This is a genomic window from Phaeodactylibacter sp. (genome assembly GCF_022763345.1).
Lineage (GTDB): Bacteria > Bacteroidota > Bacteroidia > Chitinophagales > Saprospiraceae > Phaeodactylibacter.
This window is the reverse complement of the sequence record NZ_JALEGS010000100.1, coordinates 1-57,671: the sequence shown is the minus strand read 5'-3', so window position 1 is coordinate 57,671 and position 57,671 is coordinate 1. Positions and strand designations below refer to the sequence as shown.

General features: G+C 53.3%; 29 protein-coding genes. 17 read left to right on the top strand and 12 right to left on the bottom strand.

The window, feature by feature from the left end:
- The first annotated feature begins 663 nt into the window (after window positions 1–663).
- From MRY86_RS24700 to clpB, 4 genes are all read left to right on the top strand, one after another.
- Entirely contained in the window at window positions 664–4,608 is a 3,945-nt protein-coding gene (locus MRY86_RS24700; RefSeq protein WP_293566029.1) for an HYR domain-containing protein, read from the top strand.
- Window positions 4,609–5,196: 588 nt separating this feature from the next.
- Window positions 5,197–7,869: an HYR domain-containing protein gene (locus MRY86_RS24695; RefSeq protein ID WP_293566031.1), complete on the top strand. Its 2,673-nt coding sequence runs from the start codon at window positions 5,197–5,199 to the stop codon at window positions 7,867–7,869.
- Between the two features lie 116 nt (window positions 7,870–7,985).
- Window positions 7,986–9,356: a hypothetical protein gene (locus MRY86_RS24690; protein ID WP_293566033.1), complete on the top strand. Its 1,371-nt coding sequence runs from the start codon at window positions 7,986–7,988 to the stop codon at window positions 9,354–9,356.
- Window positions 9,357–9,440: 84 nt separating this feature from the next.
- Window positions 9,441–12,044, top strand: coding sequence for an ATP-dependent chaperone ClpB (gene clpB, locus MRY86_RS24685; protein ID WP_293566035.1), 2,604 nt, complete (start codon window positions 9,441–9,443; stop codon window positions 12,042–12,044).
- A gap of 9 nt (window positions 12,045–12,053) precedes the next feature.
- Here clpB and MRY86_RS24680 read toward each other — a convergent pair whose 3' ends face one another.
- The 4 genes from MRY86_RS24680 to MRY86_RS24665 form a co-directional block, all read right to left on the bottom strand.
- Window positions 12,054–12,698, bottom strand: a complete 645-nt coding sequence (locus MRY86_RS24680; RefSeq protein ID WP_293566037.1) for a phosphoribosylanthranilate isomerase — start codon at window positions 12,696–12,698, stop codon at window positions 12,054–12,056.
- 61 nt (window positions 12,699–12,759) lie between these two features.
- A complete protein-coding gene (locus tag MRY86_RS24675; protein ID WP_293566039.1) occupies window positions 12,760–14,964 on the bottom strand; it encodes an amino acid permease in 2,205 nt (734 codons plus the stop codon).
- Between the two features lie 58 nt (window positions 14,965–15,022).
- Window positions 15,023–15,739, bottom strand: coding sequence for a hypothetical protein (locus MRY86_RS24670; RefSeq protein WP_293566041.1), 717 nt, complete (start codon window positions 15,737–15,739; stop codon window positions 15,023–15,025).
- 204 nt (window positions 15,740–15,943) lie between these two features.
- The gene (locus MRY86_RS24665; RefSeq protein WP_293566043.1) at window positions 15,944–17,521 is read right to left on the bottom strand and encodes a M28 family peptidase; all 1,578 of its coding nucleotides are present in this window, start codon (window positions 17,519–17,521) and stop codon (window positions 15,944–15,946) included.
- Between the two features lie 134 nt (window positions 17,522–17,655).
- Here MRY86_RS24665 and MRY86_RS24660 point away from each other — a divergent pair, with 134 nt between their 5' ends.
- From MRY86_RS24660 to MRY86_RS24620, 9 genes are all read left to right on the top strand, one after another.
- On the top strand, window positions 17,656–18,234 hold the full coding sequence (locus tag MRY86_RS24660; RefSeq protein WP_293566045.1) for a GNAT family protein: 579 nt from the start codon (window positions 17,656–17,658) through the stop codon (window positions 18,232–18,234).
- A 43-nt stretch (window positions 18,235–18,277) separates the two neighbouring features.
- The gene (locus MRY86_RS24655) at window positions 18,278–21,607 is read left to right on the top strand and encodes a hypothetical protein (protein WP_293566047.1); all 3,330 of its coding nucleotides are present in this window, start codon (window positions 18,278–18,280) and stop codon (window positions 21,605–21,607) included.
- A gap of 260 nt (window positions 21,608–21,867) precedes the next feature.
- Window positions 21,868–23,982, top strand: coding sequence for a proprotein convertase P-domain-containing protein (locus MRY86_RS24650; RefSeq protein ID WP_293566049.1), 2,115 nt, complete (start codon window positions 21,868–21,870; stop codon window positions 23,980–23,982).
- Window positions 23,983–24,195: 213 nt separating this feature from the next.
- Window positions 24,196–27,306 carry a basic secretory protein-like protein gene (locus tag MRY86_RS24645; RefSeq protein WP_293571997.1) on the top strand — a complete coding sequence of 1,037 codons (3,111 nt, stop codon included), beginning with the start codon at window positions 24,196–24,198 and terminating at the stop codon, window positions 27,304–27,306.
- A 725-nt stretch (window positions 27,307–28,031) separates the two neighbouring features.
- Window positions 28,032–28,835 (top strand): AraC family transcriptional regulator, encoded by an 804-nt coding sequence (locus MRY86_RS24640; RefSeq protein WP_293569744.1) that lies wholly within the window; start codon window positions 28,032–28,034, stop codon window positions 28,833–28,835.
- 372 nt (window positions 28,836–29,207) lie between these two features.
- A complete protein-coding gene (locus tag MRY86_RS24635) occupies window positions 29,208–40,325 on the top strand; it encodes an HYR domain-containing protein (RefSeq protein WP_293569746.1) in 11,118 nt (3,705 codons plus the stop codon).
- Between the two features lie 690 nt (window positions 40,326–41,015).
- The gene (locus tag MRY86_RS24630; RefSeq protein ID WP_293569748.1) at window positions 41,016–42,281 is read left to right on the top strand and encodes a carboxypeptidase regulatory-like domain-containing protein; all 1,266 of its coding nucleotides are present in this window, start codon (window positions 41,016–41,018) and stop codon (window positions 42,279–42,281) included.
- 43 nt (window positions 42,282–42,324) lie between these two features.
- Window positions 42,325–43,596, top strand: coding sequence for a hypothetical protein (locus MRY86_RS24625; RefSeq protein WP_293569751.1), 1,272 nt, complete (start codon window positions 42,325–42,327; stop codon window positions 43,594–43,596).
- A gap of 27 nt (window positions 43,597–43,623) precedes the next feature.
- The gene (locus MRY86_RS24620; RefSeq protein ID WP_293569753.1) at window positions 43,624–44,913 is read left to right on the top strand and encodes a hypothetical protein; all 1,290 of its coding nucleotides are present in this window, start codon (window positions 43,624–43,626) and stop codon (window positions 44,911–44,913) included.
- Between the two features lie 129 nt (window positions 44,914–45,042).
- On the opposite strand, the gene MRY86_RS24615 is transcribed toward MRY86_RS24620, so the two are convergent.
- From MRY86_RS24615 to MRY86_RS24595, 5 genes are all read right to left on the bottom strand, one after another.
- The gene (locus MRY86_RS24615; RefSeq protein WP_293571996.1) at window positions 45,043–45,666 is read right to left on the bottom strand and encodes a hemolysin III family protein; all 624 of its coding nucleotides are present in this window, start codon (window positions 45,664–45,666) and stop codon (window positions 45,043–45,045) included.
- Window positions 45,667–45,835: 169 nt separating this feature from the next.
- On the bottom strand, window positions 45,836–46,828 hold the full coding sequence (locus MRY86_RS24610; protein ID WP_293570024.1) for a hypothetical protein: 993 nt from the start codon (window positions 46,826–46,828) through the stop codon (window positions 45,836–45,838).
- Window positions 46,829–46,891: 63 nt separating this feature from the next.
- Window positions 46,892–47,989, bottom strand: coding sequence for an SO2930 family diheme c-type cytochrome (locus MRY86_RS24605; protein WP_293570026.1), 1,098 nt, complete (start codon window positions 47,987–47,989; stop codon window positions 46,892–46,894).
- A gap of 9 nt (window positions 47,990–47,998) precedes the next feature.
- Complete coding sequence (locus MRY86_RS24600) at window positions 47,999–49,198, bottom strand: parallel beta-helix domain-containing protein (RefSeq protein ID WP_293570028.1); 1,200 nt, start codon at window positions 49,196–49,198, stop codon at window positions 47,999–48,001.
- A gap of 27 nt (window positions 49,199–49,225) precedes the next feature.
- Window positions 49,226–49,918, bottom strand: a complete 693-nt coding sequence (locus MRY86_RS24595) for a DUF4412 domain-containing protein (RefSeq protein ID WP_293570030.1) — start codon at window positions 49,916–49,918, stop codon at window positions 49,226–49,228.
- Window positions 49,919–50,009: 91 nt separating this feature from the next.
- Between MRY86_RS24595 and MRY86_RS24590 the strand changes: the two genes are divergently transcribed.
- The 3 genes from MRY86_RS24590 to MRY86_RS24580 all read left to right on the top strand — a co-directional run bounded on the left by MRY86_RS24590 (window position 50,010) and on the right by MRY86_RS24580 (window position 51,680).
- The gene (locus tag MRY86_RS24590) at window positions 50,010–50,411 is read left to right on the top strand and encodes a hypothetical protein (RefSeq protein ID WP_293570032.1); all 402 of its coding nucleotides are present in this window, start codon (window positions 50,010–50,012) and stop codon (window positions 50,409–50,411) included.
- A gap of 33 nt (window positions 50,412–50,444) precedes the next feature.
- Complete coding sequence (locus MRY86_RS24585; protein ID WP_293570034.1) at window positions 50,445–50,903, top strand: hypothetical protein; 459 nt, start codon at window positions 50,445–50,447, stop codon at window positions 50,901–50,903.
- A 132-nt stretch (window positions 50,904–51,035) separates the two neighbouring features.
- Complete coding sequence (locus MRY86_RS24580) at window positions 51,036–51,680, top strand: hypothetical protein (protein ID WP_293570036.1); 645 nt, start codon at window positions 51,036–51,038, stop codon at window positions 51,678–51,680.
- A gap of 97 nt (window positions 51,681–51,777) precedes the next feature.
- Here MRY86_RS24580 and MRY86_RS24575 read toward each other — a convergent pair whose 3' ends face one another.
- Complete coding sequence (locus MRY86_RS24575) at window positions 51,778–52,794, bottom strand: tetratricopeptide repeat protein (RefSeq protein ID WP_293570038.1); 1,017 nt, start codon at window positions 52,792–52,794, stop codon at window positions 51,778–51,780.
- Window positions 52,795–53,604: 810 nt separating this feature from the next.
- Window positions 53,605–55,059: an aldehyde dehydrogenase gene (locus MRY86_RS24570; protein WP_293570040.1), complete on the bottom strand. Its 1,455-nt coding sequence runs from the start codon at window positions 55,057–55,059 to the stop codon at window positions 53,605–53,607.
- 281 nt (window positions 55,060–55,340) lie between these two features.
- Here MRY86_RS24570 and MRY86_RS24565 point away from each other — a divergent pair, with 281 nt between their 5' ends.
- A complete protein-coding gene (locus MRY86_RS24565) occupies window positions 55,341–57,251 on the top strand; it encodes a YgiQ family radical SAM protein (protein ID WP_293570042.1) in 1,911 nt (636 codons plus the stop codon).
- Between the two features lie 239 nt (window positions 57,252–57,490).
- Here the strand turns inward: MRY86_RS24565 and MRY86_RS24560 are convergent.
- Window positions 57,491–57,671: hypothetical protein (locus MRY86_RS24560; protein WP_293570043.1), on the bottom strand; the 181-nt coding region annotated here is incomplete at its 5' end.

The following is a 57,671-nucleotide window of genomic DNA, read 5'->3' as shown; positions in this document are numbered from 1 at the left end:
GGCTGTAGTGGCTTTTGCCCGAAAAGGGTTTAGAGCAAGCACCAGTTGAACTGTTTTGAGAAGTATTTTGGTGTGAGCATCCATCCTGTGGGGAAACGGATATAGTCTGGGCTTGAATACGGCCGGACCCGTATGCGGTTTTCCAAGTTGGTAAGACAACCGGAGAAGTATACAAAACGATCTATCAATACGGTTATTGGTGATGCCGGCTCTGCATGGGGCCGGCCACTTTTACCACAAATCAGCATAATATGGCACATTGAAAAGAAGACAAGACGGGCTTTGGAGAGGTGTAACTTCAGTTGGGCAGGCTTCTCTGTAAAAGGGTGAAGAAGGAATGGCGCATGTAGCGTAGCTTCTGCACGTAACCTCTAGCAGGGCTAGGTTACCTCTGAATTCCACTTCTGGAAAGCATGGCAGGGCAAAAGCGTTTGGGCTTACTGTATCCATTCGTAACCGGCCTCATCCTCTATAAGCTGAGGGCTTCGTTGGCTAGGCTATCGTGCCAGCCGGGCCCTCCAAAATCAAGCCGTCTTCTTTCGTGCCCGGCATGAGCCGGAGATCCATAATAGACAGTCAGCGGCATAAGCTGCCATAAAGCAGCCTGGGAGCGCTATGCCCAATAACAAGGTATTTCAGAATCACTCATAAACTACATCAAAAATGAAACACTTATTAAAAAGCAACAAACATTCGGGTTGGACGCGCGCTACATTCGCCCGAATACTGCAAACCATCAGTATTTTCGTCTTTACCTTATTTGCAGGTCCGGCTTTGTACGCTCAGTGCGACCTGGCCTGCAACGGAGGTAATCCCAACTTCCCTCTAAATATCCCGGTTAATGGCGACTGTAATGTCGAGCTGATCCCTGAGGATGTGCTCGAAGTTCCGATCATTTGCCCCGGAGGTAAAATCCTCACCGTCCGGGATACGATGAACAGCATTATCGTGTCCGATACCAACCTGGTCCTCTTTGACCCGGCTCCCTACGAAGGGCAGGTACTTTCAGTGACAGTAACGGATGTCACGACTGGGATTTTCTGCAACAGCTTCATCCGGGCAGTGGATATCAGCCCTCCGGTAATCAGCTGTGTAAACGATACCATTAGTTGTATTGCGGATACTTCGGCAGTGGTCCTCGGTGCACCTGCCGTGAGCGATAACTGCTCAGACGATATTTCCCTGTCCTACTTCGACAACTTTACCAACTTTACCTGTGCCAACGACAATAAAGCGATACTGGAACGGGTCTGGAGCGCTGCCGACGAACAAGGCAACACTTCCTCCTGCTCCCAGTTCATTCTGCTGGAACGGCCAGACCTTAACACGGATATTGAATTTCCGCTGGATACTCTGCTCAGTTGCGAGGTGGGGGACCCAACCCTGAATATGACCGGTCAACCGGAACTATTTGGGATCATTATTGAGAATACCAATGAATGTGATCTCAATGTGACCTTCAATGACGATACGCTCAACCTTTGCGGGAATATCGAATACCAGATACAACGTACCTGGACAGTGACTGAGTCCTGCTCAGGCACTATGGCCACCGATCTGCAGCTGATTACAGTGGTGGATACCGTGGCGCCGGACATTACCTGTCCCGGGCCTATAACCGTATCTACCAATACAGGCGCTTGCTGGGCGACGGTTACCCTCCCGCCCCCTACGGTAGTGGATAACTGTGACCCCAATGCCACCTTCTTTGTCAGCACTTCTTTCGGAGCAGTAGGCGTGGGGCCGCATAATTTTGTACCGGTAGGTACCCACACGATTCAGTACTCCTCTATTGATTTTTGTGGCAACTCCCAGAGTTGTACCACTACCCTAAATGTGGTAGACCAGGAGCCGCCCACAGCGGTATGTGAAGAAACCACCGTTGTCAGCGTGTCCAATAACGGACAGGGGACGGTATTTGCCGCTACCTTCAACGATGGCAGTAATGATAACTGTGCGCAGCAGCTTTTCTTCAAAGCCCGGCGTATGACGACCGGAAGCTGTAACGGGCTCAATGGCGATGATTCGAACATTCCAGGCTATCAGGAATGGTTTGATGATAATGTCAGCTTCTGTTGTGAGGAGATTGACTCCACAGATATCAGAGTCATTATGCGGGTTTACGAAATTGACCCGGGTATTGGCCCTGTTGAGCCCACCCGGGAGCTTCCCGGCGGTGACCTCTTTGGCCATTTCACAGAGTGCATGGTCAATGTGGAAGTGCAGGATAAGATTGCCCCGGTGGTCGTCTGCCCGCAAAATCAGACGATAAACTGTACTGATGACTACAGCGACCTGAGTATCTTCGGGAATGCCACGGTCATGGACAATTGTTCTGCCGAAACGGCCCTGGAAGAAACGGTTGATGTAGATGGTTGTGGAGAAGGGACAATCACTCGGACTTTCTCAGCAGTGGACCCCTCCGGCAACATCGGAGGCTGTATTCAGACCATACAAGTGGTGAATCAAAATCCACTCAGTCTGGGCCTTATCGATTTCCCGGATGATTACACCATCACCATTTGCGGAGCGCCTACGGATCCGGATGACCTGCCGCCCGGTTTTGATGAGCCCGTCGTTATGGACCCCGGATGCTCAATGATTGGGATCAACCATACCGATGAGTTCTACGATGTATCTTTTCCAGCCTGCTACAAAATCCTTAGGGAGTGGGTAGTACTGGATTGGTGTCAGTACGATCCGGAAAACCCATCAGCTGGCGGGCGCTTCTCTGACGTACAAGTCATCAAAGTGGAAGACCCCAATCCTCCGGTTATGGTTTGCCCGGATGATGTGACCGTCGCGATGGGCTCCATGTGCGGGCAGGGTCCGGTGGTGCTGCCAGATGTGACCGCAGATGACTGCAGTACCAATATTCTCATTACCAATGACTCCCCTTACGCCGATGTGGGTGGCGCCAACGGCAGCGGCATTTACCCGGAGGGCACTACTGTTGTGAATTTCTACGCCAACGACCGTTGTGGCAATGTATCGACCTGCTCCGTGGAAGTAACGGTGGAGGATCAGACCGCCCCACAGCCCGTCTGTATCGTTGGCCTGTCTATCAATCTGTCCATGATGAATGGAGAGCCGATGGCTATGATCAATGCCGAGGCTTTTGACGGCAGTACCGTAGATAACTGTACTCCTGCCAGTGAAATTGACCTTACCATCCGCCGTGCAGGGACCGGGCAGCCTACCACACCACAGCTGACTTTCACCTGTGAAGATGTGGGTAATCAAATGATTGAATTCTGGGCAGAGGATGCTTCCGGCAACAGCGCGCATTGCCTAACCGTCATTGCCGTACAGGACAACAACGGTGTATGCCCACAGGCCGCCGGCGGTATGATTGCAGGGGAAGTCACTACGGAATCCGGTCAGTACGTAGAGGGCGTCATGGTCGAAGTCATGAGCAATGACCCCATGATGGCCTACACCACCAACGACGGTTTCTTCGAGCTGCTGGGCGTGCCCTTTGGCGGTAGCTACACGGTCCGCCCCGAGCGGAATGCTGACCCTCTTAATGGCGTTTCTACTCTGGACCTGATGTTTATCAGTCGTCATATCCTCGGAGTGCAGCCTTTGAATACACCTTACAAAATGATCGCCGCGGATGTCAACCGTTCCGGTTCCATTTCCACGCTGGATATCATCGCCCTGCGCAAAATGATCCTGGGGCTGGAAAGCGAATTGCCCAACGGCAATACCTCCTGGAGGTTTGTGGATGCCAACCACATCTTCCTGAACCCGAACAACCCCTTCGCCACACCGATTCCTGAAGTAGTTAACATCAATGGTTTTGACCAAGACCATATGGATGCCAACTTCGTAGCCATTAAGGTAGGCGATGTAGACCTTTCGGCTGCAACCAATGACCTTAGCGGGATTGAAGAACGGGACCCTGAAGGCAGCATGATGATCCATGTGCCGGACGTGAGTGTCAACGAAGGGCAGGAATTTACCATCCCATTCACCACTACGGGGCTGCATGCCGTGCTGGGCTATCAGTTTACCCTGCGGTTTAATACCGAGGCTCTGGAGTATATGGAGCTTGTTGCCGGCCCCGTTCCGGGCATGTCGGGGTCCAATTTCAATCTACAGAAAACAAATGACGGCTGGATCACCACAAGCTGGAACCAAACCAGTACCCTGCCGGGAGAAGGGCAGTCCGAACTCTTCGCGATTACCTTCCGCGCCCGGCAGCCCATTGAGTCGCTGGAGGAACTGGTCAGCTTCACGAGCGTGCCGACTTCAAAGGAGGCTTACGATATGGAAGGCAATATCATGGAGGTGGGGCTCAACTTTGGTGAAGCCATTTCCTCCTCAGGCAGTGTCCGCGTGGAAGGCTATGAATTGTACCAAAACCGCCCTAACCCCTTCAGCACCAAAACGGTGATTGGCTTCAGGTTGCCGATTGCTGGTGAAGCAAAAGTGACGGTGTACGACATGGCCGGCAAGGTACTCTTCCATCAGGAAGGCTATTACGATGCCGGGGCTCACGAGCTCATCATCAGAGGTAGTGAACTAGGGGCCTCAGGCTTACTGTACTACCAGTTGCAAACGGCAGACTATGCCGCTACCAAGAAAATGATCCTGATGAATTAAACTCCGGTAAAACGCCCTTTGTGCAACCGTTGTACGGGAGGCTTCCCAACTGCTCAGTACACAAAAACGGATGCACAAACGGGCGTTTAAGCCGAATACGTTTGACACACATCCCCAAAATGTTCCCAATTCGCCCCCGTTTTCCCAGCGGGGGCAATTTTTTTTGCAAGGCTTAGCATTAATTCATATATTGTGATCGAAAATTCATCCCCCCGTATTTTCTGTTTATTTCGGAGAAACGATGAATGCAGTTCCCCCCGCAGTATTCAATTTCTCCACGAGCTTTGAGAGGCTAGGTTACAGCTTAACCAAGCCAAAAACAAGGAAGATGGCAGTTCGCTGCCGTCTTCCTCTTTTCTACTCAATCATACCCTGAGAAAATCGCCTCAAACTTGCACAAACGCTGTTTTCCAGCGTCTACAGAGGTCGTCTACCCGGGCTTTAATGCCCTCTCCTTACGATTCAATTTAACTTAGAACCGCCCCGCGGTTGCTGACAATACGTAGGTTTCCTCCCCCCCACCACCATGCTGCTATTGGATGGCTGCCTGGGACTGCTTGATTTACCTGTACACAATCATAAACCCATATGAAACTTAAAAACCGAACCCTGTTTTTTTTGTGCGCACTTCTTTTCTGGGGGCACTCCACTTTTGCACTACCTGATACCAATTTATCCGATGACCCGATTGCGCCGAGTGCAGTTTGCGACGATCAGGTCAATGTCTCCCTGACGGGTAATGGAGAAGCCATTGTGTTTGCCGGCACTTTTGACGAAGGCAGCAACGATAACGTTTGCTTTGCCGGTGTGAAGGTCAGGCGTATGGGGCAGAGTTATGCAGCTTTCGGCCCCTTCGTTACTTTTGATTGTGCCGATATCGGTCAAACCGTCATGGTGGAATTGCTGGCCATCGACTGCGCTGGCAATACCAACAGCTGTTGGTCCGCTGTAACCGTTGAAGACAAACTGTCCCCAAGCCTGCATTGCCCGCCTACACAATCTGTAGCCTGCCATCAGTCGGCGGATTGGGATTACGTCGGGACGCCTAATGCCTATGACAATTGCGGTGTTGCCAACCTGGTGTTCAATGACCAGGAAAGCACGAATTCCTGTGGTTCCGGTCAGATCGTCCGTACCTGGACGGCTACAGACAACTACGGCAATACCAGCACTTGTACACAGACGATTCACCTCTACGATAATACCCCCATTGAGGTCCACTTCCCACCGGATTACGTCACCTATGATTGTACCACTGTAGACGACCTGGCACCTGAAAACCTTCCCGCGCCTTTTGACCGTCCGGAAGTTCTGTACGAAGATTGCGAGCTGATCGCCACCAATTATGAGGACTGGGTCTTTACCGCCGCTTCCGAATCCTGTGTCAAAATCCTCCGCGAATGGCGGGTAATCGATTGGTGTACCTACGAATACGGCGGCAGCATCGGGATTTGGAGTGAAACGCAAATCCTGAAAATCCAGGATACGATTCCACCGGTTTTCACTTGCCCGGACGATCTGCTTGTGCCAACTTCCTTTACCAGCTGCACAGCCAGCTTTACATTACCCCAGCCAACAGATATTCAGGATTGCCTGCCCGGCGTGGAGGTGAGTGCATTTGGTGACCTTGGCAGTGGCTTCCAGTATTCCGGCGTGCCAGTTGGCACTTATGAAATGAAGTACGTACTGAAGGACGGTTGCAACAACACCAGCAGTTGCGAAATCACTGTTACCGTAGAGGACGGCACCGCGCCCACTCCGGTCTGCCTCGAAGGGGTGTCCATAGCCCTGATGCAGGGCGGGATGAATGACCTTTCTGCATCCGCCATTGAAATAGGTAGCAGCTATGACAATTGCACCGATTATGAAAACCTTGAACTGCGCCTGGGCTTCGAGCCGGGCCCGGGGCAAACCACACCACCGGCAACCGATGCCCTTACCTTTACCTGCGACAACCTCGGCATGAATGTGATTGCGCTTTGGGTGGGCGACAAAGCGGGGAACTGGGGCTATTGCCTGACGAGCGCCGTGGTACAGGACAACGCTGGCGTTTGCGATCCCGATACTACCTCTGCTAATCCAATGGCCGCAATCGCCGGACATGTTTACGATTTCCAGGGCGACAAAATCCCGGATACCGAAGTGCGGCTGAATGACCTGGATATGGCAATGACGGATACCCTGGGCGATTACCTGTTTGGCGAAATGCCCATGGGCGGCAGTTATGAAATTACGGCTCAAAAATCGGATGACCCAAGAGCGGGCATCACTACCGGCGATTTGTTGACCCTGGCCCGTCACCTGATGGGCGTAGATACCATTACCAGCCCTTACCAACTGGCTGCCGCAGATGTGGACCAGTCCGGAACCCTGGATTCCGACGATATTATGATGCTCCACTTCATCCTTTTGGGTGTTCAGCCCGATCTGGCTGAAGGCTTGGGGTGGCGGTTCATCCCGGAGTCCTTTGTTTTCCCCAATGATACTTTGGTAACGGTGGGCTATCCCGAAGCCATCCTAATCGATACCCTTGGGGCAGACTTTATGAATGGCCATTTCGTCGGCATCAAGCTGGGGGATGTGAATGGCAGCGCGATGGAGGATACGTCCTCCACTTTCCAATCCCTGGAGAACCGGAGCCTTAAAGTTGCTGATGTCGACATTCCAGATGTGGCGCTTCAGCCGGGTCAGACATATCAACTGCCAGTTTCCATCGGTACGCATCTGACCGGAGGGCTGTTGCAGCTTTCACATCCGGATTTGGAAGTGATTGGGGTGGAAGCGGCTTCCGTTGAGGCCGTATTCCGCCACGCTGCTCCCGATGGTTCCACCACACTGAGCTGGTTGGGAGATGCCGGGCAAGGACAGCCGGTCTTTACCCTGATCGTCAGGGCAAAGCAAACGGTCCGGGTAAGCCAGGCTTTATCGTTGTCTGCCCAAAGCCGCGCCATGAAAAATGCGGAAGACTACAGGCTTGCCTTGGGTTTTGGAGCACCCGTTTTCGACACACAGGTTAAGGTGCAGCCTAACCCCTTCCGGGAAACATTATTACTGCAGTATGCACTGCCCGCTCCAGAAGAGGTCAAACTTCAAATCTGGAATACCAAAGGTCAAGTCGTACTGACACAATCCCGGCCGGGCTTTAAAGGCGTCAACCAATGGAACTTGCCCGCTCATCAACTACAGACTCCAGGCACCTACTTTTATCGGTTGTCTTCAGAAAGCCTGCAGCATCAAGGGCGTTTGGTCCGAATGCCATAGCAAGAATTCGTTTTATTGTTTAAGTGTAATACAGAGGGCTGGACCGCGTGGTTTTGCCCTCTTTTTCGTACCTGATCCCACGCTATTGAGCTGCCAAAAAAATGTATATTTGGAGGATGACTACGGAAGCACAACTCTTGGAATGGAAACGAACCTGGCGCCACTTGCTGAGTGAAAGCCTGGGTAGAGCGTTTGACTCAATCGAAGAGCGGTTGCCAGCGGGTAGCACAAAGGCAGACGAGTTGCTTTTGCTGAAAGCTCAGCTCAATGAAGCCAACCGGGCCAAAGTCATGGGCGTAAAATCCAATGAAGACCTTCAGCTGGATTACAACCGCATCCGTTTGCACCTGCTGGAATGGATTGACGGGTTGGAAATTGCAGATTTTAATGCTGCTGCATCCGGGCTAAAGCCTAAAGGAAGAGGCGTGCTGCTGCACAAAATTCCCCGGCAAATGGAAGTGGGCAGGGAGGAAGTCTGCGTCATTCGCCTGGCCTACGACCGCGCCGTCATCGCGGATAATCTGGAGCTGACAGAAGCCGTAGAGGTTAAAGAAGTAACCGTTTCAGAAGTTATGGAAGCGGAGTTGATCGATGCCAACAGCCAACCGGCATTCCATATCCGCACCTATCACGATGAGCGGCAGTTTCTGGAGGTGGGAGCCTATACAGAGTGGAAGTTTTATGTGGAGCCCATACGGGAAGGGACCTTTCGGCTGCTACTTAAACTGACCGTCATCGAAGAAGTAATGGGCGCCCGCGAACGCCGCAATATTACTTGGGAAGAACGGGTGCAGATCGTAACAGAATCTGAAGCAACAGAGCCCGCTACATTTCGTGCCGCAGGAGTCGCCTTATCTGCGCCCGGTATACATCCGCCCAGCCCCACAATGACAGGCGGCGGTGCATTTCCCGGAGCACCCGCTGCACCCCGGAGTACCGACCCGCTCTCTCCGGCTGCAAAGGAGGAGCAGGTAACCCGGCCTTCAAGAACCATCAATCCCAAACGGAGTACAGTGCAACAACAGCAGCAGCCACAACCAGCCGCTCCAAAGGCTACAAGTCGAAACCTGGCCCGCCGGCTCTCCATCGCGGCAAGTGTCGTGCTGATAGTTGGCTTCGGCGGCCTGTATTTGCTCTCCAACGGCGAAAAAAGCGCTACAGAAGAACAGTATCCGGCGGATGAAGTACCGGGCAAAGTGGTGGAACCCACTGTGCCACCCGTTTCTTTACCAGTGGGTGTGAGATGGTCTGCTGGCCTGAGCAGCCGGAAGCTCCTCCGGTCTAATGCACTGCCTGAAAGGCCTGCCGCACCTGTGGTATTTGAAGTCTGCGTTGCCGCCTCCGGTGAAGTAGTGAAAGTAATGCCGGTTCAGCAGGGCGCTTTTGACCAAAAATGGGTAGCACAAGTGGTCCGCAGCTTGAAGTCCTGGGCTTTTGAGCCCTCGGGCGGAGAGACCTGTGGCACCCTCACTTATCTGCCTGAATAATCCGAATTCTTTGGAAACTGGTCGATCAAAATTGCCCATCTTTGAATTTCTGTATTTTTTACCCTCAAAATCAAAAAGGCTTAAATGACCTACGATAATTTCACGACCAAATCCCAGGAAGCCATTCAGAAAGCCCAGCAAATCGCCGGGAGTTTAGACCAGCAACAGGTCGGCACCGCCCACCTCGTCCGGGGTATTCTGGAAATAGAAGAAGACGTGGCCACTTTCCTTTTCAGCAAATGCGGTGTGAGTATGACCGCCCTGCGCAAGGGGGTGGAAAAAGCCATTGTGGCCACCCCGAAGGTGAAAGGCACCGAAAAGCAATTCCTGACTAAGCCTGCAAATAAAGCCCTTAGCCGGGCAAAAAAACTCTTGCCTGACTTTGGTGACGAGTATATTTCTATTGAGCTCATGCTGATGGGTATTGCCCTTGGGGACGATGAAACGGGCAAATTACTACAGGCCGAGGGCGCTACGGAGGAAGCCTTTAGCGCCGCCATCGAAGAGCTGCGCAAGGGGCGTAAAGTCACTGACCAAAGCGCAGAAAGCGGCTACAATTCTCTAAAGAAATTCGCCATCAACCTCAACGAGCGGGCAGAATCCGGCAAGCTTGACCCCATCATCGGCCGCGATGAGGAAATCCGCCGCGTGCTCCATATCCTGAGCCGCCGTAAGAAAAACAACCCTATCCTGATCGGCGAAGCGGGCGTAGGGAAAACCGCCATCGTGGAAGGCATTGCCTGGCGGATCGTACAAGGCGATGTGCCCGAAAACCTTCGCGAGAAGAAAATCCTCACCCTCGATATCGCTGCCCTGATTGCCGGTGCGAAATACAAGGGGGAATTCGAAGAACGCCTGAAAGCCGTGATCAAGGAAGTCGCGGACTCCAATGGCGAAGTCATCCTGTTTGTAGATGAAATCCATACCCTTATCGGAGCAGGCGGGGGCAATGGCGCTATGGATGCAGCCAACATACTGAAGCCGGCCCTGGCGCGGGGCGAGCTGCGCACCATCGGAGCAACTACTTTGGACGAATACCAAAAGTACTTTGAGAAAGACAAAGCCCTGGTGCGCCGCTTTCAAACTGTCTTGATCGAAGAGCCCAGTGTGGAGGATACCATCTCCATCCTTCGCGGGCTACAGGAAAGGTATGAGGTCTATCACAAAATCGAGATACTGGACAGTGCGCTCATCGCTGCTGCGGAGTTGTCCCACCGGTACATCGCCGACCGCCACCTACCGGACAAGGCTATTGATCTGATTGACGAGGCAGCTGCTAAACTAAGGCTCGAGCTGGACTCCGTACCGGAAGAAATAGACGAGTGGGACCGCCGGGTACGTCAGCTGGAAATTGAGCGGGAAGCCCTAAAGCGGGAAGGCAACGACCGTAAGGTGGAAGCCATCAATGAGCAGATTGCCAACGCCCGGGAAAAGCGGGACGGCATCCGCGCCACCTGGAAGAACGAAAAGGAAATCGTGGACACCATTCAGGGCATCAAAAAGCGCCTGGAGGAACTGGAAACTGAGGCCGCCAAAGCCGAACGCAACAGTGATTTCGAGCTGGTGGCCAAAATCCGCTATGGCCAGATGCAGGAACAGGAAGCCATGCTCAAAGCGGCCGAGGAAAAACTGGGCGAGCTTTCTGAAGAAAAGCGCTTCACCAACGACGAAGTTTCCGGCGATGATATTGCCGAGATCGTTTCCCGCTGGACGGGCATTCCGGTGACCAAAATGCTGCAAAGTGAAAAGGACAAGCTCCTGCGCCTGGAGGACGAGTTGCACAAGCGCCTGATCGGTCAGGATGAAGCCGTACGCGCCGTGGCCGATGCCGTGCGCCGCAGCCGGGCAGGGTTGCAGGACGTGGACCGTCCCATTGGCTCCTTTATCTTCCTCGGGCCTACCGGCGTGGGCAAAACTGAACTGGCCAAAGCCCTTGCGGAAGTCCTTTTTAATGACGAAAAAGCCATTACCCGCATCGATATGAGCGAGTATCAGGAGCGGCATGCGGTTTCCCGCCTCGTGGGTGCGCCTCCGGGCTACGTGGGCTACGATGAAGGCGGGCAACTGACTGAAGCGGTGCGCCGCCGACCCTATTCCATCGTCCTGCTGGATGAGATCGAGAAAGCACACCCGGATACCTTTAATGTCCTCCTGCAAGTGCTGGATGATGGCCGCCTGACCGACAATAAGGGGCGGGTAGCCAATTTCCGGAATACCCTCATCATTATGACCTCCAATATGGGGGCGGAGGTTATCCTTGAAAATTTTGAGGATCTGATCGAATTGCCGGAAGACAAACAGCCGGAAGTGCTGGATGCTACCAAAGATGAGGTCTTCGACTTGCTGGAAGAAGAGCTGCGCCCGGAATTTCTGAACCGCATTGATGAGCGCATCATGTTCCTGCCGTTAACCCGGGAGGAAATCAAGCAGATTCTCCACTTGCTACTACGAAAGGTGAAAAAAATGCTTGGCGACCAGGGTATGTCCATCGAACTGACACCGGCTGCCGAAGACCTGCTGGCTGAAATGGGCTACGACCCGCAGTTTGGTGCCCGGCCCATGAAGCGGGTCCTTCAAAAAGAGGTGGTCAATGAGCTGTCCAAGCATGTACTGGCGGGCACTTTTGTTGCGGGTGACACCATCGTGGTAGCTGAAAAGGATGACGAACTGACGTTCGAAAAGAAATAGGTACGTCTGTCAGGCAACTGCACGGAAAAAAGCCGCCAACTTCGCCTCGTCAAGCTGGCCATCGGTGCGGACTCCGGTGCACAGGTCAATGCCAAATGGCTGTACGGCCTCAATGGCCTGCCGGACGTTTTGAGCATTCAGGCCGCCGGCGAGAAAAACCGGAGCCCGGGCTTGTTCCACAATCCGGCGGCTAAGTGACCAGTCGTGCGTACGCCCGGTGCCACCAAGTTCCTTGATTTTGAGGTTGGGATTGCCGCTGTCGAGCAGCAGTGCATCCACCGATTCCGATAACCGGACGGCTTCCTCGACAGAGCGCTCATCAAGAACGTGAATAACCTGAACGAGCTTGACAGCCGGCAGTGCCGCCCGGATATCCGTGTAGGTGCCTTCTGACAGGGCGTCTACTAACTGCAGGGTGGTGGTATGGACTTTTTGGTGGTGGGCGATGATCGCGTCCGCTTCAGTCTCGCTGGTAAGCAAAAAGCTGGCAACCGGTGGCGGTATGGCAGGTACAATCTGCGCGATGGCATCGTCCGTTAGTGTGCCCGGACCGCTCGGCATAGGGCCTACGAGCCCGAGCGCGTCCGCTCCGTACCGTATGGCGAGTTGAGCTTCTTCAATGCTGCTGATACAGCAAATTTTGATCTTTGGCATGTATTGTCTTTTGCCGGATTGTAAAAATCGTTTGGTACAGTCTGATGAAAACGGCTGTTGCTTACAAAACCCGCCTTGCAATCGGCTTCACCCGCACTATTGCGACGCTGCAGTGTGCCCGCTCGGTCAGTTGGGTCGTGAAATTGCCTACGACCATACGTTGCAGGAAGCCCACTTTGGTGGTGCCTACAATGAGGAGGTCAAATTCGCCCGACTTTTCCACCAGCGTATCAATGGGGTTGTCAGAAGCCAGTACCTGTGTGTTGTACAGCGCCCGTGCCGAGTGCCGCTGAATGGCTTCTATGAAAATTTTGCCAGACTCCGCCTGCTGCGCAGCGGTAAAGTCCTTTGGCAGGATATTGAGAAAAGTGACCGTCCCGCCAAACTGTGTCGCCAATGCTCCGGCCAGGCGCACCATCAGGTTGAGGTTCAGGCGACTGCCCAGGGAGACCGCGATGCGCTTGGGCTGGAAGGCAGTTCCCGAACCCTGCAAGCGGAAGAAAATAAAGTCCGTGGGTGCTTTGTTGAGTACTTGTTCCAGTAGATTGAGCGTAGCAGGTTTGGCAGACTTGCCCGCGTAGCCCATGACGGTAATATCGCAGTTTTCCTCTTCGGCGGCATGCACGATGCCCATCCCCAGCTTGTGGGAAGCGCGGATGACCGGTTTGACTTTCACGCCTTTCGCAGTAGGCCAGAGCGCAGTGCGTTCCAGTAGTTCCAGCGACTGATCAGATTCGGAAAGCGCCGTGCGGAAGTCGACCTGCTCCGGCGTATTTACCACATGCAGGGCTACAATTTCCCCACCTTTAGTGGCTAGTAAGGCATGGCATAGCTCAAAAATACTTTGCTGGGTATTGGGGTTCGCCACCGGCATGAGAATCCGCTCGGTACTGCGCAGTTGAATCCGCTGCCCTTCATCCGCCAGCGTTAACTGAAAGCCGGTCTCCTGCCGGAAGACCCGCTTGCGCGCATAGAAAAAATACACCCCCGCACCAATCAGGGTAAGCTGCAGCCCAAAGAACAGAGACAGCCAGTCGAGCGTAAACAGTAGGCCCAGATTGGCGACAAAGGTGAGTTCCGGCAGAATGCGTTTCCACAGGGCTTTGGGGCGCCGCTCCGGCTGCGTACGGTAAATTTGCCGTAAGGCCAGCGATACCGGTAACAGGGAAACGAGCAGGCAGAAGTTGGCCGCCTTGGCGATGAAAGCCAGGTCAAAGAGCAGCAAAAAAACAAGAATCAGGATACCTCCGGCCAAAATCGCTGCTCTTGGCGTCTTCGCCCCCTCGTGCACTTTGCCCAGCAGGTCCGGCACAAACCGGTCGCGTCCCATCGCGTAAATCTGCCTGCCTTGTGATAACAGGGTGCTGTTGAGCGCTCCAGCCGCCGCCAAAATACCACCCAGCGAAATCAGCAGCCACCCAAAGCCTCCAAAAACAGCGGTAGCTACATCTGCCAGAGGGGCACTGCTTTTCGCTAAATCCTGCCAGGGCACTACCATGATGCTGACGACTGCCACCAAGAGATAAAAAACAAAAGCGATCCCCATGGAAAGCTTCATCGCCTTGGGGATGGTCACGGTAGGCTCCCGGATTTCATCCGCATTATTGGCGATCAACTGATAACCGAAAAAGGAAATGTAGATGATGCCTATGGCGCTAAAGGTGCCGCTATAGCCGGTTTGGAAGGTCGGAACAGCCAGCTCGGGCTGCAGGAACAGGGCGGATCCCAGGAGTAAAACGATCAGGATCGCCAGATTGCCCCAGGTCAGCAGGTTTTGAATGCGGTCAGCCCCTTCTGTACCTTTGGCATTGAGGTAAGAAGAGAGCAGGACCAATCCTCCTGCCGTAGCTTTTACGCCAAAAGCGGGTACTTCATAACCCAATATCGCCGTGAAGTATTCTGCAAAACCAATGGCATATAGCCCGCAGGCAAAGATGCTGCCGAGGGCAAGGAACCAGCCCGTCACGAAGCCGCCCAGACTACCCAGGGACTGATAGGCATAGGCATATCCGCCTCCCGAGATGGGCACGAGCTTCGCCATCTCTGCAAAAAGTAGCGTCGTCAAAAAAGCAAGCCCTCCGCAAAGGATATAGGATATCCAGACCGAAGGGCCCGCTACGCCCGCTGCCAGGCCAATGAGCACATAAACACCGGCGCCCATCAGTGCGCCCACACCGATCGTGGTCGCTCCAAACAGGCCCACCGTCCGCTCAAAGGTGACCGGGATGAGTTTCTTGTGAAAGATGTCGCGCAAACTGTTCGCCATAGTGCAGTTGGTTTTGGGTACTGCTCAATCCAAAGAACAACACTATTACGGCTTTTGCCTACAATTCTTTCAGGTTTATGACCTCGAAATTTCGAACCGCAAAATAGTCATCAAGCCCGTAGTCGGTATTGATGATGATACCGCCCAGCAGCGCAACGTGATCACCATGGAACTCCTTCCTGGTATCATTGATGTACTGATGGATCTTCTGGTCAATAATTTTATAGGTGGCTTCGGTAATAGCCACTTCCTGATTGTCAGCCGCCAGGATTTCCTCCCGGTAGGGCAGAAGGCTCTTCTCCAGCGTCATTTGCTGATAGTCATCGTCGTGCACCTGAGGGCTGTAGTTGTCGTCCTTCCGGAAGCGGTCCAGAGCCAGCATGAGCGCACCGCAGGAGTTTCCCGGGTGGTCTTGCCGAGGCCGGTACATTTTGCCGGTTTCGCCTTCCAGGGTAACCCCGATGTGCGGCCCGTAGAAAATAAAGGCAGAGCCCTCGTCAGGAATATGGTGGGCGAAGGCGGTCATGCCGGTTTGCCCGGCAAAGGGAATGCCCCCCAGCCCGCCCATGATGAAAGGGCCAAACAGGACATTGAAGAAGGTGGTGGAGGGCACGTTGATGTCATCCGAACAAAGCGAAGTAGCCATCAGGACCTTGGATACATCCAGCCCATATTCGTCTTGCATCCGGCCCATATACCGGACGGAAGTGTCTTTGGCATCTATGGCGTTTGGGAAAACAGCTTTAACAATTTCGTCAAATTTCCGTTGCAGCATGGTTGTAGTATTGGTGAATGAAATTGGCTTTCAGTATGGGTATTACCGGGCAGGCAAGTTAGCTGTAACTTCATGCGGCTTCAGTAATGTAGTTCACTAAATAAAATAGTGACCTTTCCCTAAAGATAAAGTTACCTTGGGAAAAGTCACTATTATTCTGTTTAAATACCTACTAGCTGAGTAGGATAACAGGTTGAGCGGCCCTTATTCTTCGCTTCTCGCCTCGCCCAGGTCCAGTGGCTTGCGGGGCAGCAGCTCATCGCGCATGGCGGTATGCATCACAAAGGAGGCGATTATTGTAGCGGCCTGCTTGAGGTCGTCTTCCACCAGGTGGTCGAGGTTGTCCATATTGCTGTGGTGGGTGCGGGTGAAGTACGCCATGGGGTCCTGAATAAACTGGAAACCGGGAATGCCTACCGCATCAAATGCCAGATGGTCGGTCCCACCGGTATTGGATAGCGTGAGGGTGCCTGCTTCGAGGTCTTTGAAAGGCTCCAGCCAGGAACGGAAGATCGGGCCGACAGCCTGATTGCCCTGCAGATAAACACCCCGGATTTTGCCGGTGCCATTGTCAAGATTGTAGTAAGCAGACACTTTCTCCTGAGCCGGCTTAATTGACTGCGGATTGTAGGTGCCTTCCGGGAATTCCGCATAGTGCTCGCCCACATAGCCCCGGCTGCCGTACAGTCCCTGCTCCTCACCGGTCCAAAGTGCCAGGCGCAGGGTGCGGCGGGGCTTAACACCGGTTTCTTTGATGACCTCCTGCAGGATACGCGCGGCTTCCATCATAACCGTGGAGCCTGCGCCATTATCGGTCGCGCCGGTAGCCGCATGCCAGCTGTCAAAGTGAGCACCAAAAATAACCACTTCGTCCTTGAGATCTGTGCCGGGGATCTCGGCAATGATATTGCGCTCCATGCCATCGTCCGGGTTGTAATAGCGGGCCTTCAGGTCGAGGCTGAGCTTCACCGGTATGCCTTGCTGCAACAGGCGGAAAATGCGGTTGTAGTGTTCCACGGCCAGTGTGATCTGAGGGACGACCTTGGTGCCTTCCTCCCGGTAACTGCCCCACTCGCCCGTGCGCGCACCCGATACGAACACCGTGCCCAGGTCACCTTTGTAGCTGCGGTCAAGCACCGCGATCGGATCTTCCTCAGCCAGGGTCTCCCACAGGTATTTGTTGAAGGAAAAGCCGCCGGTCGTATTGTAGTTCCGGCGCGGGCGCGGAGTAGGCATATCGGCATTGGCCATGTCGAGGAGGTCATCGCTTTCGTAGCGGCGGGCCGGCGCATCGAACCACTCCTCAATTGAACGGAGGGTGTCTACCAAAATAATTTTGCCCTTCAGCTTGCCTTTGTAGGCGTCTAGTTCTTCCTTGGTATTGGCCTCCAGGTAGATGACTTCGGCTTCATCGGCTTTGACAGAAGGCGACCAGGCTTTGGGTACGCCAATAACGGACCAGTAGGTGGGGGTATGGGCATGCATCTCAAAGTGCTGCAGTTCCCAGCTGCGGCCAAAGGGGCCCCACTCCTCGGTGTGTACATTCTCCATGCCCCATTCTTCGAGCTGGCCAATGGCCCATTCGGTTGCTTTTTCCAGCATAGGAGAGCCTGTCAGGCGTGGGCCGTAGACATCCATCATCAGCTGGGCAGTCTTCATGGCTTGGCTTTGGTCGAGCCCGTGCTTGCGGATCGCCGTGACAAGTTCTTCATTGACCGGCTCCTGTGCCCATAGGCCAGAGGTCAGTAGCAGGCCGGACAAAATAAATAACAGTTTTTTCATACGAGTATTCCATTTTTGATGTTCAAACAATCGTCGCTAAGTTAATAAATGGTAGGGGGCTATTCCTGCGAATTTTGGTCAGCAGCCCGCCTGAGCATTGGCTGAAAAGCTGTACCTTTCGGAAAAACAGCACTATGCAGGCGCGTTTGCTCCATATTGATACGGCCCTTCTCAGCCAGCATGTCCTCGTCCGCCGCTTTCGCGAAGGAGACGGGGCAGCGCTTTATGAACTGGTGGAGGATAATTACAGCTTGCTGTACGATGCCTTCCCAAGGACGCTGAAAGAAATCAGCGATCCTGAGCATGCGGAGTTTTTCGTGCGACGAAGGCTGGCTGACTGGCACCTGCAGAAAGGCTATTGCTTTGGCATTTGGCACAACCAAACCACCGAACTGATTGGGCTGGTCCGCCTGTTCCACATTGATTGGGAAACGCCAAAGGGGGAAGTCGGCTATTTCATTGATCGGGAATACATGGGGCAGGGGCTGATGACCGAGGCGCTGCGGGTCGTGCAGCCGTTCGCTTTCAAGCAATTGGTACTGGAAAAGCTGCTGTTGCGTACGGCCATGGAAAATGTAGCGAGCCAGCGGCTGGCACGAAAGTGCGGCTTTCGACGGGAGGGTGATCTTCGGGGCGATTTCCGAAAGCTTAGTGGCGAGCTGATCGATACCATGCTCTTCGGGTTAACCCGTTCTGAATATTTAGGGATCTAATCACAGTTGCAATTATCAATGATTACCGAAAAATCAACCCCAAATGCCCATTTCCACACCTACTCTGGCCGCTGAGGCCGTTCTGTTTGCGATCAATTCGGCCATCAAGCTAAGCCGGAATGTACAGCGTGCTTATGCGCAAAGCCTGCAGGGGCGTATCCTGGTTCTTCCGCTGCCCGATTTTGATACGAATATCGATCTGGCTACCATGATCGCCTACTTCGAATGGTCTCCAGAGCTCCTGGACAATTTTGATGACCTCAAACGCCTGCATCAGCGGGCGATGCAGGACTTGCAGCTCCCGGAAGAAGATCTAAAGCGCTACCGGCAGTACTACCTGGGCTTTAAACAGGTAGGCGAAGGCAAGGTGCTGGAGTTGCAGTCGCAGGACCTGTGGAACCTTTTCCGGGTCCGGCAGTGGCAGGAGGGCTACCTGGAACGCGATAGTGCGTTGAAGCTCGTGGTGGGCAGCCTGGTGGAAATCGGGATCGACTACTTCCTGGACGTGCCCGGGGCGCTGAATCAGCATGCTTCCAAAGGGCGCATTCTCCGCCACTTCCTTAGTGCTTTTGACGACATCCAATTTGCAGAAGGACAGCCTTTGTACGAGCAGTTTAATGCCATGCTCCTGCCCCGGCTTTTTGCCGCTGCTGCGGAAACGGTTGGCGAGCTGGCACCTGAAGTCAGTGAGGATGAGAAAGTGCAGCTGTTCATTCGTACCACCACCCGGCATATTGCGGAAGACCTCTACCAACGCTCGGTCGAACTGAGTTTTGAGGATCAGGAAGCGCTCATCAACTGGGGGCAGCTGCTGTTGCGTAGCAGTATCCGGCATGCCGGGGAATTCATAGCCGCCAATCCGGAATTACTATTCAACACCAACTACCCAAGCAGCCGGATCATTGAGCGGAGCACGGGCGTCCTGCTGCGGGCTATCCTTGATGACGATGCGGGACGGGTGAGCCTGCGGGAAACGCTGAGTGTTACAACGCTGGATGAGCTGGTGCAGGTAACACTGGAGGTGGTCGCTGCCCATCCCAGTCTGATTAGCGGAGAGCGCAACCTCGAAGACCTGATTGCTCAAACCGCGCTTGTCCTACGGGAGACAAACCTGAATCAGCCCGGCCTTTTGCCGGAGCTCCTCCGCATCATACTGGAGCAGTCTGCCGTGCACATGCCGGTACTCTGGCCTGCCACTGAAGGCACAGCTGAGCACCTGTTGGTCAGTGCCCTCCGGCAAATCCTTACTGTGATAAGCAGGAATGCGGAACAAAGCGGCTGGGAAACTGCGCTCACCCGCTCAGACTGGCGGGATCTTCTGGAATTCCTGCTTTCAGAAGTAGTGGCTAATCCGGCCTGGATCAATGAAGAGGTACGGGGGCGGCCCGTTTTGGCAGAAGTCGTGGACGTGGTTTTTGGGGCGCTGCGGCATTTGCCGGAAGGCGAACGCTTGTCTCCTGAAGTCTTGCACTACATCATTCGCATAAGCCTGCGTACCGCCCTAACGAGCGAATCCGTCCTCGATACCCTGCCCTGGAGTACAGACGAGCGGGAAACCATTATCCTTGAGCAGGCGCTACAGCTCATTTTCATCCTCGTTTATGATAAGAAAACCCCAAAGCTCAGCCGCCTGGAACTGCTGGAAGAGCTGCTGGAATACGTACTCGAGACCATCATCGCAGAACACCCCAACCGCGCCGGGCTGGTCCTCACAGAGCTGGTCTTATTTGAGAGCGGTATTGTCTATGCGCAAGGCTTCAATGCGGACCTTGCCGATGACCTGATCGATGCGGCCCTTTTGGCTTTCGCGAACTATCCCGAGCTGGTCACCCAGAACAAAGGGATGCAGCATTTGGTCCGCAGCCTGGCCCGCGCGGTAGATGCAGCTGGTTTGCGGCAACCTGGGCTGTTGCCTTTTCTGCTGCGGTTGGTTCTGGAAAAGACGGGCGAGCATGCGCATGTACTCATTGATGCCGATACCGGAACACCCCGCCACCTGTTGGTCCTGGCTACCCGGGAAATATTAGCGGCATTGACCCGCCGGGAGGATCGGGAAGGGCGTTGGCGGCCGGGATTGAGCCCGGAGCAGGGGCTCTATATTTTGGAGTTGCTGCTGGAAGAAGTTGTGCGCTATCCGGACTGGATAACCGGAGCAGTGGGACAGGAAACGATACTGCGGACGGTGCTGGATACCGTATTTGATGTACTGGAAACGGTGCCTGCCGGTAGCCGATTGTCAACCGGGACACTGGAAATGATCATTCAAGCCAGTCTGTATGCGGCGGTTCGGAGCCCGAAGGTGTTGGTTGCCGTGCGTTTCTCTACCGACAGCCTGGAGCGTAGTATTCTGGAGCACGCCCTGCGAATGGTGTTTAGCTTTACCTTCCCAACAGAAGACGATACGCCTGCCCACCGTCTGCATCTTTTGGAAGAAATTTTATCTTATATATTGGATGGCCTGCTGCTGCGCTACCCAAACGAACGCGGCCTCATTTTGATCGATCTGGTATTATTTGGCCAGAACGGGATCAATTTCAGCGAAGGGTTTAATGAGGTTCAAGCCGAACAGTTGGTTGAGTCCGCGCTTTTAGCCCTTGATCAGTATCCCGAACTTGTTGGCCACGACCGGGTCTTGCAACTACTGGTATCCGATGTTGCCGGTGCATTGCTCGATAGTGGGATAGGGCAGCCCGCCCTGTTGCCGGAACTCCTGCGGCTGACTATTGAAAGTACAGCCCGCCACCTCCACCTGGTATTGGATTTGGATGAAGAAGAACCGGTTAACCTGCTTGTCATGGCGCTGGAGCAAACCCTGAAAGCGATCGCGGAGCCGCCCCGTTCCGGCCGCTGGAAGCCCCGCCTGAGCCAGGAGCAAATCCTGGATATTCTGGAGGTGGTTTTTGACGCCGTATTGGACCACCCCCAATGGGTAGGGCAGGAGCCTTTGATTTACGATATTCTGGAAGCGCTGTTTCGTGCGCTGGAAGCAGTGCCGCCCCGTCAGCCTTTATCCTACCGGGTGGTGCGGATGTTGTTGCAGGCGCTGTTGGAAGCCGCCCGCCGCGACTGGCGCTTCATGGTGAAGGTGCAGGCTTCAGAATACGGGCACTATCACATTTTGATGCGCTTTGCACTGGAAGACCTTTTCATTTTACTGTACGATTCGGAACAGAACGAAGCAACACGCTGGCATTTATCGCAACGCCCGGTAATTGAAGCGTTGTTGGCGTATTTCTTGCTTCTGGTCTCGGAAGAAGGCGGCGATTTGGAAGCCGTAGCCCGTGCCAAAGCCCACTTAGAGGAAGCGGTCGCCATTTGGCAGCAAGACTTCCGCCAGACCTTTGAGGCTGTACTAGAACAATTGGGAGCGTAGGCTGCTACCAAATTCGAAGTTTTCACGGATTCGGGTTTTCTATTGACATTCCAAAAAAGAAATCCTGGAATTCCCCAAAATAACGCTATCTTTACGGCACAAATCACAGAGGACAGTTTTCTGTTTCAGGAAACCTACTCGTACAAATCACAAACTTAAGATTGGCATTTATCAGGTCGCTGACTGGTGTCAGATGCCTTGGTATTCATTGACAAGATGTTGCCGTGCCCCGTGTGCGGCCAACACCAAATCTTAACTTTATGAACGGTTTTGTACGCAACCTCTTCCTTTTTCCTCTACAGCTGCGGTCCGGGCTGGTTCTGGCACTACTCCTGACCGGAGCCCTGGCACAAGCTCAGATTTTTCAAGGCACTACCGGCGATATTCCGGATGACGAATGTCCGGACCTTACCCCCTTCACCGCTGATGTCACCCTAACGGGCGAAATTGGCGATGAGCATGAACTGTATTATGTACAGATCAATATTGATCATACCTGGTCCGGTGACCTTGATATTTATCTGACTTCTCCTTCCGGCACTTCGCTGGAACTGACGACCGACAACGGCTTTGGTGCCAATTACTACAATACCCGCTTTCAGGATGGCGAGCTGCCCATCACCAGTGGTATGTCGCCCTTTGAGGGTAAATTCCAGGCAGAAGGCGGGTCCATCGCTGCCGCTTTTGACGGTGAGCCTGTGAACGGTACCTGGAAGCTGGAAATCTGCGACGATGTGCGGACTGACAAAGGCACTGTTGTAGATTGGTCTCTTGGTTTTATCCCACCCATGCGCAACGACATCTGCCAGCGGGCAACAGAACTCCCCTGCGGAACCACAGTGAGCGCTTCCACTGACCTGCTAACGATCGTAGATAGCCCGCCAACTTGCTTCCAAGAGATGGGGCAGGGGGCATGGTATACCATTGTGGGCAGCGGTGAGATTGGCGTGCTGTCTACTGACCACCCTGGTACGGATTTCGATACCCGCCTTTCCGTATACATCAGCCCGGAAGGTTGCGAAGGCGACTTCACCTGTGTGTTGTCAGATGACAACGGCGGCACGGGCAACACGTCTTTCCTGCACGGCATCACTCAAGCTGGCATGACCTACTATGTCTATGTGGATGGAGCAGATGGCGCTACCGGCAATTACGAACTCACCTATACCTGCCACCCGGTCCCGGAAGCCGTGTGCCAGGATTTCGATCTGATTCTGGGCCCGCTGGGCGAGGGGACTGTTTATCCTTCTGATATAGACGGGGGCAGCATGCCAGGGTATGAGGAAATTGACTTGACGACCTCCGGTCAGGCTACTTTCTATTGTGATGACGTGGAAGTGCCCCAATCTGTCCGCCTGGTAGCGACTGATGCACTAGGTTATTCGGACAGTTGCGATGCCAATGTGACAGTGGCTATTGGCGATACGTTGCTGCCTGGCTGGACAGGCGTGAATGTAGGATACACACCTGATGGCAGTACCTTTGCCTACAATCCCTGTACCTCCAATAATCCGGAGCGGGGAGCGTTTACCATCACCACCACCGCTTTCAATCAGCCTGATCTGACCGAAGATAACTACGCCTACATTACCCGGACGCTGTGTGGCCGTACCGGCTTGCAGGTGGAAGTAGAATCCATAGATCCCAGCAGCAATATTGGGCTTATGATCCGGGCAAGTAATGACCCATCCGATGTTTATGCCTCTTTTACGGCCAACCTGACCAGTATTTTCCGCTGGCAGGAGCGTTTCGTTTTCGAAGGAGACCGTAACGTACTCTTCTATGGTGATTTCCCTGGAGATAGCGAACGGGTATTCATGCGGCTCTGGCGAAAGCCTAATAACAACGTTGTAAGGGGCGCACTGCGCTTTGGCAGCAACCCTTTCGCGCCCATTCATGCCGTAGAGTTGGATCTGCCCGAATGTGTGGAAATAGGGATGGCTTTATTTTCTGCCAACGACCAGGTCACAGCCGGTGGCGTAGTGAGTAATCTGCGCTTTATTGGCGAAGAACCGGAAGATGCAGGTCAATCGGAAGTCCTTGCACTCTCTCAGGAAACGCTCGATGCCTGGGATGCAGAGTGGGAGCGTGCGCGTGCGGCTCAGGTACCCATGCCTCAGCAGGTTGTAGAAGGCACTGTTGCCAGTTCATTCCGTGCGTACCCCAATCCGGTAAGGGGAATGCTTCAGGTTCAGTTGGAGCGCCCTGTATCTGTAGCGGCCCAACTACTTGTAGTCAATACGTACGGGCAGTTGGTGCAAGCACAACAGCTTAATGCCGGGCAGGTAAATGCCGAACTGGACCTCAAAGGCATGGCACCTGGTATGTACTGGTTGAAGTTGGGCAACCACCTCCAACGGATTAGCGTACAGTAGCCCTCACACAGGGTAGCCCCGAAAAGCGCTGATTGCAACCGTTGCAGTCAGCGCTTTTTTTAGTTGCTAACAACAGCTTAACGTTGTTTAAGAAGACTTTAACCGAAGCCGTGCACTTATCGCGCGTTTCAAGTGTTAATATGATGGTTAAACAGCTGAGCTCCAGTGGGGTAAAGCGCTAACTTATTTGCTTCAGATCCAAACAGGAAAGCTATGAAAATACAACATCTGATCTTACTGCTTGCTGCGGTATTGGGCGCTCAGACTTTGTCCGCACAGTACTTCGGCCGCAATAAAGCCAAATACGAGACCTTTGACTTTGAGGTTTATCAAAGCCCTAATTTCGACATCTACCATTATCTGGAAAATCCGGAACGCCTCCGCGAAATTACCGAAGAGGCGGAGCAATGGTACCGCATGCATCAGCATGTACTGCGGGATACGATCGCGCAGCGCAATCCACTTATTTTTTATAATGATCACGCTGACTTTCAGCAGACCAACGCCATTTCAGGAAATGTGGGTGTAGGGACCGGCGGTGTGACGGAGGCCTTGAAAAACCGGGTCATTATGCCTTTCGCGATGTCGCATCAGCAGACTCACCACGTCCTGGGTCACGAGCTGGTCCACGCCTTTCAGTACAATATGATCCTCAATGGGGATTCCACCAACCTGCAAAGCCTGAGCAACCTCCCGCTTTGGATGGTGGAGGGTATGGCCGAATACCTGTCCATTGGCAGTATCGACGCGCATACCGCGATGTGGATGCGGGACGCTGTGCTGAATGATGATATCCCAACGCTCGACGACCTCAACAACCCCAAGTATTTTCCCTACCGGTACGGACAGGTCTTCTGGGCCTTTCTTACCGGGCTGAAGGGAGATGAAATCGTCGAGCCCTTCTTTAAGGGGGTAGCCAAGTACGGTTTTGAGGATGCTTCCATACGGGTACTGGGTATGACCAAAGATGACCTGTCCAAGCTTTGGGTAGACGGATTCAGGCGGCATTTTGGTGCCGCATTTGATACCACGGCTACCACTGACCGCCTGGTAGGACGCGAACTCATCGGCACCGAAAACGGCGGCCGCATGAATGTCGCCCCGGAAATCAGCCCCAACGGGCGGTACGTGATCTTCCTGTCTGAAAAAGACCTCTTTTCCATCGACCTTTTCCTGGCAGATGCCCGCACCGGAGAAATCATCCGCAAGGTGGCGAGCAGTACCCGCGCCGGGCATATCGATGACTTCAACTACATCGAAAGCTCCGGGGCCTGGTCGGCCAATAGCCGCGAGTTTGCCTTTGTCGCGTTTAGCAAAGGGCGTAATATTTTGGTGGTCAAAGATGTCGCAAGTGGTAAAACAGTTCGGGAACTGCGTCCTGAGGGGCTACAGGCCTTCAGCAATCCGGACTGGTCGCCGGATGGCAAGCACTTTGTCGTGACGGGGTTGGATCATGGCGAGACGGACCTCTACCTCATCAATGCCCGCACTGGAGAAGTAGAGCAACTCACCAACGATGCCTACTCGGAAATGCACCCTAAATGGGCGGAAAATGGGAGTCAGATTGTATTCTCAACCGACCGCCTGGCCCGCGAGCGGGGACGTACCAACGGCCGCTGGGCGTTCAACCTGGCCACTTTTGATATGGCAAGCCTGCGCGCTACGGATATTGATGTTTTCCCTGGCGCCGACAACCTGAATCCGGTTTTTGATACCACTGGGAACATCATTTTCTTATCCAACCGCGATGGTTTCCGCAACATCTACCGCTATGAGCCGGACAGCCAAAAGGTCTTCCAACTGACCGACCTGATTACCGGCGTGAGCGGCATTACCCACTATGCACCGGCGATCAGCGTTGCCCGGCGCAGAGACCGGGTGCTGTATACCTATTTTTCTCAGAATGGCTACCGCATCTACCGGGCACGCCCAATCGACTTCCTGGATAAAGAGGTAGACCCTTCGGAAGTGAATTTTGAAGCGGCACAACTGCCCCGTTTCAATAAAATGGTGCAGAGCAAGGTGGACCGTATCCTGCATAAACTCCCGCCAAAGGCAGAACTGGAGGACTCCGCATTAACCACCGTGCCCTACAAGCCTAAGTTTCAGCTCGATTACGTGGGTGGTAGTGCTGGCGTGGGCGTAGGCACAAGCAATACCTTTGGCGCACAGACCGGGCTGGCAGGTGGCGTAGATATGCTATTCAGTGACATTCTGGGCGATAATCAACTGTTCACCAGCCTGGCACTAAACGGTGAGATCACCGACTTTGGTGGTGCTCTGGCTTACATCAACCGGAAGAGTCAGTTTAATTGGGGCGCTTCCATATCTCACATGCCATTCCGGAGTTTTGCTTTTGGTGGCCGGGGTATTGACCGACTGGATATTGATAATGACCTTACTATTCCGGTACTGGCGGATACCTTCTTTGTACGCCGGATTTTTGAAGACAAAGCTACGGTATTTGCAGCCTATCCGTTTTCCACCACGCTGAGGGCTGAAGGTTCCGCCTCTTTCGCCCGGTACAGTTCCCGCCTGGATCAGTACGTCAACTTCTATGAGACGGACGGGACTTTCGTAGGGCGGCAACTCGGGCAGGAACGGGAGAAGCTGGACAGCCCCGAGGGCTTCAATCTTTGGAATACTGGTGTGGCGCTGGTTGGCGACAACGCTCAGGGTGGGCTGGTCGGCCCGCTTAGCGGACAGCGTTTCCGGTTTGGTATAGACCGGTTCTTTGGGGAGTTTAATTACTTCCAGGCTACGGCTGACTACCGGAAATACAAGTACTTCAACTGGTTTGGGCTGGCCATGCGGGCGATGCACATTGGCCGGTACGGGCAGGGCGCGAATGAGCTTTTTCCTTATTACGCGGGTAGCAGCTGGTTTATCCGGGGCTACAGCACACGCGATGCAAGTGCCATCCTGAACCAAAACGGCCGTTCCATCGATGAGCTTTTCGGTAGTAAGCTGGCAGTAGCCAATTTTGAGATGCGTATCCCTTTCACCGGGCCGAAGCGCCTGGCGCTGATTAAATCCGGCCTGCTCTTTTCGGAGCTGACGCTCTTTGCGGATGCCGCAGTGGCCTGGTACGATTTTGAGCAGCTCAGCGGGCCGACTTACCGGACGGACAACGAAGGGAACCCCCTGATCGGGCCCACCGGCGAGCCCATCGTAGACCGGTTTGGTGCGCAACCGCTGATGAGCGTGGGCGCTTCTATGCGGGTAAACCTGTTCGGTGCTTTGGTACTAGAGCCTTACTACGCTATTCCGCTACAGCGGGAGACAAAGGGTACGTTTGGGCTGAACCTGATCCCCGCCTGGTAATCAACAACTGGTTAGTTTAATTACGGCAGAGGCTGTGATGAAGTATTCCTCATCACAGCCTCTGCGTTTTGGGCAAAAAAAGAGGGCAACCGTGGTGGCTGCCCTCAGAAACTTGGATTAGTATGAAAAAACGCTCTTCGTTCTTTTTCGGCAATCCAAAAGGTTGCTGTGCCAAACGGGCACAGCAACGTAACTTGGATTAGTATGAAAAAAACTCTATTCTTCAACAGGCTTGTCCTAAGCCTGAGCTATGCTCGTTTGCGCTGTGGAAAACCACAGGCATGAATTACCAGATTTGAAATAGCAGGGGATAATCAAAAGAACGCACACCGCCCGGGGGGCAGTGGCAAATGATGATGTGCAGATAGTGCAAAGCAAAAAGCTATGCTTACAAGTCTATTTCAGTCGGGTAAAGGAAAGACGCATGCCAAATACGTTTAGTTGCATCTCTTTGCTGCGAAGATGAAGGATTAAGTGTTAAAGTTCAAGTTTGTATTTCTTCTTTTCTATCAACAGATAGTTTTTTAAGACTAAAGCCCCCTTTTTTTATTTGTGTGGTCTTTGCTATTTTTGTGGCGCAAGTACTGCTTTGACGATAAACAACCTTATCACCTTTCGTCTTGGTACCCGTGTTCCCAAAGGTTCCCTTTCATCATCTTTTGCCTGTAATGCACAGGGCAGAAGGGCGGCTGTAATGCAATGCAGGCCGGGTTAAATACTGAAGAATGGACCATTTGAGTAACCCAGGGATCATCATTACCATTATTTCGATTGCTTTACTCATTAATACGGCACTGATTCTGTTTGTATTGGTACTGTTTTGGCGCGCCAAGGGTAAATTAGGTATGCATTGGGAAGAGTTGAACGCAAAACTCAGCGCCTTGCACCGGTCTGCCAAAGTTAAGCCGGGTATGCCTGTGCCTTTCAATTCCTATCTATCCGCTACGGAACCTGCTCCTGCCAATCTCCCAACGACTGCAGCGGACAACCGTTTGCCACTTGCTGAAACAGAGGAGCCGTTTACTGATCCTTCGATACAAAGGGAAGGTAAAGGCGCTGCTCAGGGAAAAGTGCAGCAGGCACCGAAAAGAATGGAAAAGGAGATTAGCAGTTCGGCTATAGAAATGCCGGGTGAAACAGTAGCATCAGAGACGGCAGCGGTGCCTCAAAAAGAGTCAGAAGCTCCGGATAACCGTGAGGCGTGGCATACCCAATTGGAGGAAGTCGCCATCGCTCATCTTGGTCACCCTCAACTCAGCACTGAGCTGCTCGCTCAGGAAATGGGCGTCAGTCGGCGTCAGCTGCTGCGCAAAGTCAAAAAAGAAACAGGGCTGAGCACAAGTACTTTCCTACGTCAATTGCAAATGAAACAAAGTTACGCCTTGATTCAAAGCGGCGAATATGAGACGGTAAAAGAAGTGGCGCGGTCTGTGGGCTTTTCAGATGCCGGTTACTTTTCAACACTTTTCAAAGCTGAATTTGGGGTTTCCCCCTCGGTGGTTATCCAGGAAAACCGATCGACTGCCTGAGCGCCCCCTAAGGTGTCCCTTTTTTCAAGCATATGAAAGGCAATATGTCCCATTTTTCAAAACACTAGGATAGCAGCAAAAGCACTTAAGCATGTAATTTTGAGCATCCAAAAATCAGGTGCTTTTGACCGATTGGTGAAAAGTCTCCTTATGCACAACTCAAGGTTCCCATAAAATAAACAAGCATTCAAGGCCGCTGACAATTAATACTTTGACGACCGACCTATTGCACGAGGACTGTCAGTAGCATAGACGGCTTGACTTACCAACAACCCGATTTCCAGTAACCGATTAGCTCATCCTGGCAGGTGCTCATCCAGTCAGGGGCGGGTTCCTATTGACACCTTTTTACAAATCATACTCATGAATGTGATGAAGCAAACTCTACTTCTACGCTCTTATTATGCACCAGAGCGGCTGTCTCAGGCGCTGCGCTGCTCGCTGCTGTTAGCCCTGCTGCTTGGAGCGGTCTTACCTGTCCTGAATGCACAGTGTACCTATACCCGGGGTTCCAGTGGCTACCTGTCTCAAACTTACACCCAACCCGGTCCTATGGACCCGGCAGTGAGCTATAGTACCAGCTTTGGGGTCACCCCTTCTCTCGTAGCTTCCAGTTTTGTCGCTACCGACAATATGGAAATCACCTTATGCTATTATGGTGATATGAATGATCCCAATGAGCGCTGGGATGTGCGCATCTCCGGGCAGACTTTTGCCAATCAGGGGGCTTTTGGCTCAACGACTTCCGCCGGCTCTCCCCGCTGTATCGACTATATCGTAAGTGCGGCCAACGTATCCAGTGACCTAAGCGATGGGGATATCGACATTCAGTACCTCAACTTTGAGGCCGGATGGCTGACCAATGATGCCTTCAATGCCCGCATCGATGAGGCGCGTTTTGAGTATGATCTGGACTTGTCAGTAGCTTCCATCAGTGACCGTTGCCAGGATGGGGTAGATTTTAACGTTACGGGCACGCCCTTTATCAACCCGGCCAATGCCATTTTTGCTGGTATTTCAGTAGGCTATTCGATTACGCCCAATCCGGGCAGCGGTGTATTCAACACGGTGACCGGAGCGTTCGACGTATCACAAGCAGACCCCGGTAGCTACAACGCCAATTACCGGGTAAGCTATGGAGATTGCTTCTTTTCTGTTTCGGAGCCCTTCGAGATTTTCCGGGCTCCACGGGCGAATCTTAAAGATACGGATATTGATTGTGTGGCTGAGGGCAGAACTGTCGACCTGGGCATTATGTATGATGGCGCGATAACGGGTGGTGGAGATTTCTCCATCGTCTCCGGGCCGTCTGCAACCATTGACGAAAACCAAATGACAGTGCCTCCGGGTGGGGGTACTTTTACTATTCGCTACCTGGCCCCTAACGATAATGGCTGTGCGGGTACGCCTTATCAGGACGAAGCTACCCTGAACATCTCCATCGGTCCGGACCCCGAAATCACAATTAGTGGAGCGACATCTCCACTGTGTACTTCCAATGCTACTTTTTCCATTAATGTTGGCCGCAACAGCTCCGGTCCCAATCCGGTCGTGACAATTGACAATGGAACAACGGTGATGACCGGCAACCTCGGCAGTAATACCCTGTCTGCACCCGTTGGTGCCGGTTCTATCACTTACGAGATCTGCCTGGAAGAATCGAATGCCACTTGTGATGCCACGGATTGTGAAATCTTCACGGTATTCAATGACGGGCTGGACTGTGGTGCCAACGCACCGTTCAGCTCCCAGTGCCCGCCCGATGAGGGGCTTCATGACCCCTGTGTAATCAATACACAGCCAGGGCTGCTGATTGGGTGTTCATTGATTTCTCTTGAAACGCCCCCTCTGCTTGGGGCGGAGGTCGACCCTGTCAACGGCGTTATCCAGTGTTCGGATGAATCTGTTGAGGTTGACTGGCAGGGTAGTCTGGGCGGAGTCATTGGCGATGCCGTTACAGGTGGGCCAACCTTGGGTAGTATTAACGACGCTGCTGAGGTGGTTTGTGATGTGATTACCTATGAGTTCTGTGTAGATGTAGGTTTTGCAGAGCCTTGCTTTGACCCGCTTCCACTTGGATCCTTTGAAGATGCCTGTGATCAAACAATCGGGCAATTTGTATTTGGCCTGCTAGGTGATGTTATCGGTGGCCCGGAAGCCGGCGGTGGCGGTATCATTGTAGCGGATACGGACGGTGATGGCGCTTTCGATTACCTGGCTGAAGAGTACGAATTTCCGGATAACGGACGGGTGACTATCCCGAACAACATCACCACTAAAAGTGGTACCATAACCGTTCGTAATGTGGTGGGCTTTCCGCTGTTCCCCGAATCGGCCTGTGGCGTTGTGCATGCCGATGATATCAACCTTATCGACCTGCTCCCTATTGGGTTTATTCCGGTGGTAGGCCCCATTATTGAGCAAGCGCTGGCTTCTGCTCAGTGTGGTGTCAACCTGCTGTTTAGTGACGAGGAAACCCGTGAGATTCAGATCATCAATACCACACCGCCTACTTTTGCCAGCTGCAACGAAAGCGGCTATGTCTTCACCGAAGACCTGGCTTGCACGACCGAAGCCAACTGGTCCATCCCTCAGGTATACGATGGTTGCAACGGCGAAGTGCTGCCTTTCATTGGCGTAACCAACGGGGTAGACCTGACGTTCTTCAACGGTACAGCCTCTGCGCCTATCGTGCCCAACGGGCCGGGCGTCTATCAAACAGCTGGGCCACTGCCTGGCTCTGAGCTGCCGGCCGGCACCTATGAGGTCACCTACACGGCTTACTCCTGCGGGGGAGTGGAATCCACCTGCACCTTCCCGGTAGTGGTAGAGCCCGGCGACCCTGTGCTTGAATGTCCACCTGACCTTGTGCTCAAGAACGATGTGGATCAGTGCTCCGCCATCATCACCGGTCTTGCTCCGGTAAAAGGCGTGGGCTGTGCAAGTGTCATCAACTACGCTATCGACTATCCGGATGGCACTGGCTTCATTGATGTGGTGACCAACACCTTATATAGCGAGGCCAATCAGGGCACCTTCAATGACGCAAGCGGAGAAGAATTCCCGGTAGGCGTCTCTACTGTCACTTACACCATGATGGTCGACATCAACGGCGATGGCGATATCCTGGATATGAACGAAATGCAGACCTGCAGCTTTCTGGTGGAAATCCTCGATGCACAGCGTCCGGTAGCCGAGTGTCAGGATGTGGAAGTGCAACTGGACAATACCGGAAGTGTGACGGTGTTTGCAATGGACCCTTTTACGGGCGAGTCTTACATCAATGCCGGCAGCTTTGACAACTGTGATCCGAGCCCGGAAATCCTGATTGCAAAGGCAGATCAGGTATTCGGCCCATCTGTATTCTTCGACTGTACGGAGGTAGGCGCCAACTACGTGAACCTTCGGGTGACCGACGAATTTGGCAACCGCTCCAACTGCCTGGCAGAAGTGACCGTCCGTGATTTCTTCGATGGGGTTCAGCTGAGCTTTGATGCCCCGGAAATCTGCTTTGAAGCGAATAACCCTTCTCAGTTGGACTTCCGCAATTACCTGACCATCACCCTGCCCAATGGTTCTGTGCTGACCCACGATCAGGTGGAAAACAGCCCCTTCTTTGGTGATGGAGTTGGAGCCTTCGGTATCACAGCGTTTGCACCGGCAGCCGGTTCTTCTTCTGTTGATCCGGGCGTGATCTCCGCCGATGGCATTTACGAGCCGGGTGAAGGTACAGGTTTTGTAACCGTATCTTACGCACTGGCATTGCCTGGGCTCGATATCCCGCAGAATGGCAACTTCGCCCTTGCGAACTGCCTCGAAATTGTGCACGAAACCTTTGAGCTCCGTCAGCCACTCGATATGCCGGAGCCGGACTGCGAATGTATCGTACAGAACGAGCGCATCGTAGACCTCGGTACCGTTACCGGGGGGCTTGAGCCTTACACCATTCAGTACGATGGGGGCCAAATCGATGTTAATAACGACGGTATTATTGACGATGTGGACGGAGAGTTCATCTACGATCCCGGCCGTGGCTTTGACATCAATGACTTTGAGCAGGACCTTGGCGAGCTGCACATTGTCTACACTCAGCCTACCTGGTCGATTGCGGTTGTTGATGCCCGTGGGTGTGAAATCTTCCGCTCCGGCTCCTGCGATAACGACGACGATACGGAAGGCCCCGAGCTGCTGTGCACCGGTGCAGCTGACCTCTTCACAGAGCCCCTGAATTGCGAAAGCCAGTACAGCTGGGACCATGTGCTCCCCACTGACAACTGCGATGTCATCTTATACACCTATACTATTACGAACCCGGATGGCTCCATCGAAGGGCCCTTCGACCTGACGACCCTGCTTAACCCCGATATTACGGAGCCGATCCCCAGCCAGTTTACAGCGGAGTATGAATTCCAACTGGGGACGACTACCGTAGCCTACTATGTCGAAGATGCCGTAGGCAATTTTGATGAGTGCAGCTTTGAAGTCACAGTCACCGACGATGACGCACCCTACTTCACCAACTGTCCCGAACCAGTAGTGGAAGTGGAAACGCAGGAAGACCTCTGCCAGGGCTTTGCCAACTTCGCCCTGCCCGTAGCGGACGACAACTGCGATATCCCTACGGTTACCCAGATTGATGATACAGGCCTGACACCGGGCGATCTCTTCCCCATCGGGACCACCGTGCTTACCTACCGGGCGGAAGACCTGGCCGGCAACTTCACCGATTGTAGTGTAACGGTGATCGTGCACGATTTGGAAGATCCGGAAATCCTCTGCCAGGATATCACCGTACCCGTTGGCGCCAGCTGTGACTACCTCCTAACGCCAGACCGCCTCGATGCCGGGACGACCGATAACTGTACCACTGGCTCCGGCACAATCATGCTGGCCATCAGCCTCGATAACCAAAGCTATGGCGATGAAATTGAATTTGGTCTTGACGACCTGATCAACAGCCCGGTAACGGTGTACATGCAAGCTACTGATGACGCGGGCAACAGTTCTTTTTGTACCGCTGAGGTCAACCTGGTAGACGAGACCGCTCCGACGATCATTTGCCCGGAAGACCGTATCATCTACGCGGAGCAGAATTTCTGTGCCGGTAAGGTACCCAACCTGGCTGCCGAGTTGACGATAGATAACTGCGCACCCATCGATACCGTGTATCAGGTGCCGAGCCCTAATACCTTATTTGGCACCCACCATGGCGATTCCCTTTACGTGGTCCTCACCGTGGTGGATATAGAAGGCAATACCGACACCTGCGCTGTCGAACTGACCCTGCAGGATACCATCAGCCCTGCTTTTGTGAACTGCCCTGAGCCAGCCGTGATTGTGGATGCGCCCGATACCTGGTGCAGCGCCTATGCCAACTTCTCCCTCCCGCTGGCAGAAGACAACTGTGCGGTGGCTTCGATCACTCAGATTGACGATACCGGGCTGACTTCCGGAGACCTCTTTCCGGTGGGCATCACTGTGATGACCTGGGAGGCAGCAGATAATGCCGGGAATACGAGCCGCTGCGATGTAAAGGTAGTGGTCAACGACTACCATACCCCACCGACGATTACCTGTACAGGTGATGTAACGACGAACAACGACCCGGGTGATGCCGGAGCCATCGTAGAGAATATCGCTCCTGCCGGTGTGACTGACAACTGCGGGGACAACCTAACGGTCATTTACCGCATACAAGATGAAACGGGCGAGGTGGTCAACAGTGGCTTTGATGATGCCAGTGGCACCTTCTTCGACCTGGGTACTTATACCGTGAGTTATGCCGTACAGGATATGCCACTGCTTCTGATTACGGAAGTCACGCATGACATCAGCGATCCTGTAGCCGGTACACTGCCGCTGCCCGCTGCAGTCAGTAACCCAACAGGCGACTATGTGGAGATCGCCAACTTCAACTCCGCTGACCTTGACGTATCGCAACTGCAGATAGAGCGTATCCATAACGGCGGCCGCGATACCCTTGTGGTGCCTACGGGCATAGTGCTCGAGCCAGGCGGCGTGCTTGCCGTCCACTTCGGGAATGGTACCGACGATGTGGCCAATCGCATCTTCAACTTGCCCGGAGCATCAGACCTGAGCACCACGACCGGAGCCGCCTACGTCGTTAGCCTGAGCGGAGCGATCCTGGATGCTGCTGTATTTGGCAACTTCTCTACCGCAGCAACCCTACCATTTGCTGACTGGAGTGGCTTCGTGCCCGGCAACGGTTCGGGCATCGTCCGCACGAGTGTTTGGGATACCAATACCGCGGCTGATTTTGCCTACGGCGAGCAGTGTATGCCAACATCTATCGGGCAGCCTAACCCTTTCCTTGCTACGCCAGTGTCCAATGGTACGCAAACGGCCATTCAGGCACAGTCTACCGTGCGGGTGGAATGTGGCTTCGACGTGACCGTAAATGATAATGAATTCCCGCTCTTCGGGCTGTACAGTGAGCCGTACGTCTATACGGGCAGTGATATACTGCTCGAAGCCGGGGAATGTATGACCTCGACCATTGACATCACAGACAGCTATACGATTGCAGATGTGAACCTGATTTTCCAGGGCGAAATTCCGGAGTTTGGCAACCTCAGCCTCACCCTCATAAGCCCGTCCGGGCAGGAAATCGTACTGGCAGATGCCATCTGTGGTGCTACTGCGGGTGCGCAGTTTACTTTCGACAGTGACATTGACAACATCCTGCCGTACTTCTGCATCCGTCTCAACAGCAATGAAAACCTGAATGCACTGGGTGACCTTGACCTGCTGAGCGGCAGAGATGTGCAAGGTACCTGGACCCTTCAGGTCGGGCATAATGCCGAGCTTTCCGACACCCCCATCCTCATCAACGGCTGGCGTCTGTCCATTCAGGAGTGGCTGACCTATGACCCACAGGGCAATACCTTCAGCAGTGCCCCTGTAGCCGCTTCTGCATTGGCAAATCAGCAGGATGTGACACTGAATGCCGGTACCGGGCTTTGCCAGGCACCCTTTACCTGGGTACACCCAGTGATGTTTGATAATGGGCCGGAAGGGGGAAGCCTCTCCATGGTTATCGAAAATGAAAACGGTGATGTGCTCACGACGCAGAGCCTGGACCCCGGTGCGCCGGTGAACGAGGAGGTGTCCTTCAACTTCCCGCTTGGCGTTTCTACGGTCATATATACCCTTACAGATGAATCGGGCAATGTCTCTGAGAATATCTTCACGGTACAAATCAATGACCTTGAAGCCCCGGAACTGATCTGCCCCGATGATGTGGTGGTGGAGCTTGGCCCTACTGAATGTGAGGGCCGCGCATTCCCGAACCCGCAAATCGATGAGGACAACTGTGGCGTGGTCTTCTTTACCTACGATCCACCCCTCAATGCGTTGCTGCCAATTGGCGAAACCGTGGTCACGATTACAGCAAGTGATGCCACTGGCAACGAAACCAGCTGTACCTACACTCAGACCATCGTAGAGTACACGCCCACGCATCCGGAACTGACCTGCAACGACACCATCAATGTGTCCCTTGGGCCGGATTGTGAGGCCCTGATCACTGCGGATATGCTGCTGGAGGGCAACGACTACCGCTGCTACGACAACTACAATATCACGCTTATACCGCAAAATCCATCCTACAATGGACAAGCCTTGCCGGAACCCGTTATTCCGCTCGACCTGGCGGGAGAATACATCATCGCAGAAATTTGCGACCCATCCACAGGAGAATGCTGCTGGGGTATCGTTCGGGCTGAGTTCAAGGAAGAACCGGAGTTTGTCTGCCCGGCTGATGCAACCGTCCTCTGTAGTGATGACGTGAGCCCGGCGGCCCTGGGCGAGCCTGAAGTAACTTCCTGCGTGCCGGGCGGTGTGACGATTGCTTATACCGACGAGTTCATGGATAATGGCGAGTGCGCGTCCCCACGCGTCAACATTAACCGGACGTGGACGGTAACGGATGGGCAGGGCAATGCTGCAAGTTGTATACAAAGCATCGTAGTGCAGGAACTGCAGCTCGATCAGGTCGTCTTCCCTCCTGATTACAATGGTGTGGAAGAAGCGCCGCTAAGCTGTCAGGCCGTTGCTGCTGATCCGAGCCTCTTATCGCCGGACTCTTTAGGCTATCCAACCCTCGATGGCACGACCAATATCCTGGACAACAGCTTCTGTTCGGCAGCGGTATTCTACGAAGATGAAGTGTATGAGACCTGCGAGGGCAACTCCCTTATCCTGCGGACGTGGAAGGTGCGCAATTACTGCCTGCCCACCAGCGAGCCTGCCGTAGAGCATGTGCAAACGATACGCATTACTGATTTTACCGGACCGGAAATTCTCTGCCCGGAAGATCAGGTCATCAGTACCTCCCCATTCGGTTGCTCGGCATTCCTTACCCTGCCTGAACCGAACCTCGTGGAAGGCTGTGCGGAAGCCACCTACCGGGTATCTGTGAGCGGCGGCGCCCTGTCCCTGCAACCCGATGGCACCTACCTGCTCAGCAATTTGTCGGTAGGCGTTTATGTGGTTGACTACCACGTTACCGATGCCTGCGGCCGGCGTACGGACTGCAGCATTACGGTAACGGTGGAAGATCAGATTGACCCGGCAGCGATTTGTAATGATCAGTTGAATGTCACCGTGGGTGGCGGTGGCTACGGCCGCGTCTTTGCCCACGATGTGGATGAGGGCAGCTGGGACGGTTGTGGCCTGGAGAGCCTCTCGGTGCGGCGGCAGTACAACATCGACAGCGTCACCTGCTCGCCTTTGGCAAATCCTTACTTCTCAGCCTGGGGTGACTATATCGACTTCAACTGCTGTGATGTCAATGACTCCATCAAGGTAGAATTGCACGTGACCGATGTGCATGGCAACGAAAACCTATGCTGGATAACCGTAGTGCCGGAAGACAAACTCGCGCCTTACTGTGAGGCACCGGATAACGTGGTGGTCGATTGTGATGACCTGCCCTACGGATTTGATGCAGCAGATGCGGATCAGCTGGAGGAGCTCTTTGGGGCCCCCACTGCTACCGACAACTGTGGGGTGGCCGCCGTGCAGCAAATTGCCTCCAATGCTGACCTGGAGTGTGGATTTGGCAGCATCACCCGCATTTTCCGTGCAACGGACATCCACGGGCTGAGCAGTACCAACAGCTGCGTACAATCGATTGCCATTAACGAAGTCCACAACTACGAAATTAAGTTCCCGGCAGATGCGGAGTCCAACTGCGGTACAGCCACACCGGATACAGTGCGCTACAATGAGCTGGCCTGTGACTTGCTTGCCGTTACCCATGAAGATGAGTTCTTCTCCGCTTCCGGGGACGAATGCTACAAAATCTTCCGGACCTGGAAGGTCATCAACTGGTGTCAGTACGATGGGGAAAGCGATCCTCACCTGGTTGGCCGGGACGAAGACTGCAACGGCACGCCGGGGGATACGCACGTGTGGCTCCTGGCCCGCCCGAATGGTAAAATCTACTTTGACGAGGATACGGACGAAACACCGGATAACAACGTGCCGGGTGTGAACCTGTGCGGGGTGTCTGATGACTATTACAGCTTTGAATATGACGAAACCGGCTACTATCAGTACACGCAGATCATTAAGGTGTACGACGATCAGGCACCGGTCATCAGCTTCGGTACGGCAGATCCGTACTGCTCCCTCGATAGCGAGGACTGTGATGCAACGGTCACCTATGGCTTTACCGTAGCCGAAGACTGTACTCCTGATGCGTTGTCCATCACGGTCGAACTTGATGCCTTTAATAATGGCAGCTTTGAGGTACTCACAGATGTGCTGTCAGGCGCTTACCCGAATTACACGATCGAAGGGGTCTTCCCAATCGGCACCCACACCTTCGAAGTAGTGGTGGAAGATGGTTGCGGCAATTCCGACCTGGTGACGATACCGTTTACAGTGGAAGACTGCAAGGCACCGGCACCAATCTGTCTCAATGGTATAGCCGTGGAGCTGATGCCGGTAGATCTGGATGGAGACAATCTGCCCGACCCGGGGCAAGGCATGACCGAAATCTGGGCGAGTGACCATGTAAACGTCGCTTCTCAAAGCCCGGACTGCTCCGAGCCAATCAAGTACTCCATTAACCGTGTTGGTGAGCCAAATGATCCTGATCAGACAGGCCTGGTGCTCACCTGCGACGATGCGGGTACGTTGGTCATCGAAATCTGGGCCTATGATGCTGCCGGCAATGGTGACTTCTGCGAGACCTATATTCTGGTACAAGACAACATGTCAGTCTGCGGGGATGCAACACCAAGTATTGCCGGTTTGATTCATACCGAGGACGATGACCCGGTTGAAGGCGTAATGGTTGGCTTGTCTGGAGGTGCCGGTGCGGACTTCATGACTGAAAACGATGGCACCTACAGTTTCTACGATGTACAGCCTGGCCTGGATTATACCGTGACGCCGCAGCTCGACACGGACCCGCTCAACGGCGTGAGTACCTTCGATCTCCTGATGATTTCCCGCCACATACTGGGGATTTCCCCTATAGATGGCCCTTACAAGCGGATTGCTGCGGATGTTAATCAGTCTGGATCTATCACTACACTTGATATGATTCAGCTCCGGAAAATGATCCTGGGCGCACAGATCGGCTTCAGCAACAATACGAGCTGGCGGTTTGTGGAAGCAGGCTACGTTTTTGCCAATCCGCTGGAGCCCTGGGATGAAGCCTTCCCCGAGCTCGTGAACCTGAATGACCTGCCAGCTACCGGTATCAACGGGTTGGACTTCATCGCAGTGAAGGTGGGGGATGTGACCGGTGATGCCGTAGCTAACAGCTTCAGTAGCATTGAGAGCCGTAACTACAGCCACAGTTTTGTCCTCCACACACCGGAGCAGGAAGTGTTGCCTGGCCAAACGGTGGAAATTCCGTTCCGGGTCAACGATGCGGTGCGCCTCCTTGGTCATCAGTTTACCCTGAAGCTCGAAGGGTTGCAGCTGGAGCAGATTGAATACGCGGCTATGCAGGAAGGGCACTTCGGCCTGGCCCACCTAGATCAGGGGCTGCTGACGGGCAGCTGGAATATGGAAACGGAAGGGCTGAACGAAGGTGACCTGCTTTTCACCATTCGCGCGAAAGTGATACAGGGCGGGCTGCTCAGCAAAATGCTGTCCCTCAATTCGGAAGTGACCCGGACGGAAGCCTATGATCTGGTCAGCGGCACATCTGGCCTCGTGCTTGGCTTTGTGCAGTCGCAGGATGTGTCCCAGCCGTTTGCACTGCATCAGAATGAGCCGAACCCCTTCCGGGAAACCACTGTGGTTCGCTATACCGTGCCAGAGGCTGGCGATGTGACCTTTGTGCTGCGTGATGCGGCCGGTCGATTGCTCCTACAGGAAACTCAGGATGCAGCTGCCGGTGACAATTTCTGGACGGTCAGCAAAGCCAAGCTGCCTTCCGGGCTGATTTACTACACGATAGAAACCGCCTTCGGCACCGATACCAAACGGATGCTGCTGACGGAGTAAGAATAAGTTTGTGATTTGTATGATTTGTAAGCCGGGTGCCTGGGGTACCCGGCTTTTTATTTGCATGGTGCCTTACAGACAGTTTCCGGTCGTATTCATAACAAATTGCACAAAACAGAAAGTGACAATCGGCTATCAATACTAGGGGTGGAACCCTCTGCATTTAAGCGCGATAGCTGCTGGGGTAGAGCTTCCCGCTCTGCTCCAGCTTATCCACGAATGCTGCCAGGCTATTCAAGTAGTGCAATTTGTTATGCACAGTTTCCGGTTAGGGCAAACGCACCAAACTAAGTTTTCATGAAAAGGGGCGATGAAGGCTCTTAGGCATGACGATTTAGTCTGTTCTTTGCCTCAAGCCAGCCGCGTACGGGCCCGTATGGGCGGGCTTTCACTTTTTTCCCGGTTTACCGGGACCAAAAAGTGAACAAAAACGCTAGAAATTCGCAAACTCCTCCGTCGAACATGCAATTTCGGCAGCCGCCACCCGCTCTAACGTGTTCCGCGACATGTTCCAAACGTGCTCCAATCCCATTCAACTTTTGGTGCGTTTGCTCTAGTTTCCGGTCTGCACTCCTGCAACTATCACACAAAACCCTTATCTTGAGCCCACCTGCAAAGTGTCCATATCTCTGAACAAACCTGCGCGCAAACATTTTCTCAACCGGTGCTTTGTACCACTAATCCCATGAAATGACGACTCAAAAGACACTAAACCTATTCTATTGCAGCCTCTGCTGGCTGCTGTTTCTCACGCCGCTCCATCTGATTGCACAGGACGCCATAAGTTTCACTTTTGATCCCTTGCCAGCAACTTGCATAGACGATACCGTCAACTGCACAGCCGCTGTAGCCTATGATTTCCAGGTGGGCGTAGACTGCCCTTTTGGCCAATTGCAGGTCGATGCCTTCCTCAATATCTTCAATGATGGCAGCCTTATCCCAATTGCCAATGCGCTTAGCGGTTCTTACCCGGCTTACAGCCTGAGCGGTAGCTATCCCCTTGGGCAGCACAGCTTTGAGGTGGTGGTGGACGATGGCTGCGGGAATACTCAGACTGCCGTATTGCCCTTCGAAGTAACAGATTGTGGGATAAGCACCCCGGCATGTAACATTGGTCTCCTGGTCGAGTTAATGCTGGATTATGAAACTGGCTTAGAGACAGGTCCACAGGCTTACCTGTCCTATCAGGATGTTTTGGAACAGCCTGTGTTCGACTGCACCCCGCCGGTCACCTACTCCATCAACTTTGAAGGAGAGGCTGTTGACCCGGAACAGGACTCTATACTATTGGGCTGTGAGCGTGAAGGCACACAAGTGCTGGAGTTGCATGCGCAGGATGCTTTAGGGAACAGCAGTAGCTGTGTAGCTTTCGTGTTGGTGCAGAATAACTCCGGCTATCTTTGTGAGGGCGACTTCTTTGGCAGCATCAACGGGCGGGTGATGACCGAGGATGGGGAGCCCGTTGCGGGTGTGCCTGTAGCCCTGTCAGGGCAGGCGTCTGAAGTACAAACGACCAATGAAAATGGAGCATACTCACTGCCCAATGTCTCCGCCGGATTCGACTACACGGTGACCCCTCAATACGACGAGGCTCATTTAAATGGCGTCTCCACTTTGGATATGATCCTGATCAGCCAGCACATCCTCGGCTTGCAACCTCTGGATAGCCCCTATAAGCGCATTGCTGCCGATACTAATGGGTCCGGTCATATCTCAACCCTTGACCTCATTCAGCTCCGCCGCATGATCCTTGGTATCGAATCCACCTTTGACAACGTCAGCAGCTGGCGTTTCGTGGATGCCGCCTATGTTTTCCCTGATCCGGCTAACCCGTGGGAAGAGACCTTTCCGGAGGGGATTAATATCAATGACTTAGCTACTGCTGTAAGCATCGGTAATGATTTCATCGCCATCAAAATTGGAGATGTGAATGGAGATGCAGAGACGGAATTGTAAACAAGTAAGTGAACCGTTTTTTCCTACAAAACCACCCCATGATATGACAACTCGAAGTACAATAAATCTATTTTTTGTTTTCCTGGCGGGGCTGTTAGGCCTGCCTGCCGGTTTGAGGGCGCAAGAAGCGCCTGTTTCGATCACATTCGATCCGCTTCCGGTCCAATGCCTGGACGATTCTGTCAACTGTACGGCTGCTGTAACTTATGATTTTCAGGTGGGGGTGGACTGCCCTTTTGGGCAATTGCAGGTCGATGCCTTTCTTAATATCTTCAATGATGGCAGCCTTATCCCAATCACCAATGCGCTGAGCGGTTCTTACCCGGCCTTCAGCCTGAGCGGCGACTATCCCCCTGGGCAGCACAGTTTTGAGGTGGTGGTGGACGATGGCTGCGGGAATGTCCAATCCACCGTATTGCCCTTTGAGGTAACCGACTGTGCTGTAGGTACTCCTCTTTGTGTTGCAGGGCAGGTCTTTGAAATAGTTCAGGTTGAAATAGATCAGGAAACAGGTGAGCCCTATGAGGTGCAGTCTTACATTTCTTACGAGGACTTTTTGGCGCAAGCCGTGCAAGACTGTACTCCGCCAGTCAGCTATTCCATTAATGTGGAAGGAGAGGCCGTGGACCCGGACCAGGATTCCATTTTGCTGGACTGCGAACATGACGGCACCATTGTGCTTGAGCTGCATGCCTATGATGGCGCCGGCAACAGCAGTTCCTGCCTTACCTACTTTTTGGGCTTTACTCAGGGTAGCTACCCCTGTGAAGGCAATGTGCCCCCGCTAATAGCTGGTGCCATTCAAACAGAAGATGGGGAACCCGTTATGGACGTAGGGGTCACCCTCACCGGAGATGCTGCTGAAGATTACCTTACACAGTCTGATGGAGCTTACGTTTTTAACAACCTGGCGCAAAACGGTAACTATATGGTAAGGCCGGCATTGGACGATGCGCCCCTCAATGGCATTTCTACCCTTGATTTGATTCTGATCAGCCAGCACATTCTGGGCGTGCAGCCCCTGGGCAGCCCTTACAAGCGCATCGCCGCAGACACCAACGGCTCCGGGCATATTACGACCCTCGATATCATTAAGCTCCGGAAGATGATCCTCGGTGTAGACACGGGCTTCGGCAGCGTCAGCAGCTGGCGCTTCGTGGATGCATCTTACCTCTTTCCTGATCCTGCTAATCCCTGGGCAGAGGCCTTCCCTGAGTCCATCAGTATTCAGGGCCTTCCGGTTACAAGTGTAGCAGATGGTGATTTCGTCGCCATCAAAACCGGGGATGTGAATGGGGATGCCCAACTGCAATAAAAATCCGCTTAATCAACCATTATAACCATGAACTCCGTAACCCTAAACCCTGTCCTTCGTTTTATATTTTTATGCTGCTTGGTGTTCACTACAAGCGTCCATCCGGCTCATGCTGTTCCGGATAAGGTCCAGTCCCTGAGCATCGCTTTTGATACGATTCCTCAAGTTTGCGCAGATTTCGAAGGTAATTGCTCTGCATTTGTAAGTTATGATTTTGAATTGTCGACCGACTGCACGCCGGATGGATTGAGCATACAAGTATTCCTGGATCTGGATAACGCTGGCGCGCCAGTTCCTGTACCTGAGGCACTGACTGGTGATTTTCCCAACTTTACTCTAAGTGGTGATTACCCAATCGGAGACCACAATTTTGAGATAATAGTGGTGAATGCCTGTGCAGATACAGCTACGGCAATCTTGCCCTTTTCGGTAGCCGATTGTAGTCTTGATGAACCTGTAATTTGTCTTAACGGCATAGCAGTACTGCTTGAGCCTGGTGATTCGGATAACGACAGCCTTTCTTACGGCAATGGTGAAGCTATGATTTATGCGTCAGACTTTGTCCATGAACCGATCACAGCGGATTGTTCTCTGCCCATAAAATATGCCATCAATAAGGTAGGGGAGCCCGTAGATCCTGATCAGGGCCACCTGCAACTCAACTGCGAAGATGTAGGTACGGTGATTCTTCAGGTATGGGCATTTGACGCAGCAGGAAATAGCAGTGTTTGCGAAACCTACATTCTGGTACTAGACAACAACTATCTGTGTACCGAGGGCGCTTTTACCCTGCAGGGGCTGATCGCTACAGAAGAAGGGGATCCGCTGGCATTTAATGCGTTGGAGTTACAGGGCTTTGAAGATGATTTGGGCTATGCTGATGCCCTGGGCTATTTCGATTTCCTGGCTTTCGCGCAGTCGGATACGGCTACGGTTGCTCCCCTCAGCCCTACGGATTATACCAATGGTGTTAGTGTTTCTGATGTCATCATCGTAGCGGACCACCTGGCAGGCATCAACCCCCTGCCTGGCCCTTATAAACGCATCGCAGCTGATGTTAATGGCTCCGGAAGTATTTCCGTTTCAGACCTGATAAGTATGCAAAAAATATTTCTTGGTATTTCCGACTCGCTGAGCAATGCTTCCAGCTGGCGCTATATTCCGGCGGCGTATACTTTTCCTGACCCGTCGAACCCCTGGTTTGAACCGTTGCCGGAGTCGATACAGCTAACCGCCCCTTTTCCTACTTTATTCACAGACCTGAACTTTGTTGCGATTAAGCTTGGAGATGTGAATGGTACTGCGGTGACGGATTAGGGAAGCAGAGGCCGGGCCTTTACACGTGTGTTTTACTTTTTGGGCAGGCACGGATAACGCCGGGGGAAAGGAGAGCCCCCGGCGTTATCGCCCGGCGCACTTCTTTCGCCGGGCGTCCTGATACTGTACCTACATTGCTGCGATCGCCCAAAAGTGCCCTGCTGTGCCACCGATGACAAAGAGGTGCCAAATAGCGTGGTGGTAGGGCAACCGGTGCCAGGCATAAAAAACAACGCCCAGGGTATAGGAAACACCGCCGAGGATGACCCCATAAAAGGTAGGGGCGGACATCTCCTGCGCCATCTCCGGAATGGTGAGCGCGCCCATCCAGCCCATCACGAGGTAGAAAGCCACCGACAGCCATTCCCAGCGCCCAAAGAAAAACAGCTTGTAGATCAGGCCCGAAAACGCCATTGCCCAAATTACAATGAGGTAGAAACGCCCGCTCTCCCCCGGCAGGTAATGCACGAGCAGTGGCGTATGTGTGCCCGCAATGAGGAAGTAAATGCTGATGTGGTCGAGCACCCGCAGTCGGTACTTCCAGCGCGCTCCGGTAACGGCATGATATATGGTTGACGTTGCGTAAACTTGTAACAGGGTGAATCCAAAGACCAGCATACTCAGCCATTCCCGAGCCGGTACAGCGCCGTATTGATTCACAAGAAGAGCCGGTACGGCGACGATCCCCAGCAATAATCCGAAGGCATGTGTGAGGGTGTTGGCGCGTTCTTCCTGCAGGGGAGTGGCGGTCATGGTCGTTTTTTATAAGAGTAACGCTTACGGTGCGGAAAGGATATGCCTCCGGGAAATATTTTCTTGGTTGCAGGGCCATATGAAGACGCACTAAAGCCAAGAGATGACTGCCCTCTTGGAGGGCGCCCCCTTTTAGTCTGGATAAAAGCCAGGAATAGCCCAGGCCCTGTCAGATTAGGTCCAGGAGTATCCGTTCGGCCCGGGAGTGGGCATGTGGTGCCTGAGGCTTTGGAATACCTGTGGGCGCGGGGAGCGTTCCTTCTTGTACTACAGCAAGTACAGCCGGGTGAACATAATGCGTACGGCAAACGGCAGGGGTGTTGCCCAGCTCTTTGGCAACCAGACGGAGCAGAATGTTCATTAGTTTTTGACGTGGGCGTTGCTGCTTGCGGGACCGGGCCTCCGGAAAATAGGCTACAGCCAGCCGGCTGGCCGCCCAGGTTCGGAAATCTTTGCTAGAAAAATCGGGGCCCATTTTTTTGCGGATGAAGGTGTTGACGTCATCGCTATCTACATTCTCCCAGCTTCGGTGCCCGTTTTGGTAACGGAAGATCTCGTAGCCCGGTAATTCAGCGGCTTCACGGATATGAGCAGCCAGCCGGATTTCTTCAACGGCTACCCGCCGCTTTTTTCCGGACTTTCCCTGATATTCAAACCTAACCTGGTCATGGGCTATCGTGAGATGCTTACGGCGCAGGGTGGAAAGCCCGTAAGTGTCATTGCGCTCGGCATACTCCTGATTGCCAATGCGGATGCCGGTCTCATCCAGGATCAAAAGCATTAATGAGAGCACTTTTTCCCTTGTCCATTTGGTGTTTGTTGCTACCTTTTCCTGGCAGGAGCGCCGTAAGTCGGGCAAGGCCAGCCCAAAGGCTTTCATCCGGTTGAATTTTTGCTGCTGCTGCTGTTGTTCCCAGGTGCTGTGGTAGATGTACTGTTTACGCCCTTTTGGGTCACGCCCTGTAGCCTGAATATGCCCGTCTGGCCATTTGCAGATTTTCACTTCTGCCCACATGGGGGGAATGACTAACTTGCGGAAACGGCGCAGTACTTTAGTGTCGGTGATTTTCTCCCCCTGTTCGTCAAAATATTGAAATCCCCGACCGTATTTGCGGCGGGTGATGCACATAGCGCGGTCATTGCTGGTACGGAGCTGGCTCAAATAGAAAAGGCTTTGCTATAGAAAGCAAAACGGGCAGCGTTGTTCTGTTGCCGAAATTTTGCTTTACTCTTTACAGTCCCCCTCCAGTCCTTCAATCCACTCTCGTACCAGCGCAATGCCTTCCTTGTGAGGCACGGCCCGGCCAATTTCGGGCATCATCACCCCAGGGTCTTCGGCTTCCATACGGTACAACAGAATAGACGAATCAGGTTGCCCCGGCTGAATACCAAATTGCCGCCCACCGGAGCCTTTGCCGGCTGCTACAGGCGATTTGCAAATTCCCAACTGTGCCGGATACCCCTGAAAGTCGGTGCCAAGATAAAGCCCGGTGGTGTGGGCGGGCCCTTCCGGATGATGGCAATGCCCGCAGTTGACCTCAAGATAGGCCAGGGCACGATCCGCTATATTACCTGATTTGGGGTCGTCCCAGTCTGTCAGTGGGGCAAATTGCGCCGCCCAGTCTCCTGCCGTAAGCTTGCCGTCGGACTGCCAGCGTTCCAACTGATTGACCGTTATGCCATCGGGGTAAGTCAGGGCTGCGTTCAGGTTGCGTGCCTTAGGACCGATGGGCAGCAGCTTTTTATTCTGATTGTGGCAGCTTTTGCACTGGTTTTTATTCGGTACCACATACTCCACCGTCCGGGCGAGGCCTTGTTCATCGGCCCAGCTGACGGGTTTAAAATCACCCACGAGGTTGAGCTCCGCTTCTATATCCTTGTCATTCCAGACGTAGGTGTAGGCATCCCATTCGCCATCCCGCTTCATGAGCAAACGGGTTTCGATCAGGTCCCAGTCCTGGTCAGGGCGGGCAAAATCAGCCGGGTAGTAGAAGGTCTTGATCAGCACGGTATGGTCCGGGAAAAGAATGCGGCCATCGGCATCTACCGTGGCCTGCACGCTGTCCGGCATCCAAACATAGCGGGCCTTGTGGGCATAGTCAGTAAAGAGGGGCGTGATCGGCTCGTAAGGGAGCACACCGGCATTGGGCACGGCTCCATTCGGGCTCAATGCCTGGAAAAAGGCATAGTCAGACAGCTTGGGGTAGGGGGCAGCGGTCGGGTCAAACTGTACGGCTCCCACAATCCCGGGGGCGATATGGCACTGCCACAACAGAGCTGTGAGCATCAGGCAGTACAGACTGTAGCGAAAAAGGCGCATCATCACTGGGTTTTATCCTTTAGGGGCACAAGTATAAGCCGAGACGTCCTGTTGTACCTCCTCAAAGTCATTGGCCGCATCCACATTCGCAAACCGCAGATCAGACCCGGGCTGATCAATGCAGAGGTTCATTGGGTTGGAGCCGCTGCGGGTATCATCCACAATGCCATCGTAGAGAATGTCCTGTGGCTTGCCGGGAAACAGATAGTTGACCATCTTTCCAAAATCCTTGCTGAGGTCCGGCATGGCGCGTTTGCGCTCGTAGGTGTTGCCGTGGATACGGATGTCGTAGGAATAGGGGTCGTAATTTTTATCCTCCCAGGGGTTCTCCGTAATGTAATAGCTGGCTACGGCCGTGCCAATGGTTTTGTGCCCGATAATTCGGTTGTTGTACACCTCCACCTTCTTAGCTGCGAGTAGAATGATGCCGGTACCGGGCGGGACAATCCCTACAATATTGCCTTCAGGGGCAAAGTTGGCGTGGTTGTTCTCAATGATGTCGTTGTCATGCACTTTGCAGTCCCGGCCATTGCCTGCGGGCAGCTCGGGCAGGTCGAAGATCAGGATGCCGCCGGTGTTTTGCTCCGACCGGTTGCTGTAGACCTCAGCGTGGGTGCAGTTCTCAATTTCTATGCCCGCTACGTTCTCATGGGCGTAGCAGTTGCGGACGACCACGTTGGTGCATTGGCCTACATAAATACCCGCATCGGAAGCATAGCTGGCCTCACAGTTTTCAATAAGGACATCCCGGCTTGAGACCGGGTAAAGACCGTAACCGCCATTGGATTCGTCAGCACCGCCCCGCCAGGATGTTTTGACATTGCGGATGGTAATGCCGTTGCAGTCCTGCAGTTTGATGGCATCTCCCTTCGTATCCAGAATTGTGAACCCTTCAAGCGTGACCGAATCTGCGGTTACGCGTAGTCCTTCAGCTCCAGTTTTTTGGTACCGGAAGGAGAGCACAGTGGCATCTATGCCCGCACCACGGATGGTGACATTGGGAATGCCATCGAGCGAAAGCGGGCGGTCAAATTCAAAAGTACCGGCAGGGATTTCAACTACACTTCCCGGCTCAGCGGTGATCAATTGTTCCTGCAGGGTTTGGTATAAATCGGTAGCGATTTCACCGGGCGCGGCCTCCTGTGGTGCCGGGCTACAGGAGCTCAGCCACAGGAGCGCAGCGAGGTATAGTAAGGAATAATAGGATCTCATGGTTGAACTGGGTTAGGGCAGGAGATACTAGAACTTCATCATTTCAGACATAGGTTTTACCGTATAACCTTCGGGCTTTTCGAAGTAGGAGGCCTCAACGGGCGTATTATCCAGTTTGACCACTTCCATGATCAGCCCGCCTTCGACTCCAGGCGTGGCAATTTCAATCCGCATCGGTAGTCCCTCGATATTAGAGGAGCCGAAGAAGCCAGTTGCCGACACATTGCCCTGATTAGGTACGGATAGCTGGGGCGCCTTAAAAGCATCTGTCGCCCAGATCACCTGTTCGGTTTTTCCGCCCTCGTCGTTAGCCATGGCAAGAACATATTTATGGCAGGTATAGCCAAGAATTTCCATGGTCTCGCCGGCTACCTTTTTGGCCTGCTCCTGATTGGCAAATGCCTCCTGCCCTTCTTCCATATCATCTTCTGACATTTCGAAAATGGTTTTTTCACTATCCTTGACCACATAGGACTGACCGTTGTTCACGATAATACGCCCCATCATGTTCGCCACCATGCCGCCTACCATTTCGGTGGCCATTTGGTTGTCGCCATAGCGGGTAATCATCTTTTCGGGCATAAAGGCGGCCATCATGCCAGCTTCTTCTCCCTCTGCATTAAGCTTGTAGCTGTACTCCAGGGTTCCTTGAAAAATTTCCTGTGCCTGGCTTAGTGTCAATGTGCTCACTGCGAACAGTAATACGAATAAAATACGCATGTTTCGATTTTTGATTTTGCTTAAAGATACAAGAAATATGACGGTTTGGGAGTTGCATTTATTTGATAACGTGTGTATTTTGTTGTAAAAAATGCGCGCTTTACCTTTCGCTCTTCGCAATCATCAGATTGTAAGTATTGATGAAGTCCCCCGTGGCTTGTCTTGCGGTTGTACCTGCTTAGCCTGTGGTGCACCGATGGTTGCTAAAAAGGGAGACAAACACGCCCACCATTTTGCGCACTACAAAGGGGCAGACTGTGCCCATGGGCTGGAAACGGGCCTGCATTTACGTATCAAAGCCTTCTTTCGGGCAAGGCACAGCATCGTAGTGCCCGCTCTGTACCTGCACCGGCAGTCGGCGGCTTACTTTCAGCCTTATTTGTTCAAGTACGATAGGGTGGAGGAAGAGCCTTATGTCGGGCAGCTTTATCCGGACCTTATCCTGCGTAAAGGGCAGCGCGCCCTGTTGCTGGAGGTCGCCGTCACCCATTAGGCCCCGCCCCGCAAGCAACAAAAACTCCGGAAGTTGGGCCTGCCAGCCCTGGAAATTGATGCGCTGCCGTTGTACGAAGCGGTGCTGAAGGGCAGCAGCAGGCCACCCGATATACGGGCATTTGAGTACGAATTGCAGCAGGGGACGGGCTATAAAAAGTGGCTGTTCAATCCGGCGCAGCAGCGGGCTGAGTTCCGCTTGCGCAAAATGGCGATTGCCCGGCCGGTCAAACACCGCTTGTACAAAGGCTACCATCAGTACCTGACCACTGATTGCCCACTGGGCAAGCGGCGATGGCGCTCCGGTTACCGGGAGGGGCAGGCTTTTGCCAACGTCATTCAGGATTGTATGCACTGTCCGCGCTGTGCCTTTTTGGAGTACGAGACGGAATATGCGGGCTATCAAGAAGTGCCCCTTGTACCTGCCCGGGTACATTGCTGGGGTCATCTGGAACAAAGCTTAAAGCCCAAGCCATGGCAGGCACCGGTATGACACGCTGCAATTCATCCATGTGGATTAGTCCGGGCGGGCTGTATTTGCCCATACTCAGCGGCCATTCTTTGAAGCTTCAGAAATAAAAAAATAGTATTTTGCAGCCCATTCGTTCAATTTAAATACGCGCTTATGAAAAGTTACCTTTGGTTGCCATTACTTTGTTTAATCAGCCCCTTATTCGGGCAAGATACGCCTGCCCGCACCTATGAGGCCCGGGTGTATGGCAGCGCCTACGTACTTAATTCCCGTTGGCATACTTACTGGCCACGATCGCCTAAAGGTTTTGACGTCGGTCCTTTCTCGTTAGCATTATCTACTGCAAAGGGGGCAAAAGTACAGGAGCTCGAGCTAGGCTACTATGGCGGTGAAAATGATTTGCCCGAATATACGCAGCAGCTGCGGCAGGTACATCTGAGGTACGAATATGGCGTTTATATCCGCAAAAAGATTCTAGAGGAGGTACGGCTCCGTGTGGGAGGTGCATGGCAGGTCTTTTATCAGCACAGAGAAGAAATGCCAACGACTATTGGTCGTTTCCGTAATGACCGGAACCGCGTAGGGCTTGGAATGGATTTCGTATCGCACTTTGAGGTGCCGCTCCGGCCTCGCTTATTTTTAGACTTGAGTGTGGGACTTGTGAATTTTACCTATGCCCTGAATCGCTCTTATTCCCACAATCCCGGTCTGCCGGAGCAGCAACGAACGCTGACTAACTTTGAAATAGATTGGTTGGGACTCCGGCAACTCCGGCTTGGACTAGGTTACCGATTGTAAGGAAGGATGTAGCAAGACTAAAAAAGCCTGGTGCTCTTTTATTGCAGAACACCAGGCTTACGAAGAAGACATTAAAAAGGCGCAGGAAAAGGCTTTTCTAAATCGCCTGCAGCAATTCAGCAGCCCGCTCAGATCCATAGTTAGCGGCTTCCTCCCAGGCCTGTTGAAACCCCGATTCGCCGAGTTGCTGAAGGGTCATGCCCCGGTAGAGCAACAGTTCGGATTGTGGGACTTCCAGCCCGGTATCGATGCTAAGGGCACCGTCGAATGCCTTTAGTGCGTCTTGGTACTTTTGCTGTTCGAAGAGGGCGATGCCGTAATTACACAGAGCCCGTTTACGCCACTTGTAATTGGGATCATCTTCTGTGAATTGACGTTTGGTAACAAATTTCAGTTCGAATTCTGCTTTATCCCACTGCTTAAGCTTCAGGTGGCACTCCCCCTTGATGCGGCGGGATTGCCAGAACATCGGCTGCAAAGGGATAGAGCCCTTAATGGCCATCACCAGGTCAGCAGCAGCTGAGGCGTAGTCTTCTTTGACGATGTAAACCAATGCCCGGCCAAGGTAAGGCTCTGCTGCATTCGGGTTAATATCGATACTCTTGGAGTAATCGTATATGGCATCTTCGTAGTTGCGCAGCTGCTGATTCACAAAACCACGGCGTTCGTAGGCCTTGGCATGGCGTTCGTACTTGTCGATAGCCCGGCTGAGGGCTTTCATGGCTTCCTTTTCCCGGCCCTCTTCCTGAACCAGTTCCCGGCCCTTAAGGAAAGCCTGCACCGCTGCTTTGTCGCTGTTAGGTTCGATGAAGTGGTGTTTGACCACCTTCCCTTCATTGACCATCCACGCGCTGAAACTGCCGGCAATCGCATAGTCTGCCACAAATTTCAGAATGTTAATCGTGTTGTTCCACTCTTTGGATGTTGCGGCCGGGGCGATATGCCGGGGCACGTGGAGCGATTGAGACTCCTCATCGAAGACCTCTTCGCCATTGAGTAAGATGGCGTTGCGGTAGTAGTTTTCAGAGCGGTGCTCGAACATGTCTACCATTTTCTGGTAGCTACGCTCGGTACCGAACTCGAAGTGACCGGAAAAAATAGCTTTGTAAGTCATTGCTGCTGCCTTTTGATATCCTCTGTTGTAGTTAATTCCTTTAGTATCGGGACATCATCCGCTGTGGACGATGTAACCTTTTTCCGAGGTAGCACTGCTGATCCGGACTTCTCCGGAAACCACCACCGCGGATAAAATCGCTCAACCTAGGTTACCCCGGGCACTCCATGCAGGAGCAATAGGGGGGTAATTCGGTTTGAGGTTGTACTGGCTGCTGTCTTTGTAAGACTGTTCAGCTACAGGCTAAGTAGATTGTATTGTGCACTTCTCCGTAGGGGAAATACATCCCATAGTGAAAGGTCGCCTTTCAAGTAGCCCTCCGTAGGTACGAAGGGGAATCTTGATAAGCTTTAAGCAAATTGGGGTAAGCAGCTGCTGCCCTCAGCTATGAATGGCTATAGGACTCATGCTGCGCGTCTTCTCAGTTCCACCGGAAGGGAGGCGGTACCCCCAATCTGGATCGGATTATGTTTCGGATGGAAAATTTTTAACAACGCCATCTAATATTCAAAGATGGCATTTTTTTGCCGGAAAGGCAAGCTTCCCTGGCAAATTTTGAATACCTGGCCACAAAGCCTGAAATACCTTAACAGGTATTGGCGCTCAAAGCTTAATACATATGCTAGCATGGACCGGGCACCTGGAAAAATATTTGACAGGGCCGTCCGCTGGGCGAATAGAATTTTTTTGCCAGATTCTAGGATACTCAGCTTTCCGGGGTGTGGAAAACGTGTGGATAAAGCCCCCGCTTTCCACATTTTCTGCAAGCACCTTGTTAGGTTAGCTCCGGGAGTGAAAAATACCGCCAGTTTAGTAGTACTTCACACAAACGTTTTTAGGCTCTGTAAAGAAACGCAGTGCTTCCTGCCCCCCTTCGCGCCCCACACCGGACTGCTTCATTCCCCCAAATGGGGTGCGCAGGTCGCGCAACATCCAGCAATTGACCCATACGATGCCTGCCTGCAACTGTTCCGCCATTCGGTGTGCCCGGCTTACATCCTGCGTCCAAAGCGTGGCAGATAGGCCATAAGGGGTGCCATTGGCTAGTTCCAAAGCCTCCGCTTCGGTGTCGAACGGAGCAATGCTGACTACGGGGCCAAAAATTTCTTCCTGATTGGTACGGCAGTCGATAGGCAGCCCTTCTACAATTGCCGGCCGCAGATAGTATCCATGCTCATAAATGCCACCCGGATTGACTGGGGTGCCGCCGCAGAGGATTTTCCCGCCTTCCACTTCGGCCAGGCTGAGGTAAGACTGTACCTTTTCCATATGGGCTTTGGAAACCAGCGCGCCCAGGTCTGTGTCCTTGGCTAGGGGCGGCCCGACTTTCAGGAATTGGGTGCGTTTAACCAGCTCGTCCCGAAAGCGTTCGTAGATTGGCCGTTGTACATAAACGCGGGAACCGCACAGGCAAATCTGCCCATTATTAGAAAAAGAGGAACGCAGGGTTTGCACTATCATCTCGTCGAAGTCACAGTCTGCAAAGATAATGTTGGGGTTTTTGCCACCGAGCTCCAAAGAGAGCTTCTTGAACATAGGCGCGGCCGTGCGGGCAATATGCTGCCCGGTCTTCGTCCCTCCGGTAAAGGAAATAGCCTTGGTTCCGGGGTGTTCTACAATGGCTTGCCCGGCTTTAGGGCCAAGACCGTGCACAATATTTAGCACCCCTGCAGGCAGCCCGGCTTCAATGCAGGCCTGGGACAGGAGGAAGGCGGTCATGGGCGTCAGTTCTGAAGGTTTGGCTACGACCGTATTGCCAGCAGCTAGTGCGGGCGCAATTTTCCAGGTGAACAGGTAGAGCGGCAGGTTCCAGGGCGATATGCAACCGACTACGCCAAGGGGCTGACGCAGGGTGTAGTTGATGGCACTTCCGGCCATGTGGTGGCTTTCGGACCCGAATTGCAGGGCGGCTGTCGCAAAAAAGCGAAAATTGGACTGCGCTCTTGGAATGTCCACCGTACTCGACATGGTGAAAGGCTTGCCACTGTCCAGGGCTTCGGCTTTGGCATAAACCTCCAGGTTTTGTTCTATGATGTCAGCGATGCGCATCATCAGCCGAAAACGGGTACGGGGCTCCGCATTGGACCAGCCAGGGAAGGCTTCCTGAGCAGCTTTAACGGCCTGATCGACATCCGCCGGGCCAGAATCCGGAAGATAGCTGTACACTTCTCCTGTGGAGGGCGTTAGGTTCTCCAGGTAGTCACCGGCCACTGCGGGCACAAGGGCACCATTAATATAGTTCTTGATGTACTTTTCGGCGGACATGCGCTTGGTTTTAGTTGGTTTCGCTTCCCGAAAATAGGCAATTGTATTGGATTTTGGTGCCTTTCCCGCTGCGGGTTGGTGCTTTCGGGGGGTGTTTCACGCATCGTACGTGGCGGTTTTCGCAAAGACCGGTAAATTCACCGGGCATAGTTATGCCTTTTTTTCCTTTGCGCGCACTTTACCTGAATTTTTCAGCCCCATAAGTGACCCCTTTTTACCTGTTGATTGTTAGGGTTTTGTATGTTTGCAGATTGAATCGACACAAGTAAAAAAAACTGGTCATGCTAGACAATAGGCCTGTAACGGAGTGGCTGCCCATCACCCGGGCAGAAGTGGAAGCAAGAGGGTGGGATGAATTGGACGTGGTTATCATCTCCGGGGATGCGTATGTAGACCACCCGGCTTTCGGCACAGCCGTTATCGGCCGTATCCTGGAAAGCGAAGGCCTGCGTGTAGCTATCGTACCACAGCCCAACTGGCAGGACGACCTGCGCGACTTTAAGAAGATGGGCAAGCCCCGTTTGTTCTTTGGCGTCACCTCCGGCTGCATGGACAGTATGGTTAACCACTACACGGCTGCCCGCCGCCGCCGGTCTACGGATGCCTACACACCGGGCGGTGCTGCCGGTTTCCGGCCCGACTACGCCACTATGGTCTATACCAAAGCCCTCAAACAGGTCTATCCGGACGTGCCGGTGCTCATCGGTGGCATTGAGGCCTCCCTGCGCCGTGTTACACACTACGACTATTGGTCCGATAAGCTTTTCCCTAACATTTTGGAAATGAGCGGGGCTGATATGCTCGTTTATGGCATGGGCGAACTGCCGCTTAGGGAGATCGTGCGCCTGCTGCAAAAAGGAGTGCCCTTCCATGCCATTGATACAGTGCTGCAAACCGCCATACAGCGGGACCCGGAGCAGGTGCCGAAAAATAAAAACTGGGACGATCTGTGGCTCAATTCTCATGAGAAATGCCTGCGGGACAAGCTGGCCTTCGCTGCCAATTTCAAACACGTGGAGCAGCAGTCCAATAAGGTGCAGGCCAAGCGCATCCTTCAGGAGGTTAATGGGAAGACCCTCGTCATCAATCCGCCCTACCCACCTATGGAGGAAGAAGAGATCGACAAGTCCTTCGACCTGCCCTACACCCGCATGCCCCACCCCAAGTACAAAAAGCGCGGGACGCCCCCGGCCTACGAGATGATCCGGTTTTCGGTCAATATGCACCGCGGCTGCTTCGGGGGCTGTAGCTTCTGCACGATTTCTGCACATCAGGGCAAGTTCATCGCCAGCCGTTCTGAGGAGTCGATTCTCAAAGAGGTGGAACAAGTCACCAAGATGCCCGACTTCAAAGGCTATATCAGCGACCTTGGGGGCCCCTCCGCCAATATGTACAAGATGAAAGGCAAGGTGCAGGAGATTTGCGACCGCTGTGTGGCCCCTTCCTGCATCCATCCGGTCGTCTGTTCTAACCTGGACACGAGCCACAAGCCTATGACCGAGCTTTACCGCAAAGTGGACGCCCACCCTGAGGTGAAAAAAGCCTTTGTGGGCAGCGGCATCCGCTACGACCTGCTGGTGGACAGTTACAACAAAAATAACGATGGCAGCCTCGACGAATACATGGAGCAGGTGGTGACCTGCCACATCAGCGGCCGCCTCAAAGTAGCTCCCGAGCACACCTCAGATGATACCCTGCGGATCATGCGCAAGCCTTCCTTCAAGCACTTCCACGAGTTCAAGAAGAAATACGACGCGATCAATAAAAAGCACGGCCTTAATCAGCCGCTTATCCCTTACTTTATCTCCAGCCACCCGGGCTCCAAAGAGGAAAGCATGGCTAACCTGGCGGCTGAAACCAAAGACATGGGCTTCAAGCTGGAGCAGGTGCAGGATTTTACACCCACCCCCATGACAGTTGCCACGGTCATCTATTACACCGGCGTGCACCCCTACACCCTCAAGCCGGTCTACACAGCCAAGAGTAAAACGGAAAAACGGCAGCAGCACATGTTTTTCTTCTGGCACAAGCGGGAGAACCACAAACAGATCCGCGAGAAGCTCATCAGCATCGGCCGGGAAGACCTCATCGAGAAGCTCATCGACGACCAAAAGAAGTTCCGGAAGAAAGAGTACGTCAAAAAGCGGGGCGAAGTAAAAAAGGGGAAGCGGAAGAAGCGGTACGGGCGGTAGAGGTCAGCAGGCTGCAATTAAGGTATGATGCTAATTCAATATACTACGTAGTCGGGCTCCAAGCAGTAGGGTGGCACCCGCCTGCAGCGGGTCGTTACGTTCCGCCCTTCGCTATTCGCTCAGCCCTTCGGGCCAGGGGGCTGCACATCACTGCCACAGGCTTTCCTAAATGGACACTGTATATATAAGGTGTAGGCAAGTGCCCGGCCAAAAAAATTATTCCTCGTTCAAGCGCTGTACTACGGATCAAACACCAAAAAACCTTCACTTCCGGCGAGGCCATAATGCAAGTCTGCCCGAATACGCCAAATCATGGCCGCCACCTGACTTTCCCCGATTAAGAAAAAAAGAGAAGTTGCTTGCGGGAACGGGAAAAGCGTTTTACATTTGCACTCGCTTCGCAAGAGAGGCGTTGCTCGG

What these genes read in the sequence shown, in the direction of transcription:
- MRY86_RS24700 (WP_293566029.1), top strand. Translation starts at nt 664, where the DNA reads ATGAAACACTTATTAAAAAGCAACAAACATTCGGGTTGGACGCGCGCT.
- MRY86_RS24695 (WP_293566031.1), top strand. Translation starts at nt 5,197, where the DNA reads ATGAAACTTAAAAACCGAACCCTGTTTTTTTTGTGCGCACTTCTTTTC.
- MRY86_RS24690 (WP_293566033.1), top strand. Translation starts at nt 7,986, where the DNA reads ATGACTACGGAAGCACAACTCTTGGAATGGAAACGAACCTGGCGCCAC.
- clpB (WP_293566035.1), top strand. Translation starts at nt 9,441, where the DNA reads ATGACCTACGATAATTTCACGACCAAATCCCAGGAAGCCATTCAGAAA.
- MRY86_RS24680 (WP_293566037.1), bottom strand. Translation starts at nt 12,698, where the DNA reads ATGCCAAAGATCAAAATTTGCTGTATCAGCAGCATTGAAGAAGCTCAA.
- MRY86_RS24675 (WP_293566039.1), bottom strand. Translation starts at nt 14,964, where the DNA reads ATGGCGAACAGTTTGCGCGACATCTTTCACAAGAAACTCATCCCGGTC.
- MRY86_RS24670 (WP_293566041.1), bottom strand. Translation starts at nt 15,739, where the DNA reads ATGCTGCAACGGAAATTTGACGAAATTGTTAAAGCTGTTTTCCCAAAC.
- MRY86_RS24665 (WP_293566043.1), bottom strand. Translation starts at nt 17,521, where the DNA reads ATGAAAAAACTGTTATTTATTTTGTCCGGCCTGCTACTGACCTCTGGC.
- MRY86_RS24660 (WP_293566045.1), top strand. Translation starts at nt 17,656, where the DNA reads ATGCAGGCGCGTTTGCTCCATATTGATACGGCCCTTCTCAGCCAGCAT.
- MRY86_RS24655 (WP_293566047.1), top strand. Translation starts at nt 18,278, where the DNA reads ATGCCCATTTCCACACCTACTCTGGCCGCTGAGGCCGTTCTGTTTGCG.
- MRY86_RS24650 (WP_293566049.1), top strand. Translation starts at nt 21,868, where the DNA reads ATGAACGGTTTTGTACGCAACCTCTTCCTTTTTCCTCTACAGCTGCGG.
- MRY86_RS24645 (WP_293571997.1), top strand. Translation starts at nt 24,196, where the DNA reads ATGAAAATACAACATCTGATCTTACTGCTTGCTGCGGTATTGGGCGCT.
- MRY86_RS24640 (WP_293569744.1), top strand. Translation starts at nt 28,032, where the DNA reads ATGGACCATTTGAGTAACCCAGGGATCATCATTACCATTATTTCGATT.
- MRY86_RS24635 (WP_293569746.1), top strand. Translation starts at nt 29,208, where the DNA reads ATGAAGCAAACTCTACTTCTACGCTCTTATTATGCACCAGAGCGGCTG.
- MRY86_RS24630 (WP_293569748.1), top strand. Translation starts at nt 41,016, where the DNA reads ATGACGACTCAAAAGACACTAAACCTATTCTATTGCAGCCTCTGCTGG.
- MRY86_RS24625 (WP_293569751.1), top strand. Translation starts at nt 42,325, where the DNA reads ATGACAACTCGAAGTACAATAAATCTATTTTTTGTTTTCCTGGCGGGG.
- MRY86_RS24620 (WP_293569753.1), top strand. Translation starts at nt 43,624, where the DNA reads ATGAACTCCGTAACCCTAAACCCTGTCCTTCGTTTTATATTTTTATGC.
- MRY86_RS24615 (WP_293571996.1), bottom strand. Translation starts at nt 45,666, where the DNA reads ATGACCGCCACTCCCCTGCAGGAAGAACGCGCCAACACCCTCACACAT.
- MRY86_RS24605 (WP_293570026.1), bottom strand. Translation starts at nt 47,989, where the DNA reads ATGATGCGCCTTTTTCGCTACAGTCTGTACTGCCTGATGCTCACAGCT.
- MRY86_RS24600 (WP_293570028.1), bottom strand. Translation starts at nt 49,198, where the DNA reads ATGAGATCCTATTATTCCTTACTATACCTCGCTGCGCTCCTGTGGCTG.
- MRY86_RS24595 (WP_293570030.1), bottom strand. Translation starts at nt 49,918, where the DNA reads ATGCGTATTTTATTCGTATTACTGTTCGCAGTGAGCACATTGACACTA.
- MRY86_RS24590 (WP_293570032.1), top strand. Translation starts at nt 50,010, where the DNA reads ATGCGCGCTTTACCTTTCGCTCTTCGCAATCATCAGATTGTAAGTATT.
- MRY86_RS24580 (WP_293570036.1), top strand. Translation starts at nt 51,036, where the DNA reads ATGAAAAGTTACCTTTGGTTGCCATTACTTTGTTTAATCAGCCCCTTA.
- MRY86_RS24575 (WP_293570038.1), bottom strand. Translation starts at nt 52,794, where the DNA reads ATGACTTACAAAGCTATTTTTTCCGGTCACTTCGAGTTCGGTACCGAG.
- MRY86_RS24570 (WP_293570040.1), bottom strand. Translation starts at nt 55,059, where the DNA reads ATGTCCGCCGAAAAGTACATCAAGAACTATATTAATGGTGCCCTTGTG.
- MRY86_RS24565 (WP_293570042.1), top strand. Translation starts at nt 55,341, where the DNA reads ATGCTAGACAATAGGCCTGTAACGGAGTGGCTGCCCATCACCCGGGCA.